Genomic DNA, 50,570 nt, shown 5'->3' on the forward strand with positions numbered 1-50,570 from the left:
TCGAACCCTCGATACGTTGCCGTATACACACTTTCCAGGCGTGCTCCTTCAGCCACTCGGACACCTCACCAAATTTTGGTCTGTGGTTTAACGTGTTCAGCCAACACGGTGTTCACTGCGCTGTTGCGCTGGAACGGGGCGTAATTTAGGGGAAAGGGCTGTGTGGGTCAACCTCTTTTCCCCTTATTTTTCATAATCTTTTCCGAATGACTAACCCTTGCGCAGAATGCCGGTTTTTTAAACCGGATCAGGGCTTGTCGAGGATGATCAGACTGTCCGGCAGCTCGTTTTGATCCCGGGTGGCCGGGAACGCATCGGTCAGAATGGCGCTGACGCGCTCCACGCACTCCAGAAAACCCTGTTCGATCTCCTTGTTGCGCACTCGCGCCACGAAGTCGTCGATGATCTCCTGCCACTGGCCATTGTCGATATGCTGGGCGATGCCGTCATCCACCAGTATTTCGACATAGTGCTCGGCGGCAGAGACGAAGATCAGCACCCCGAGCCGGTCGCGGGTGCGGTGCAGCCCCTGCTCGACAAATTGCAGGCGGGCCATCAGCGCCGCCCGGTGCTGGCGTACTTTCTTCGGGATCAGCCGCATCTTGATGGGGGTCCAGTGGAACAGCAGGCTCAGCAGCAGCCAGACCGACCACTGCACCAGCAGGATTTCGTACCAGCCGAGCCAGAATCCGAGCTGGAACACCAGCAGCGGGGTGAGCATCGCCAGCAGCGCCGCCCAGAGGGTCGGAATGTAGCGATAGCCATCGCTGGCCGGTGCCAGCACGGTGACCAGTTCAGCATCAGTCTCTAGCTCCGCTTCGCGCACCTTGGCCTGAAGCGTGTGGAAGAACTGTTTAGAAATCATGATTTGTCTCTTTAATCCTGTTACCAGCCACCGGAGGCTCCGCCGCCGCCAAAACTGCCGCCGCCACCGCTGAATCCGCCGCCAGAGCGACCACCAAAGGCGCCGGAACCAAATCCACCGGCCATGTAGGCCGCCCGACGTCGTCCTCCCGGCCCACCGCCGCCACCCCCGCGCAGGTTGTGGAGCACGATCATCGCAATCACCACCAGAATAAACAGCCAGGGGCCACCGGATGTCTCATCCTTCTGCTGCTCGACTGGCTGATATTCCCCGGCGAGTGCCTTCATGATGCTCTGGCTGCCCGCCATGATCCCGGCCACCATATCGCCGCGCTTGAAGGCAGGCAGGATGCGACCATGGATGATGTTGGCGGCGATGGCGTCGGGCAGGGCGCCTTCCAGCCCGTATCCCACCTCGATCCGCACCTTGCGCTCATCCTGAGCAATCAGCAACAGCACGCCGTTGTTCTTGCCTTTCTGGCCGATCCCCCAGTGGCGACCGAGCTGATAGCCGTACTCCTCGATGGTCTCCCCGTCGAGGCTGTCGATGGAGACCACCACCAGCTGGATACCGCTGCGCTTTTCAAAGGCGGCCAGCTGTTGGGTCAGTTGATGGGCCTGTTTGCGGGACATCAGCGCCGCCTCATCCACCACCCGTCCGCTCAAGGCCGGAAAATTCGGCGCGGCCTGCAGCGCCGCCGTCCAGAGCAGCAGAAAAGGGAGCAGCGCACGCAGCATCATCTTCATTGGAAGCTGACCTTGGGCGCCTCATCGGCACCGGGTTTGGCACTGAAACTGGGTTTGGCCTCCAGATCCGAGTAGAGCAGCTTGGACCAGATAACGCCGGGGAAGGTGCGGATCTCGGTATTGAACTGGCGCACCGCCTCGATATAGTCGCGGCGTGCCACCGAGATGCGATTCTCGGTTCCTTCCAGCTGGGCCTGCAGGGCAAGGAACTGCTGATCCGCTTTCAGCTCGGGGTAGCGTTCTACCACTACCATCAGGCGGGAGAGGGCGCTGGAGAGCTGGTTCTGCGCCGCTTCAAACTCCTTGAGCTGGGCAGGATCGCTCACCTGCACGCTGCCGACCCGGGCACGGGCATCGGTGACCGCCTTTAGGGTCTCCTGCTCATGGCTGGCGTAGCCCTTGACGGTGGCGACCAGATTGGGAATGAGATCGGCACGGCGCTGATACTGGTTCTCCACCTGCCCCCAGCTCGCCTTGACCTGCTCATCCAGGGTCGGAATATTGTTCATGCCGCAGCCGGTCAGGCCGAGCAGCAGGGTCAGGGTCAACAGGCTCTGCGTGGTTCTGCGCCAGAGTGATGTGGCCATCTTGTTGTTCTCCTTTGATATTTCGAGTCGATAGTGCGCCATGGATGGTGTACGACCAAGAGTGCACCACCATACCAGCTTGGGGTCAGTTGCCACAACGCGCAGGTAGTTCGGGTCGCTTGTTGATGCCGGAGACCTTGGGCAGTTGGGGCTTGTCTTTGAGCCAGGAGGCCAGCTCTTCCCCGCAGCCATTGCCGGGTGGAATGGGGGCCTGAGGTTCGCAATCGGGGCTGCCTACCGGGCAGCGCAGCCTCACGTGGAAGTGGCTGAAGTGGCCCACCCAGGGGCGTAGCTTGGCGACCCAGGGCTCGTCACCAGCCTGTTGGCAGACCGCGGCTTTGATCACCGGATTGACGAAGATACGGGCCACCTCGGGTTTGCTGGCCGCAAGCCGCAGCAGGGTGAGCTGCTGGGGGCCAAAGCGGCCCGGTAACATCTTGTAGCTGGGTTCGTCGATCAGTGCCCACTCCTTGGGGGCATCCTGCTCCCATTTGCTGATGGGGCGGTTGGCCATGCGAAACCAGATATCGGCGTCGAGTCCGGTCTGGTGGCTGCGATGGCCGGAGGTAAAGGGGCCGCCCCGGGCCATCGCCAGATCGGCGATATAGAGATCCGGCAGCCCGGCCATGCGGGTCTGGTTGGCCAGCGTCTGCAGATAGTGGATAAGGTCGGGGTGGCCGTAGTAGCGCAGTCGTTTGGTGCGGATCACCTGATAACCCGGCCCTTCGAGGGGCAGGGATACGCCGTTTTTCAGGCAACCGGCGGCATAACCACCGATGGCTTCCGCTTGCAATACAGTCGCCAGCAACAGGGACGTCAGCATGTGCGTGCTCCTTGTCTTGCTTCGAGTCGGCTCAGCAATACGAACAGACTCAAACATATAAATAAATAGGCCGTGGCCACCAGCAGCCAGATCTCGTAGACCAGTCCGCTGGAGTTGGCCATCTCGGTGCCGACGAAGGTGAGCTCCTGCACCGAGATAAGGGAAACGATGGCGGTATCCTTCACCAGCGCAATGAGCTGGCCGGTGAGGGGGGGGAGCATCAGCAGCATGGCCTGCGGCAGGATCACATGGCGCAGCCGCACCCAGGGGGAGAGCCCGAGGCTCTGCGCCGCCTCCCACTGGCCACGGGGGATGGCGGCCAGCCCGGCGCGGACGATCTCGGCGACGAAGGCTGCGCTGATCATGCCAACGCAGAGGGTGCCTGAGATGAGGTTCTCCCAGCGGGCAGGTGGGCCAAACAGCGCCTCTTGCCACGGGGAGAGTGATACGGTGCCGAGCCAGCGGGAGAGGCCGCTTGCAGGCAGCAGCTGGTTGGCGATAAAGAAGTAGAAGATGAAGATAAAGACCAGCGGCGGCAGATTGCGGATCAGCTGGATAAACAGGGTCGCGGGCATCACCAGCCAGGGTCGGCGGCTGAAGGCAGCTACCCCCAGCGCAGTGCCGAGCAGCAGCGCCAGCACCATGCCGAGCAGGGCGATACGGAAGGTGGTGAGCAGACCGCTGAAAAAGTAGGGCAACTCGCCGTGAGGGCCGGGGGTGAACAGCAGGTCGAAGGCTTCATGCCAGCGCCACTGATAGGCCACTCCGATGTGCAAGCGGCTGGCCAGCCAGAGGCCTGCCAGCAGCAAGAGCAGGGCGATCGCCCCATCCAGCCAGTTGATACGCCGACATCGCTTCTGGACGATTCGCCGGATGGTCTCTTTTAGAGCAATCAGCATCAGGGATTGGCGACCTGCGCTTCCCACGCCAGCGACTTGAACCAGTAGTCATGGCGCGCCTTGAGCCAGCCATCGGCCTGACGGGCGGCGATCCACTCGTTGAACTGCTCAGCCAGGGCATCATCCCCCTTGCGCAGGGCAAAGCCTTCATCGCCTTGTGCCAACGGCTCGGCAAACGGCATAAAGAGGGCATCCGGGTGGCGCAGCGCCTCTTGCTCGGGTTTCGGGGAAGAGGAGAGGGCGCCGTGGGCGCGGCCGTTCAGCACCTCCTGAAATACCTGTGACTCGTCATCAAACTGGCGCAGGGTGGCCTTGGGGAAGTGTTCTTTTGCCACCTGTACCGGTGAGGCGCCACGACGTACCGCCAGGATCACCCCGCGCTGGTTGAAGTCCGCCACGGTTTTCTTCTCTTTGGCCATGGTGCTGGAGGCGGCCAGCTGCACCCCCGAATGGGAGTAGGCCTGGGTGAAGCGCACGCTCTTCTCCCGCTCGGGGGTGATGGTGAGGCCGCCGATGATGACGTCATATTTTTTCGCCAGCAGGGAGGGGATGATGCCATCCCAGGCGGTAGGCACGAACTCTACCTGCCAGCCGTTATCTGTGGCGAGGCGACGGGCCACGTCAATCTCAAAACCGATCAGCGCCCCTTGCTTGTCGCGCATCGCCCAGGGGGCGAAGGTGGACATGCCGACCCGCAGGGTACCGCTCTGCTCGATCTGCGCCTGGGTGTCGGATGGGGCAGTTTCTGCCAGTGCCGGAGTGAGCAGGCTTGCCAGCAGCAGGGCTGCGCCCGACAGGGTGATCTTGAATGACAGATTCATGGTTAGCGTCCTTGTTGATCCGGATTCAGGTGACGGGCCAGTGCCCGCGAACAGGCTGACAGCGTCAGGGTTAACAGCAAATAGAGGGCAGCTACGGTAAACCACACCTCAAAGGTCAGAAATGTATCGGCAACCAGAGTACGCCCTTCGTTGGTCAGATCGAAGATGGCGATTACACTCACTAGCGCCGAATGTTTGATAAGGGAGACCAGCTCGTTGGTCAGCGGCGGCAAGGTGATGCGCACCAGCTGGGGCAGGATCACGGTGCGCAGGGTGATGGCCCGTGACAAGCCAAGCGACTGGGCTGCCTCCCACTGTCCTTTGGGAATGGCCTGTACACCTGCACGCAGCACTTCGGCGGTGAAGGCCCCCTGATAGAGGGAGAGGCTCAACACGGCGCAGGCAAGGGGGGCCAGCCCCAGCATGGGGCCCAGCAAGAAATAGAGAATATAGAGCTGCACCAACTGGGGCGTGGTGCGCACCAGCGCCAGATAGGCGATGGCGAGCCAAGGGCCGAGCCTGGAGGGAAGCAGCCGCAGGCTAACCACGCACACCCCGACCACCAAGGTGCCCAGCAGACTGAGCAGTGCCACCTGCAAGGTGACTAGCAGGCCGTTTAGCAGGGGGCCGGCATAAAAGGTCCCCTCATCCCACTCGCCGAGAAAGGGCAACACCCGCGGCCACTGCCACTCATAGCCCATCTGGCGAGCGCCGCTATAGAGCGCCCAGCCCAGTAGCGCAGAGAGCATCACAGTGCCTGACAACCAGCCGAGCAGGTGAGGGTGTTTGAGCCTAGCCATGATAGCTGAGCACCTGTTCGAGGAAGGCCTGGGTGCGCGGGTGCCGGGGGGCGCTGAACAGCTGGGCGGGCGTGGCCGATTCGATGATCTTGCCCTCGTCCATAAAGAGCACCCGATCTGCCACCTGACGGGCAAAACCCATCTCGTGGGTGACGCAGATCAGGGTCATCCCCTCGTCAGCCAGCTCGCGGATCACATCGAGCACTTCACGGATCATCTCGGGGTCGAGGGCGGAGGTGGGCTCGTCAAACAGCATCAGCTCGGGTTGCATGCAGAGGGAGCGGGCGATGGCGACCCGCTGCTGCTGGCCGCCGGAGAGCTGGTGGGGGTACTTGTCGGCCTGCGCCTGAATGCGCACCCGCTCGAGCAGTCCGAGCGCCCGGGCTTTGGCCTCCCGGGGGCGCAACCCCAGGGTATGTACCGGTGCCACCATCAAGTTTTCCAGTACCGTCATATGGGGGAAGAGGTTGAACTGCTGAAACACCATGCCGACCCGACCTTGCAGGCGGCGCAGGTAGGCGGGGGTCACCGGCTCGCCAAACAGGCACAGCTGGCCGCCGTCGATCCCCTCCAGCCCGTTGATGGTGCGGATCAGCGTCGATTTACCGGAGCCTGACGGGCCACAGATGACCCACTTCTCTCCCCGTTCAATGGTGAGATCGATGTGATGAAGAGCCTGAAAGTCGCCATAGAATTTGTCGACGCCACAAAAGCGCACACAGGGTTGCGAGCTGGTCAAGAAACGGGTTCCACTGAGAATCATTTACGCCATGGTATTGATTTTATAGGGGGATGACAAAGAAAACCCCCTTGTCAGCATCCTGATGGCTATTCACAATGGCGCCATTTCGTGATGACAGGAGCTTTTCATGCGTATTACATCCTTGCTTGCCGATTCACAGGTACAGCTGTTGATGCCGCCAGCGGTTCGCTATCGCTGCGTCATTTTTCTGCTGTTGCTGGTGAGTTGGGGCGTGGTGGCGGCCTCCTTGTGGCATGGCTGGGGCGCCATGGCGCTGCTCAACTGGGTGGGCGTGGTCTTTGGTGGCATCACCGGTATCATGGTGTCGCTGCCCCGCAGCTGGCAGCCCTGGCGACTGGCGGAATTGGGCTGGGATGAACAGTATATCTATCTGCTCAATGGCAACAAGGATGAGGCGCTGGCGCTGCCCCGCAGCCAGCTGGTGGCGCTCGAGCGAGAGCGGCGAGTGGGTCACGATGGCCAGTGGCTCGACTTCAGCCTCGATCTGCAACTGAGTGAAGAGCAGCTGGCGGCGGCCATGGCCTTGCTGGATCTCAAGGCGGGGGAGTTGCATCTGGTGAGCCCGTCGGTCTATCGCTTCGGCTTTAAACGGGCCTGGCACGGTCGCCGGATGCTGGCGCAACGGTTGTCAGATCTGCAAGCGGCCTGAATCGACTATTTTCTCGACAATTCCCGGCAAAGCTCAGATACTGCCAGTGACTCGAATTGATCTTGTCTGCACTGTTCACCCAAGAGATCAATCACTTGACGACAGTGTGGAGAAGGCCACGGCATGAAGCCATGGCAGGTCCGGCATAGGGGTTGTGCCCTTACCGTTATGCCGGGAATTGCATAGAGAAGGCACCTTGAATCGAGAGTGGATGGCATGAAGATTTACGTAGGAAATCTGTCGTACCGGATGACGGCCGACGAACTGAAAACCCTGTTCAGCCAGTTTGGACAGGTCGACAAGGTTGATATCATCATCGACCGCGATACCGGCCAGTCAAAGGGGTTTGGTTTTATTGAAATGCCGGTCAATGGTGATGCCGAAAAGGCCATCGCCGGTCTGCATGGCACTGAAGTCGGTGGCCGTACCATCACCGTCAACCAGGCCAAACCGAAGACAGATGCTCCTCGTGGTCGCCCGCAACAGCGCCACCGCTAAGGTGCCTCGGCAATGAAAAACGGCATGGGTTTCCCCCATGCCGTTTTTGTTTCTGGACGTTTTGCTGTGATCAGGGGACGTCGTAGCCGAGCGCCGCTTTGCGGATGCGGAACCACTGCTGGCGATTGAGGGCGATGGATTCGGCGGCCACGGCGGCAGCAATCCGCTCCCGCTTGCCGGAGCCAATCAATGGCAGCGGCTGGCTTGGCAGCATCATCACCCAGGCGTAGACCACCTGCTCGATAGTCTGGGCGCCCACTTCCTGACGGATCTGCTCCAGCTCTGCGCGCAGCGGGGCATAGGCATCATCGCTGAACAGTCGGCCGCCGCCGAGACATGACCAGGCCATCGGCTTGATGCCAAGCTGCTGGCACTGATCCAGGGTACCATCGAGGGTCCCTTCCTGATGAAGCGGCGAGATCTCCAGCTGGTTAGTGACCAGCGGGAAGGGAAGGCGCGATTGCAACAGCTCGAACTGACGAGCGGTGAAGTTGGATACCCCGGCGTGCTTGATCTTGCCCGCCTGTTTCAGGGTGATAAAGGCGTCGGCCACTTCATCGGCGTTCATCAGGGGATCCGGTCGGTGGATCAGCAGCAGGTCCAGATGGTCGGTGCCGAGTTTGCGCAGCGAGGCTTCGGCGCTGGCGATGATATGACCCTTGCCGGTGTTGTAGTGGTTGAGGGCATGTTCCGGTTTGGCGGTGAGGGCGATGCCACACTTGCTGACGATCTCCATCCGCTCGCGCAGGGAAGGTTCGAGGCGCAGGGTGTGACCAAACGCCTCTTCGCACTGGTAGCCACCATAGATATCGGCGTGATCGATGGTGGTGACCCCCAGATCCAGATGATATTTCATCAGATCGAGCAGAGCGGCCGGAGAGAGCTGCCACTCCATCAGGCGCCAGTAACCCATGATGAGGCGAGAGAAGGTGGGGCCTTGCGGATGCAGGGTGACACGGGATACAGACATGGTTGACTCCTTTAAAAACGCGATGCGAAAACGATGTGCAACATAGATGACTGCGGGCATCTTGGCGCCATGTGGCTGGCAAAGCAATCATGGGCAGTGGCATGATTCGAACTTTGGTTCTGACCGGAGAGAGTTATATGGAAGGATTTGCCGAGCGCTTGCAGAGCCTGATCGGGGAGATGAGCGTGAGTGCCTTTGCCCGCAAGGTGGGGCTCAGTGAAGCGCTGATCCGCAAATATTTGAAGGGAGCCGAGCCTGGCCTGGCGCGGGCCAACCAGATCGCCATGGGGGCCAACTGCTCGCTGGAGTGGCTGGCAACCGGCTGCGGTTATCTCTACCGTCAGGCGGAAGTGGTGGACAGGGAGGCGCTGGCGGCGGCGCAGCAACTGCTGGGCGAGCAGCAACCCGGGGTTGGGCTGCCCGATGAGGAGGCGCTGGTCACCCTGCTCGCCTACTACCAGTTTTTGCGCACCCACAAGAAAGCGGACGGTTTTCTCGATCTGGCGCTGGCGCGGGAGTTTGGCCGCCATCTGGGGGAAGCGTGATGAGGGGCATATTACCCTTTGGTCGTGTCACGGCCGGTTGATTATTCTGATACGCTCTAAGCAAGATAACTCTCCATGGAATGGGCGATGAGCTACTTGATCCTCGGAAGCGGTGCGCTGGGCTCGGCGCTGGCAAGAGAGCTGATGGCAAGGGGGGAATCCTTCCTGCTGGCCGGGCGCACCTATCCAAAAGGGATCGAGATGGGGGCCTTCTTCCCGCTGCAAGAGGTGGATGCGATCTCGTTCGATGCCTTGTTTACCCTCTACGATACCGATCCGCTCCCCACTGTGGTCATCAACACCATCGGCGTGTTGCACGATGTCAGCTTTATGCCGGAGCGGCGGGTTGAAGAGGTGCACCCCAAGTGGCTGTGCGACAGCCTGCTGGCCAATGCCTGGCCAACGCTGGCGCTGGCTGCCCGCTTCAGCCGGTTGATGGGCAATGACCATCCGCTGTGGCTCTGCGCCATCTCCGATCTGGCGGGCTCCATCGCCGCCAATCTGGAGGGGGGACGTTACAGCTACCGGATGAGCAAGGCGGCCCTCGATATGGGGGTGAAAACCCTAGCCCTCGAGTGGGCGCAGCGTTTCCCGCAAGCAGGGGTGGTGGCGGTGGCGCCCGGCCTGATGGACTCCCCGATGAACACCCCCTTTCTGAGCGAGTTGCCTGCGGAACAATTGCAGGATCCTGCCGAGGTGGCGGTGAAACTACTCAATCTCATCAAGGGGTTATCGTTGACTCAATCGGGCCAGCTAGTGGATCTCAACGGTCAGCCGCTGCCCTGGTAAATCTCGCTAACGGCTTCGCCAGACGCCCATTCGCTTCACATTCTGCTCATGCGCCCCTTGCCAAGCGAAGGGCGCATGGCTAACGTCACTCTCCTGTTTCAGGAGGGATCTCATGCGCTATATCGATTTACGAAGTGACACCGTCACCCAGCCTACTGATGCCATGCGTCAGGCCATGCTCCACGCCGAAGTCGGTGACGATGTCTATGGTGAAGATCCGGGCGTCAACGCGCTGGAGGCCCACGGGGCCAGATTGCTGGGCAAACAGGCGGCACTGTTTGTGCCGTCCGGCACCATGTCCAACCTGCTGGCGGTGATGAGCCACTGTCAGCGCGGTGAGGGGGCCATACTGGGATCCGCCGCTCACATCTATCGTTACGAAGCGCAGGGGAGTGCCGTGCTGGGCTCCGTGGCCCTGCAACCCTTGCCGATGCAGCGTGACGGCACGCTGGCTTTCGATGATATCAAGGCCGCGCTGGCGCCTGATGATGCCCACTTCGTCCAGACTCGCCTGATCTGCCTTGAGAACACCCACAACGGCAAGGTGCTGCCGCTCTCCTATCTGCAAGAGATGGGGGCATTCGTTGCTGAACGCGGCTTGAAGCTTCATCTCGATGGTGCCCGGCTTTTTAACGCTGCCGTGGCCAGCGAGACAGCGGCCGCGGTGATCGCCGCGCCATTTGACAGCATCTCGATCTGCCTCTCCAAGGGGCTGGGCGCACCGGTGGGTTCGCTGCTGGTGGGCAGTCACGACTTCATTGCCCGTGCGCGCCGTCTGCGCAAGATGCTGGGGGGCGGCATGCGTCAGGCGGGCATTCTGGCGCAAGCCGGTCTGTTTGCCCTCGAGCAGCATGTGACCCGTCTGGCCGATGATCTCCGCCGTGCCAAACGGCTGGCCGAAGGGCTGGCGGCACTGCCGGGCATCGAGCTCGACCTCTCGCTGGTGCAGAGCAACATGGTGTTCCTGCGGCTGAGTGAGGGGGAATCAGCCCCTCTGCTCGCTTTTATGAAGGAGCGGGGGATCCTCTTCTCCGGTTACGGCGAGCTGCGGCTGGTGACCCATCTGCAAATCAACGATGACGATATTGAAGAGGTGATCGACGCCTTCACCGAGTATCTCGGAGCGCGTTGAGGCGGTTTGGTGAGGTAGAGGTTATACCGAGACCTGTTTATACAGAAATAACAGAGGGCGCCGCGGCGCCCTCTGTTATTTGCAGCAAGCTCAAGCCTGCCGCTGGCCGCTCATCAGCATGGCCTCATCGGTGGCATCGTAGATCATCACCGCGATGTGGGTCACCTGACCGCCGAAATCGGCCAGTGGCACCAGCGTCAGGTTCTGGAACATGTGGGGGGCCGAGCCGGTAATGGGGCGGTAGTTGGAGAAACGCAGCAGGTAGGGCTTCTGCTCCCAGGTGCTGAAGGCGCGGTTGTTGAGCTTGAAGACCATGTTGGCCTTGCGCTCGAACCAGGCTCTGTCCACATCGGGGAAGAGCTCGAACAGCACGCCGTCACGCACTTCACCGGCCAGCCGGCCACTGTGGCTCTCCATAAAGCCATTCCACACCTGAATCTTGTACTCCTTGTCGAGCACCACCAAGCCTACGTCCAGGTTCTGGACTATGTTCATCAGCCAATGAAATTCACGGATTTCCATAGTCACTCCTAGAGCATGTGCATGATTTTGTTGTTCATGGTGGCGATGGAATCTTCGGTAAACAGCAGCAGCAGATCACACTGCACCGCGTAATCCTGGATCCGGTAGTTGATCTCGATGGCGAGTGTGCGGCGCCAGCGACTCTTGTTGGTGTTGATCAGCTCGTTGATGGGTCTGTGCTGGCCGAGCACCACCGGGTGGCCCTGACTGAAGGGGGTATCGAGCTGGTTGGCGTAGCCACGCAGGAAGGCGCCGATCAGCACATTGGCGGTATCCATCAGCAGCTCCAGTTCGGCGGTGCGATCCAGCGTCCCCTGATGGTTCATCAGCTTGGCCAAATCTTTGAAGCTGGAGTCATGGAACAGGATCAGCGCTTCGCCGGCGATCCCGGCCCCGATAAAGCCCTGACAGACGGCGGAGAGGGTATCTGAATCCGCAGCCGCCGAGAGGGCCATGTGCAGCTCGGAGACTTCCAGCACGTTAACGTTGGGGATGGGCAGCACCACGAAGGCGTTGAGCAGACGGGCCAGCAAGTCGGCCGCCTGCCCCATGGAGACGTTGGCCAGCTCCTGATAGACATCGCGGATTTCGGGGGTGATCTTGACGCCCGCATCGGCTATCACGCCGCTGGGCAACAACTCGGTAGCGCTTGGCAAACCGCTCGGGGTCGCACTCCAGAAGCCGTGTTGTTTGAGCAGGGCGAGCAGGGTATCGGGGGCGGCGGGTTTCTTGATGAAATCGAGCGCCCCCAGCCCCATGACCCGCTGATAGGCTTCCGGCTGGATGTCGCCGGAGACCACGAATACCTTGCTACGCAGCCCCTCCCGCTGGAGGGTCTCCAGCACGCCGTAACCGTCCATCTCCGGCATGGTCAGATCGAGGAAGATGAGATCGCCATGACCCATCAGCACCTGTTCGATCCCTTCGAGACCATTGGCTGCGTAGTGCAAATCGACTTTCCAGTCGGCCGGGAGTGCCCGTGCCAGCTGTTTGCGGGCGAACCCGGAGTCATCACATATCAATACATTCATGGCGTTAGGCAGGCTCTGTTGGCAAGGGTTGCTATAAGTGTGGCCCGCTAACGGTCAGATGCAATGGGTGAGGGTGTCGCCTTGTGAAAATTGGTTGTCCCATTGCCGGTTGCGATAGCGCGCTGAGTATTTTTCAACAAATTCAACGAACATCTTAACACGCAACGGCGCAAACTGGTGTTGGCAACACAACATGTAGAAGGGGCGATTGCCGGTTTGCCAGTCGGTCAATACCGGCACCAACTGCTCGTCATGAAGGAAGTTGTTCAGATAGTGCAAGGGGGCGTTGACGATCCCCAGATGGCGCCGGGCTGCGCGCACCGCGGCCTGGGTCTGGTTGACGGTCAGCTTGGCGCTGCGTTTGACGCAGACGCTTTGGCCATCCTTGTCGGTCAGCTGCCAATGCTGGTGCGGCCAGCAGTAGATGAGATCGTGATCTTCCAGCTGGTTGGGGTGGGACGGGGTCCCCTTCTTGGTCAGATAGAGCGGCGAGGCAAACAGGCCGTATTCGATATGACCGAGACAGATCGCATTGGGCAGGGATTGGGGCAGCTCGCCATTGAAAAAGACCAGATCCCGATCATTGTCGAACAGGTGCTGGTGATCATTGGTCTGGGTGATGTCGAACTGCACCTCGGGATAGTGCAGTCCGAATTCGGCCAGCATATCGATGAGGATGGTGTTGGAGAGCGCGATCGGCGCCGCCACCCGGATAAGCCCGGTGATATCGGCCTCTTTACCCTGGATCTCGCTGGTGGCCTGCTCGATTTGGGCGAGCGGCGTGCAGAGGCGCTCGTAGTATCTGAGCCCCTCATCGGTAAGGCGCAGCTTGCGGGTAGAGCGATGTAGCAGGGAGCAACCCAATTGCTCTTCCAGCTGGGAAATGCGTCGACTGATGGTGCCTGTTGGCATGCCCAGTGCGGCGGCAGCGTGGGAGAATCCTCCCTCTTGCACCACCTTGACGAACAGGTAGAACTCTTCGATGTGCTTCATAAACGCTGTTCTGGGTGTAACAAGGGGGCAACCATAAAAAGAGCGTTCCGGGTTGGCAAGGGTAATTCAGCGTTTAATTGATCTGGATTCGATTTCTGCTGATACCAGTTTTCGACTCTTCGTTCACACTCCTGCTACCTGCTCGCTTTCGCTCCTCACCATGCGCGCGTCAACCCGTCCCGGTCAGCCACACCGTTCAAGGCGGCCAAACGCAGTGGTCACGGGGCGAATCTGAGGGTGAGGGGGGCGTAAAAGTCAGCCAGATCTGCCTCACAGTGCGGTTTCTCCTTTTTGAAGAGTGTGACCAAGGTCATATATTCGGTTTTTGCACACAGACAGTGGAAAAATCCATCCTGGATATATCTGTTCCTCCCGGACGCACTATTTTTGTCCATCTTGGTGGTTTTTTGGCTGTTTACCCAGCCACTTGGTTAATTAATGAAAGCTTTGTGGCAATGAATGACGACTATTTCTGTCGTTGATTTAATTGTTAATAGTTGTGTTGTCGCAGCGAATAATGAATTTGTGTTTCAAGGTCTCGAGTGGGTAGCTCTTAGTACTTGTTTTTACTGGGGAAAAAAGATAAAAATCGACAGTGTGATTTGTTCTGATTAACAGGTTGTTTGGCTGAGTCCGTTTCTGTATTTCAGGATATGCTCCCCCTGTTGCTCATGTCTGAAATAGTGTTGTCTGCTCTTGGCCATGTTAAAAAAGATGATGGCCGGGAGGTGTTTGCACCTTGCATTCTCCATCTAGCGGTTTGCTAGATCTGTTTTTAACCAGTGACCATCCCGCATGAATGACCTTGACCAGATGAATACGCTTGACGAACGGTTACTGAAGACGATGGATGTTCTGCATACCCCGATCTGGGTCTATGACATCGAGCATCATCGTATTTTCTGGGCAAACAGCGCCGCGCTCCCGGTGTGGGAGGCGACCTCACTCGACGAGCTCTGCGCTCGCGACTTTTCTGCCGACATGGCGACCGCCATCGATCTGCTGTTGCAGCGCTATCTGGGTGATTTTCAGCAGGGGCGCAGTTACAACGAGTGGTGGACCCTCTCCCCGAAGGGGGTCAAGAAGCAGATCTATCTGCGCCTCTCCGGCATTCAGCTGGCTGGTCGTCTGATGATGATGACCGAAGCGGTGCTCGACTCCGATGCCCTCTATCAGGAGTCATCCCTGGCGAGCGGCGATACCCTGGCCAGCCTGTTTGATAGCAAGGGCAATTTCGAGAGCGGTAACTACCACTTCGAGATCTGTTTCGGTCAACAGGTAGCCCGGCTCTCCCAGGTCTTCTCCGGTAATGACGACAGTTTTTACCAGAAGCTCTCCCGGCTCGATGAGGTGGTGACCGAGGGAGAGTGTCGCACCCTCAAGGGGATGCGCTGGTTCCAGTATCAGTTCCGCTATATCCAGCAGGGTGCCCGCATTCTGCTCACCATGCGCGATATCACCGACCGCAAACTCGAGGAGCTGGAGCATCGCCACCTCGCCTGGCACGACTCCCTGACCGGCCTGCTCAACCGTTATGGCTTGATGAAATCCCTCGAGGCCTATTGCGGGCTGGGTGAGCGTTTCGCGCTGGTGTTCATGGATCTGGACAACTTCAAGCTGGTTAACGACAACTACGGCCACAAGGCGGGAGATCGCCTGCTGGAGCGCGTCGCCGGTCGCCTCAAGCAGATTTGCCCGCGGGATGTGGAGCTGGCTCGCCTCGGTGGCGACGAGTTCACTGCGCTGGTGCCGCTGGGCAATCAGGGGGATCGGGCGCAAGAGGTGGCCGATCAGATGCTCTCCCAGATGACCAAGCCCCTGCAGTTGAGCGGGCTGCCGGAGGTGACCATTGGCGGTAGTATCGGCATAGCCATCTATCCCGATGATGCCGATGACGGGGACAACCTGATCACCCGTGCTGACATGGCGATGTATCAGGCCAAGCAGATGGGGCGGCTGCGCTGGCAGCGTTTCACCCCCAGCATGCAGCAGACCCTGCAGCGCAAGCTCAACCTCAAGCAGTTTCTGGCCAAGGCCATCGGTCGTCAGGAGCTGAGTCTCTGTTACCAGCCACAGGTCGATGCCGCCAAAAAGCGCCTGATCGGTTACGAAGCGCTGCTGCGCTGGTACAACCCGGTGCTGGGCCATGTCTCGCCGGTGGAGTTTATCCCGCTGGCCGAAGAGATGGGGCTGATCCGCGAGATCGGCAGTTGGGTGCTCTCCACCGCGTTGGCCCAGATGGCAAGCTGGCAGAAGCGTTTCCAGCAGCGGGTGCCGGTTTCCGTCAACCTCTCCGGTTTCCAGCTCTCGTCGGCGCTGCCCGGGCAAGTTCGCCAGCAGCTGGAGCTGCACGGGGTGGATGCCTCCCTGTTGACACTGGAGCTGACCGAAACCGTGCTGATGCTCGATATGAAGGGGTGCCTCGGCATCCTCGATGATTTGAGCGAGCAGGGGATCAAGATTGCCATCGACGATTTCGGTACCGGTTACTCCTCACTGGCCTACCTCAACCGCTTGCCGATCAACAACATCAAGCTGGATCGCTCCTTCGTGGTCGGTCTCAACTTGCCGGTGATCCGGGCGACTGCGGCCATGGCCACCAATTTGGGGTTGGGGATTATGGCGGAAGGGGTGGAGGAGCCTCACGAGTTGGCAGCTCTGCAGACCCAGGGGTGCCATGTGTTCCAGGGGTATCTGTTCAGCAAGCCACTGACGGTGGCGCAAGTCGAGGCGAGCGGCTTTGTGGTGGAGTGTCAGGTTGGGCGTTATCCACTGCTTAATGCTGTAATGGCAGAGTAACAAGTGTGCGTTAGGCCACAATTTGGGATTTTATTCCGCCACATTTAATCAATATTAATCATCTTTTTGCGGCCCGTCATGAGACGGATTGGCAGGAATTGTTAGCATGCGAGCTCATTTCTAGGGAAAGGAGTATCGCAATAATGAGTCATGCTGCTGCCAATGACCGTCCGGCCAGCTCTTCCAAGGGCTGGCTGAACCGTTTCCTCAATGGCGTCGAGAAAGCCGGGAACAAATTACCCGACCCCGCCATGCTGTTTCTCTACGCCTTGCTGATCGTCTGGGTCGGCTCCTGGGTGTTGTCACAATTCCAGTTTGATCTGGTCAATCCCCGCACCGGGGAGGCCGTGGTGGTCAACAACCTGCTGACTGGCGCCGGTCTGGCCGAGTTTCTCTCCACCATGGTGACTACCTTCACCGGCTTTGCCCCGCTGGGGATCGTGCTGGTGGCCATGCTCGGGGTCGGGGTGGCCGAGCAGTCCGGTTTTATCAATACCGGTCTGAAAAAGTTGCTGAAAGTGACTCCCGCCCGTTTTCTCACCCCCATGTTGATCCTGGTGGCGATCGTCAGCCATACCGCCGCAGATGCGGGTTATGTGCTGGTGATCCCCATTGGCGGCATCATCTTCCACGCGGCCGGGCGCCATCCGCTGGCGGGCATCGCCGCCGCCTTTGCCGGCGTCTCCGGCGGTTTTGCCGCCAACTTCCTGCCCTCCGGCGGAGATGCACTGCTGCAGGGCTTTACCCAGTCCGCCGCCCAGATCCTCGACCCTGACTACATGGTCAACACCCTCTGCAATATCATCTTTACCGGTGCCTCTTCGCTGCTGATCATCTGCGTCGGCTGGTTTATTACCGAGAAGGTGGTGGAGCCGCGCCTCAAGCACGTGGCGCTCAACGAGGATCTGGAGAGTGCCGACGAGATGGGGCGCTACAGCGCGCAAGAGAGCCGGGCCTTCAACTGGGCCGGGTTTGCCATGCTGGCAGCTATCGTGCTGCTGGCGCTGGCGCTCTCCCCGAGCGATTCGCCGCTGCGTGCCGCCGATGGTTCCCTGACCACCTTCGCCGCGCCGGTGATGAAGTCCATCGTACCGCTGATCTTCCTGCTCTTTATCCTGCCCGGGATTGTCTACGGCTTTGTCGCAGGTAGCTTCAAGAGTGGCAAGGATGTGATCGACGCCATGTCGGCCACCATGAACAAGATGGGCTCCTACATGGTGATGGCCTTCTTCTGCGCCCTCTTTATCAAGGCGTTTGGCGACTCCAACCTGGGCACCCTGCTGGCCCTCTCCGGCGCCGAAGTGCTCCATGCACTGGCGTTGCCCGGTGAAGTGACCATCGTCGGGATGATCCTGCTCACCGCCAGCGTCAATCTGGTGGTGGGGTCGGCCTCGGCCAAGTGGGCGCTGATCAGCCCGATCCTGGTGCCCATGCTGATGGCGGTGGGGATCTCCCCCGAGCTGACCCAGGCAGCCTATCGGGTCGGGGATTCTGCCTCCAACATCATCACCCCGCTGATGGTCTTCTTCCCGCTGGTGGTGGTCTATTGCCAGCAGTATGTGAAGAGCACCGGGATCGGTACTCTGGTCTCCATGATGCTGCCCTACTCGCTGGCCTTCCTGGTGAGCTGGACCATTTTCCTGCTGCTTTATTGGGCGCTAGGTTTCCCGCTCGGGTTGCAAGCCCCTTACGTCTATCCGGCCCCTTAAGCCGGGTGTGCGAGGGAGCCTTGGGCTCCCTCGTTTTTTTCGCTATGGTGTTACCTCATTTTGGAGGTGCCATGAATCAGACCATCGATCTTATCCTTTCCCATCGCTCCATTCGTCAGTTCACTGCCGAGCCGATCGCCCCGCAGCAGCTGGATGCCATTCTCGCCGCCGCCCAGTCTGCCTCGACCTCGAGCTTCTTGCAGGTGACCAGCATTGTGCGAGTCAGCGAGCCCGAGGCGCGCCAGCAGCTGGCCGTGCTGGCGGGCAATCAGCCTTATGTGGTGCAGGCAGCCGAGTTTCTGGTGTTCTGCGCCGATTACCATCGTCACAGCCAGATCGTGCCCGAGGCCCAGACCGGTTATGCGGAGCAGTTGCTGATCGGTGCCATCGACGGCGCCCTGATGGCGCAAAATGCCCTGCTGGCGGCGCAGTCGCTGGGGTTGGGCGGGGTCTATATCGGCGGACTTCGCAACCATCCGGCCGAGGTGAGCGAGCTGCTCGGCTTGCCCCATCAGGTGATCCCGCTGTTTGGTCTCTGTCTCGGCCATCCTGCCCAGCAGCCGGAGCAGAAACCCCGTCTGCCCAGGGGGTTGGTGGTGCATCAGGAGCGCTACCGGCACGAGCTGGATCGCGACCTGCTGGCCCAATACGATCAGCAGATCGCGGACTACTATCAGGCCCGTAGCAGCAACAACAAGCAGCAGACCTGGAGTGGCCAGATCCGCGCCATTCTGGGCAAGGAGTCCCGTCCTTTCATGTTGGGCTTCCTGCAATCTCGGGGCTTTAACCTCAAGTAATGGCGCTGATGGGCGATACTATGGGGAGGTGACCGTCATGGTCATCATCCCCTGATCCTGCAATCTCTCCCTGAGACCGGGGACACAGCTTGGCGACAAATCGTGGGCAAGGGGGGATCTGCAGGCTACCTTAAGTGGGTAAGCTGTTGTAGGATCACGCAATTGGATAGGAACAGGGGTTTGGACATCCTATGATTTTAACTTTGGTATTGCTGTCTATCGGCGCACTCCTGTTTTTGGTTATCGCCTATAACGTGGTGCAGCAATATAAGCAGAAGGCGGAAGCGGAAAAGCGTCACGCCATTGCCAGACACAAGACGGTGGCCGACGAGACCGAAGAGGTGCTGCTGAACGTCAATCTGGTGCCTTTCTCCAAGAATATGGTGTTGCTGTTGCAGCACCGGATCCTCGATGCCTATCGCGCCATCGTGCAGGTGATGCCCAACAACCAGATCAAACAGCGCATCGCCGATGTGCAGATCCAGATCAAGAACGTGCAGGAAAATTACAGCAGTCAGGATGAAGGACACTTCAAGACGCCGGAGTCCGACCGTCAGGCGATCCAGATGCTGCAACTGGTGAAGAAGCTGCGGGCGGTGCTGCGTGTCGAGCACAACAAGGGCAAGATTGACCCTCAGGGGTTCGCCCAGGAAGAGCGCCGCCTCGAGCTGATGCAGCTCAAGATCAACATCTCCAATCTGGTCAAGCGGGCGATGGATGCCCGCATTCAGGGCCAATATGGCACTTGCCGTCAGCTCTATACCAAGGGCCTGTCGGCAATGGCGAGTGTGGCCGACAAGGATCCCTACCTGCTGGCCCGTGAAGAGGATATGCGCCAGGGCCTCAAGGAGCTGGAAGAGCTGCAACAGCAGAACAGCGCGCAGGATCTGCAAAACATCAAGGACAAGGAAGCCGACGAGCTCGATGTCCTGTTTCAACCCAAGAAGAAATGGTAAGCATGTCTCATCCACTCGATTCCACACTGGGGCCAATGGCCCCATTTGTTTCTCAGCTGTTGGCCGAACTGGCCGCCACTGGCATCAATATTCCCCAGCCAACGGTCGATCACCTCTGCTATCGGGCGGCAACCTTGCAGGAGTACCGTGCGCGATGTGCTGTGCTGGCTGAGGCGGGCATCTTGCTGGTGGAGGGGATGATCGGCGGTCGTCCCATCGCCACTTATCAGTTGCATCAGCCGCTGCTGGTCGGTGAGGTGCAGGTGCCCTGTATCGAACTGGCGGCGCCGAAGCCGGGTCGTGTCCATCAGGCGGGACTGGAGCATATCGAACTGGTGGTCGCCTCACTGCAGGAGCTGGTGGCGCACTATCCCGAGCACCCGTTCAAAACCGGCAATATGCAGGATACCCGCAACCCCGATATCGGCCTGATGCTGCCCTCCGGTCAGATCAAGTTTCACCTGTGCCCGCTGGCAGAGGTGATCGCCGAAGAGGTGGCGACCGGCGCTGTGGTCGTGGTGCCTGCGGATTATTTCGAGCAGGATTGATTGTGCGCACAATGCCGAGCGCACCTTACAGGTTCGTGAATAGCGCAGCAAAAGAGGTCACCGGTGTGACTAATGCCAGCCAATCAAGCCTGACTGGTATTGTTTTTATTGATTTTTTCACACTATCTCTCTGTGGCCTGGCCTTCACGCCGCAGGGTAATGTCGTACCTTTCGTTCTGGTAACACAAACTGCCCCGTTTGTTTCTCCAGGTCAGCTACTCGCTTCGGGATAGTCCTCGCTGACATGTATGGCATGCAGCTCCGTTCATGGGTGAGATAGACCGACGCCATGTGAAAACTCAACTGGCTCGCCGTGTATCCCTTCAAACTCGCCGCCATCTTCACCATCGCTGCGCAGCAGGTTGTATGCCAGCAGCCCGCCCCACAGCTCTTGCCGTATCCCCGCCGCCGTCTTGCTACGCAGGGTCAGCCGGTGCGGCTGCAGGCTGTGCTTCATCTCCCGATAGCCCAACTCGATTTCCCAGCGGTGGCTGTAGAGCTCGACGATGTCGGCTCCCGGGAAACGCATCGGGTCGACCATTGAGGTCAACACTTGGCGCTCCTTGCCGTTGATGTTGCGGGTCAGCAAGCGGGCTTCCAACGTGTCCGGCAGTTGCGGCCACTTCTTGCGTGCCTGTGGACTGGTCGTCAGATGCACCAGCACATCATGACGCCCCAGCTGGCGTGCACGCCCTTTTTGGGCGGTAAGAGCCAGTGCCGCTCGCAGCCGGTGGTTTGACAGGTACAGGTATGGAACGGGCTAAGCGAATAGACCCCCCTTGTCGAACAGGGTCAACGAGTGGTCTGTTCGCCGAACAGAGTCATGATTAGCTCGGATGGAATGAGGTCAGAGAGTGACTCAAACTGGGCGGCATTGTTGGCGTTGAGGAAGTCGAGATCCTGGTCGATACGCATAAAAAATCCGAAACAAAATCAACAGGTTTCGGATTTTTACACATCAGGAGGATCGGTCAATGGATCCTTGACTGATCGGCATTAACCTTGTCGGCGCCCTGTTGCATGGTAGGAACCGCATCGCGGTGAGGGTCAGTCCAGCAACTCCTGATGGAGGCGATTGATGATATTGCCCGCCTCGCTCTCCTTGACCAGGAAGCAGAGGTTGTGGGCGCTGGCGCCGTAGCAGATCATCCGGATGTTGTGCTCGCGCAGGGCGTCAAAGACCTGACTACCCACCCCGTTCACTTCGCTCATCCGGTTGCCGATGAGCGCCACCAGTGCCAGACCGGTTTCCACCTCCACCTTGCAGAGTTGCCCCAGCTCGGCCAGCACCTTGTCGCTCAGGATCGGCTCGCCGTTGCTCTGGCTGCCGGTGTGATCCAGCGTCAGCGACACGCTCACCTCCGAGGTGGTGATGAGATCCACCGAGATGCGGTGACGGGCCAGAATGCCGAACACTTCCGCCAGAAAGCCGTAGGCGTGGAACATGTTGAGGCTGTGCAGGGTCACCAGCACCTGCTGGCGGCGCAGGGCGACGGCGCGAAACAGCGGGCTTGAATCTGTGCTGGCGCGGATCCAGGTACCACCGGCGGCGGGATCCTTGGCGGAGCCGACAAACACCGGAATATTCTGGCGCACCGCCGGTTGCAGGGTGGCGGGGTGCAGCACCTTGGCGCCGAAGGTAGCCATCTCGGCCGCCTCGACAAAGCTGATCTCGGGAATGGGGCGGGCGCGGGTGACGAGACGCGGATCCGTGGTGTAGATGCCGGGCACATCGGTCCAGATCTCGATACTGGCGGCATCGAGTGCTTCGGCGAGCAGAGCTGCGCTGTAGTCAGAGCCGCCGCGCCCAAGCGTGGTGGTGCGACCATCGCCATCGGCACCGATAAAGCCCTGGGTGATGACGAGGCTGTCACCCAGCTGCGGGCCCAGCGTCTGCTGACAGAGAGTGCGGGTGGTAGCCAGATCGACGGTGGCCTTGCCAAAGCGGCTGTCGGTGCGCATCAGCTGGCGCACATCCTGCCAGTGGGCCTTGACGCCGCGCTGGCGCAGCAGTTCGGTAAAGAGGCGGGTAGACATCAGCTCGCCGCAGGCGATGAGGCGATCGGCCAGCTCCGCATCGGTATGCTGGTGGGCTTGCTGGGCCATGAGGCGGATCTCGTCCAGCTGACCATGAATGAGGGCGCTCATATCAACGGGGTTGCCGAGATCGGCCAGAATGGCTTGCTGGATCCCGGCCAGTTTGGCCAGCTGCTCGTCGCGGCCCGCTTCGTCCAGCTCCCCTTGTGCCAGGGCGACCAGCAGGTTGGTGACACCGGCGCTGGCGCTTAGCACCACTACCCGGGTGGCGGGATTGGCCAGCACGATGTCGGCGCAGTGGTTCATGGCCGGGAAGTTGGCGACACTGGTTCCGCCAAACTTGGCGACATTGATCGGGCTCATTGCTTACTCCTGTCTTAATTTAAGATTCCGGTTCCATCGGGCAAAAAAGAGAGGAGGAGGCTGAAAATGGCAGGAATGAACGAAGCTATCCCGGCCAGAAGCACTCCACCTGCAGAGCCCATCCCGTACCGCCCCTGACAGGGCGCGGTGGGGGATGATCACTACCGATGACAACCCGGGGGATTCAGCCCCCGCAGCCGACGTTGAGGTCACCAGTCTCCTCACTCGTCTCGGCGCTGCTCCCCCTGACCCAAGTTCACCGGACGCTGGCGTCCTCCCTTGGGCTGCCTGGGCAGCGCTCCTCTTCTGGCTCCACCAGGGCGGTGGAGTGCATTTAGAAATACCCTGCGTTGGATTGTACTGTCAATCGAGTTTGTGAAAAAGTTCAAATTGTCGGCTAACTCAACGCAGAATCAATGGCTTAGGCAATGGTCTTTGACAAAACCTTGGAGCGGCGCTGCCAGTTGTAGAGACGCTGACGCGCCACCGGCAGATCTTCCACTTCCAGCGGATCGAAGCCCCGCTCCCGGAACCAGTGGATGGAGCGGGTGGTGAGCACGAACAGGCGACGGATGCCGAGCCGCTTGGCCCGCTCGGCCACCTTGGCCACTAGCTGATCCCCGCGGTTGGAGTTGCGATAGTCGGGGTGGATGGCGACGCAGGCCATCTCCGCCATCGCCTCTTCCATAAAGCAGTAGAGGGCAGCGCAGCCGATGATCAGGCCATCGCGATCGATGATGGTGAACTTGTCGATCTCCATCTCCAGCTGCTCGCGGGAGCGGCGCACCAGAATGCCTTCCTCCTCCAGCGGGCGGATGAGATCGAGAATGCCGCCGATATCCTCGATGGTGGCGGCGCGGGCCTGCTCGGCACTTTCCCGCACGATCTGGGTGCCGAGGCCATCGCGGCTGAACAGCTCCTGCAACATGGCGCCATCATCCTGATAGCTCACCAGATGGGAGCGGGGCACGCCGCCACGGCAGGAGGCAATGGCCGCGCGCAGGTAGCGGGCGGTGCCGGACATCTCTTCTCCCGCCTGCTCCAGTTCCACCAGCAGCTCTTCGGCCTGCTCGGGGAAGAGCTCGGAGATGGCTTCGCCGCGCCTGTCCATGACTCCCTGGGTGCTGCTAAAGCAGATGAGCTTGTCCGCCTTGAGATCGACCGCCACCCGGCGGGCCACCTCTTCCGAGCTCAGGTTAAAGCTCTCGCCGGTGACCGAACAGCCGATGGGGGAGATGAGCACCAGACTCTTCTGATCGAGCTGGCGGGTGATCCCCTCCACGTCGATGCGGCGCACCCGGCCGCTGTGGCAAAAGTCGATGCCATCATCCACCCCCAGCGGCTGGGCGGTGACAAAGTTGCCGCTCACCACGCTGATCCGCGCCCCCTGCATGGGGGTATTGGCGAGCCCCATGGAGAGCTGGGCGGTGATGTCGTATTGCAGGCCACCACACACCTGTTTGATGATGGTGAAACTCTCGTCATCGGTGACCCGGATCCGCTTGTGATACTGGGCCTCGATACCGGCGCGGGCCAGTGCCTCATCATTTTGCGGACGTGAACCAAACACCAGCACCAGGCGTATGCCCAGTGTCTGCAGCAGGGCGATATCGCTGACGATATTGGCGAAGTTGGGGTGGCAGATGGCTTCTCCCCCCATCATCAGCACAAAGGTGGCACCCCGATGCACATTGACATAGGGGGTGGATTGCCGAAAGGCATTGACCAGACTGGGTTCGCGTTCACGCACTTGATATTTCTTCCATAAAAAAACAGCGATTGGCTCAATATATGAAAATTAATTCACAAATCAAGACTAAATATTGATTTTGACTGTTTCTGGTCTACCAGAGACGGCTTGGCCGTGCGGATCGGGGAAGGGGGGCGGGAGGCTTAGATGGTATGACGGGGCGAGCGGGAAGGGGCCCGCCGGTTGATCCGGCGCGATAAACTGCTATCTTCGATGCTCCTTTTCGTCAGCTGTGTGATTTCACAGGGTTTTATACAAGGACAGAATTCATGGAACAGATTATTTCACCGGCAGATGCCCTGCCGGGACGACGCGAAGCGATGGTGATTGGTCAGCAGCATGCGGTGAACGGCAACCCGACCCGGGGCCCCTGGCCAGAAGGGATGGCGGTGGCCTGGTTTGGCATGGGCTGTTTCTGGGGCGTGGAGCGCCTCTTTTGGCTGCAGCCGGGGGTCTACTCCACCGCGGCCGGTTATCAGGGCGGCGTGACCCAGAATCCCACCTACAAAGAGGTGTGCAGCGGCCTGACCGGCCATGCCGAGACGGTGCAGGTGGTGTTTGATCCGGCGGTGATCAGCTACGGCGATCTGCTCAGACTGTTCTGGGAGCAGCACGATCCGGCGCAGGGGATGCGGCAGGGGGGCGATGTGGGCACCCAGTACCGCTCGGTGATCTTCTATGGCGACGAGAGCCAGCAGATCATTGCCCAGCAGAGCATGGCGGCCTATCAGCAGGCGATGGCGGCGAGCGGCGACAGCCGTGCTATCACTACCCGCATTCTGCCGCTGGCGCCTTTCTATTACGCCGAGGATTACCATCAGCAATATCTGGAGAAAAATCCGGATGGCTACTGCGGATTGGGGGGCATTGGAGTCTGTTTGCCGCCGAGTCTGAACCGCTGAACAGGTTTGTAGGGGTTTTCTTAAAAAAAGTGAAAATAAATGAGGTCTGGCGGGAACTTATTGCTACCTGGCAGGACTAACTAGGTAGCGTCCAGGGATCGGATGCAAAGTCCAGACACATTTCTTGCCTTGAAAACCACCCAATGAATGAACGCTTGGGTGGATTGAAAATGATAGCAAGCAGGGCTGCCCACCAAGGCGGCCCTTTTCCTGTCTGCGTGTTTTGAAAACCTTGCGTTGGGCGAGAGAACCAAGCGGCAGATCAGCCGATCGCGCTGTCGAACAGGTTCTTGATCAGGTCAATAAACTCGATGAGGAAGGCTTTTTGTTCCGGGGTCGGGGCGCGCAGCCAGACGGCGGAGAGCACCTCTTCCAGATCGGCGACCACGGCATCGGCCTCCTGCATAATGGCAAAACGCACCTTGGCATCGAGCTGGGGGTTTTGCTCGCAAATAGCCATCAGGTTGCTGGCAACACGGCCACTGACCAGATCTTCGATGGTCTCTTCACCGTTGCTCTGCTGTTGGGATTCAAACAATCCCAAACTCTCCACCAGATACTCGATCAGCGAGATATAGCCTTCACTTTCTACCACCATGGTTGCTGCCTCAATACAGTAACAATACGAAAATTAAGCGTATTTTAGTGGCTTGCCCTAGCTTGGCAAGCAGCAGTGCAGGCGATGGCGCGTAAAACTGACTCCGCCCCGCTCCACGCACTCCAGCCCGGTCAACGTAAAGCCATGTCGTAAAAATAGCTCATAACTGAAGGCGCTGGCCTCGGTGGTGATGTGCTTCAGACCGAGCGCCCGAGCCCCCGCCAGTGCCGTGGTGAGCAGCAGATTGCCCAGTCCCTGGCGCTGATGGTCGGCGCTCACATAGAGCAGACTGAGGTGGCCATCAGCACTCAGAGTGACAAAACCGAGGGGCACATTTGCCTGCTCCGCCACCCAGCCGTGGTGTTCGCGCAACTGGCTGACAAAGCCGGGATGTTGTGAACCGAGAGCCCACTGCTCCACCTGCTCGGCGCTGTAGTGCTCGGGGCCGCTGCGTCGCACCGCCTGCTCAAACAGGCTCACGAGGGCGGGGATATGTGCCTCGCTAAGGGGGACAATACGTAATTCCGGGGTCATAAGGTCTGGTCGTCAGTGGGGTGGAGGGGGCGCGGTGCCTGTGGCCGTTTGGCTTTGGGCAGACCCGCGACAACCCGTTCATAGGAGTGGTGCACCCAGCCTTGCCACAGATCGTCCGGCAGCGCATCGGTTAACGTCACCGTGTTCCAGTGCTGCTTGTTCATATGCCAGCCCGGTTTGACCTCGGGGTGGATCTCGCGCAGCAGCAACGCCAGCTCGGGCTCGCACTTGAGGTTGATGGTGAGCGGGTCGGCCTGCCAATCCACCAGCGCGAACATCTTGCCCGCGATGCGGTAGGCCAGGATCTCCGGGCCAAACGGGGTATCTTCGGTGGCGCCCGGCAGGGTCAGCAGAAAGTGGCGCAAACGGGTCAAATCCATGGAGAGTTCTCGCAGAAGGGGTGATCCGGGTCATGTCAGGCGCATATCTATCGGCGGGTCTGTTCTGTTAATATGCGCGCAGCCGAGTATACCCCCCATCACCAAGGGAGCCTATTGGATGTTGTATCACAAGACCTTTGAGCTGGGTCCCGAGCGGGATTGGGTGGTGTTTGTCCACGGTGCCGGTGGCAGCTCCTCCATCTGGTTCAAGCAGCTGCGCGCCTATCGCGAACACTTCAACGTGCTGCTGCTGGACTTGCGCGGCCACGGCCAGTCCCACCAGCTGCAACAGGTGGTCAAGGGCCACTACAGCTTTCGGGAAGTGACCGAAGATATCGTTCGGCTGCTCGATCATCTCAATATCCGCCGCGCCCACTTTGTCGGCATCTCCCTTGGCACCATCCTTATTCGTCATCTGGCCGAGCTCTGCCCGGAGCGGGTCAAAAGCATGGTACTGGGGGGCGCCATTTTGCGGCTCGATATCCGCTCGCGGGTGCTGGTGCAGCTTGGCCGACTCGGCCAGCATATCCTGCCCTATATGTGGCTCTACCGGCTGTTTGCCTTCATCATCATGCCGCGCCAGCACCATCAGGAGTCGCGCAACCTCTTTGTGCGCGAGGCCCGCAAACTCTGCCAGAAAGAGTTCAAACGCTGGTTCCGCCTCGCCACCGAGGTCAACCCGCTGATGCGTTATTTTCGCGAACGCTCCCTGCCCATTCCCACCCTCTATGTGATGGGGGAGGAGGATCATATGTTTCTGGCACCGGTGCGCGAACAGGTGGCCCGCGATGCGAGCTCCTCGCTGGCGGTGATCGAACAGTGTGGCCATGTCTGCAATGTGGAGCAGCCGGAGCAGTTTAATCGCCGTACGCTGGCGTTTATTCACTCCCTGTCCCGCCGTCACGGCTGATCTTCACCACGAGCTGTTTGATCGGTTCGTGTATCAAGTCTGTTCTCTCCTCACGCTACCGGACAGCTCTGTCCTGTGGTGCTCTTTTGCCATCCTTTTTACACCCCGTAATCGGTCATATTCCCGATAACGTAGCTCATCTTGTTTGCCCGGTTGCCGATAGCCATATGGAGATAGCAGGACATCGATTTGTTGTGCCATTTTTTCCGGCAGAGTGTGAAGCAATTAACCATTTCCTTCATATTGTATTGCTACCTTGTTGAGATATAGATTGTTTATCAATGACCTAAGGATGGGATATCAACGATGCGCCAGACTATTACCCCTACCCAACGAGAAGTCACTTTCCATCAGGATGAGTTGATTGTCTCCAAGACCGATCTGGCAGGGCGGATCACCTACTCCAATAAGATCTTCATGCGGCTGTGCGATTTTTCAGAAGAGACCTTGCTGGGTGCTCCGCACAATATCGTGCGCCATCCTGATATGCCCCGTGGTGTCTTCTGGGGCCTCTGGCATTTTCTCAAGGAGAATCGGGAATTTTTTGGCCTCGTCAAAAACATGACTGCCAATGGCGATTATTACTGGGTGTTGGCGAATGTCAGGCCCGATTTTCGTGATGGCAAGGCGATCGGTTACTTCTCGGTGCGTCGTTGTCCGTCACGTCAGTCCATTGCCGCGATAGAGCCTGTTTACCAGAAGATGCGTGAGTTAGAGCGGGGCATGGTCGGTGATGTGCCCAAGCAATCCTGGGACTGGCTGGAGCAGCATCTGGCCACTCAGGGGACTGATTACGAGCGGTTTGTGCTCAATCTGGTGCAACAGGATTAAGGAGTCATCCCATGTCTACCGTTCTCTCCAAAACCAGTAGTGCCAGCAAAAAGCACCTCTTTATCAGCCAGAAGTTTTTGCTCATCTGTACGGTATTCGGTCTCTCTGTTATTGCGCTGGCCATCTTCTCCATCAGCACGGTAGGGATGACCTAGTTTAACCTGGGCATTCCGGCGCTGGCCTTGCTGTTTATCGTGCTGGCATTGCGTGAACAGCGGCGACTGGTGGCCGTTATGGATCAGATCAATGACGTGCTGGTGAAGGCCGCTGCTGGTGAGACCCATGTACGGGTCACGCGAACCAAGGGGCTTGGCGAGCTCGGCAAGATAGCCTGGAACCTCAACGGCTTTCTCGACATCGTCGAGGCCAATATCAAGGACATGGTCTCTTGCTTCGAGCATGCGGGTCAGGGACGTTACTATCGCCACGCTTTCAAGCAGGGATTGCCGGGGGAGTTCTCCAAAACGGCAGACAATATCAACCTCTCTCTGCGTGCAATGCAGGAGGCGACCGAGCTATCCCGTCAGGGGGATCTGCTCAACAAGTTGCATCAGACCAACAACCATAACCTGCGGCACAATCTGGCGGGCAATCAGGAAGATCTGCTGACCCTCAGCAACAAGGTTGAAGAAGTGCTAGGTACTGCCCAGCAGGGGCTGGATGCTTCGCTACACAGCATGACTGTGGTCGAGGAGCTTAGTCAGGAGCTGATAGGCATCAACCGCGAGATGCAGGATACCGGACGGGTAGCCACTACCCTGGCGGGGGATAGTGCCCGGATTACCGAGACGGTCAATTTGATTAACGAGATAACCGCGCAGACCAACTTGCTGGCCCTCAATGCGGCTATCGAGGCTGCGCGCGCTGGCGAGGTTGGCCGTGGCTTTGCCGTCGTTGCCGACGAGGTGCGGGCGCTGGCTGAACGTACCCGCCAGTCAACTAACGAGATCCGTGAGGTGGTCAAGGGGCTGACAGCCAGTATTGAGGAGATCGTCTCCAGTGTGCTCTCGCTGGGGGATCGCAGCCAGCGGATCAGTGACAACGTGGATGGATTTCGGCATAGCTTCGAGGCCGTAGCCGAGGGGGCTAAATCCAATATTGGCCATCTGCACTATGCCAGAGGCTTGGCCTTTGCCTCGTTGCTCAAGCTAGATCACATCATCTTTATGCAGCGCGGCTATCGGGGGCTGGAGGCTCGTGGTGCTGATGGCTCAGCTGTGAGCCACACCGATTGCCGCCTTGGCCGTTGGTATTACGAGGGGGATGGCGCCGCCCTGTTTGGCTCCCTGGCAAGCTTCAAACAGCTCGAAATACCACATCAACAGGTCCATGGCGCAGTCAACAAGGCGCTGGTGGCTGCGCGGGGTGATTGGCTCCATGATGACCAGTTGCTTCATACCATTCTGATCGAGATGGAAAGTGCCGAGAACGCGAGCAAGCAGGTGATGGAACTGCTCAACCGTATGGTGCAAGAGCAGAGTGTTACCTGACCGCCGTTTGGCGAAAAATGACGGGTGCTCTGTTGCGATCGTGTCAACCACAGGTCGCTACCGGATAATAGGGGTGTCATGGGGCTGGTGGACCACCTAGGCAGACATACGGGTCCATACCTTAGTAGCCGGTCATCTCCAGATAGCCGACCCCCTTGGCATCTCCCTCCACCGTTACCGCCCCCTCCCAGTAGTCAAAGCGACCTGTCATGGCCTGATTGGGCTGACGGGCTTTGATGGTGAGGCTCATCCCTGCGGCGTTTAGCTGCCACTCTACGGGGTAATTCTGCCCCTTGGGGCCGCGCCAGGTGTTGCCTGGAGTGAGGCGAATCGCGTCGGGGGCGAGCACCCGGTTGCTGCCGTCCCGCTCAATCAAAATGCCGTAACGGTTTTCTGGCTCGGTGCTGCCCGCCTTGGTGCGCAGGCGAAACAGCATCAGCTCGCGGCCATCGGCCAGTTGCAGCGAAAACCAGTCCCAGCCCGATTGCCACTCGGCCAATACCGAGCTGCTCCACTCGTGATCAAACCAGCCTTGTCCGGTCACGGTGCGGGTCTCACCATCGCGGGTCAGGGTGCCGCGCAGCGTGAGGCGCGGGTAGGAGTAGTAAAAGGAGGCGTTGCCCGGGCTCTTCTCGCTGTAACCGGCCTTGCCTTGCAGCACCAGCGGCTTGGCGGCACTGACGGTGAGGTTCAGTTCGCCAATCTTGCTCTGCACCTTGAGGGTAGCGGGGAACAGCGCTGCCCCTTGCGAGGCAAGCCGCCACTCCCTGAGCCAATATTGGCCGCCGCTGGCTCCCGCCAGTCCCGGTCCCTGCCGACTGGCCCGTTCATCTTGCTGGTGGCTGCCACGGTCGAGATCCGTGATGGCAAACTGGGCCAGCCAGAGCTGGGGAGTGAGCCAGGGATTGCTGGTGCGGAGTTCTTGTTCGATCCCTTGGCGAAACAGGGTCCACTGCATGCCATATTCGCGCCCCTGCTCATCCTTGAGGTTGCCGGTGAGATACCACCACTCGGAGCGGTAATCGGGGTGGGCGGCGTGATCCTCCGGCAATTGAATGGTTTGCCCCGGCAGCACCTTTTTGAAGCTGTCGCTGCCGCCGCCGAGCAGGGCGCCCAGATCGCTGGCACCGATAGCCCCGCTATAGAGTGTCCAGAGAACCCCCAGCGCCCACCCTTTGATTTTTTTCATACCACTCTCCTTGCCGCATACCAGGAGGCCAGTGCGCCACATACCGGCGCCAATAGCAGGGCGGTGACCGCATGAAGGGGGGCGGCCTCGAAGGCGAGGCGCCAGCCAAAGGCACGGGGATTGACCACCTCGATCAGCACCCAGGCGAGGCCATATCCCACCGGCAGCGCCAACAGGGCGGTGAGCAGCCCCAACCCCGCCCCTTGCCACACCAGCAGCTGGCGGCAGTGGCTCGGGCTCAAGCCCAGACTCTGCAAGGTCTGCAGCTCGCCACGGCGTGCCAGCCCCAGCACCATAAAGGCCGAACCGATCCCGACAAAGGCGATGCCGAGGATCAGCAGTTTCAAGAGCTCGGTCACCACAAAGGTCTGGTCAAACACCTTGAGCGCCGCGCTGTGGATGGCGGGGGCGGAGAGCAGATTGAGCTGCTCGCCAAAGCGCCCGCGCAGGCGGTCGGCCAGCTGTTCGGGGTCGTCACTGAAGAGGGCTAGGGACTGCACCGCCCCCGCCTCGAAGGCGTGCAGGAGTTGCCCCTTGTCACTGCCGTAGTCCTGATAGACGCCGGTGACGGTGAACTGCCTTGGCCCCTGCTCGCCGCTGATAGCCAACTGTTGGCCGACCTTGACCCCGAGGCGCACCGTCAGCGGTTCGCTCGCCAGCACCTCATCGGGATGGGTCGGCCAGCGTCCGGCCAGCAGCGGATAGGCCGCTTTAAGCTGGGGAATAAAGTCCATCTGTGCCCACTCGATGGGCTGCCCCTGCCAGCGGGCAGGGTGCACCGAGCGGCGCGAGGCGGCGCTCACCAGCGGATTGGCGAGCAGGGTCTCGAGGGTGGCCTCGCTCAAGGTGCCCTTGTTGCCCGCCACCCCCTTGGGGGCGGTGACATAGAGATCGGCAGCCAGACGCTGGCCGAGCCAGATCTCCACGCTGGAGCGAAAGCTCGACACCATGACCCCTATGCCGATGGCCGCCGCGATGGCCAGTTGCAACGCCATCACCGCGATGGCGGTGCGATCGAGATGATAGAGAGTCTCGGCCACCCCGAGTCGGGCTGTGAGGGGGCCGCCCGCGCGCCGTCGCAACCAGCCAAGCAGGCCGCGCAGGGCATCGGGCAGCCAGAGCGCCATGGCCAGCAGCCAGCCTCCGGCGATAAAGAGGGCGCCACTCAGACCGGTTTGCGGCAGCCACAGGCACAGAGCGCACAGCAGCAAGATGGCGATGGCCAGCACACGCCGTCGCCACGGGTGAGCGGGAGGACGGTTGCTGCCAGCACGCAGTTCGAGGGGGGATTGGCGCAGCAGTTGCCACCAGCCGGGCAGGTTGGCGGCCAGCGTACCGAGCAGCCCGATCAACAGCGCCTTGAGCAGGCTCACAGGGGAGAGGCGCAACAGGTCGATGGGGTTGGGGCCATAGAGATCGGCCAGCGCCTGGGTCAGCTGTCCCATTAGTGCCAGCGCCAACAGGCTGCCGAGCAGCACACCGAGCAGGGTGCCGATGGTGGCGAGAATAACGAGCTCCAGGATGAGCCAGCCGAGCACCCGACTCGGCCCCATCCCCAGAATGATCAACTGGGCCAGCTGGGGGCGGCGCACGCTCTGGACAAATCGCTGGGCGTTGAACACCAGAAACAATCCCACCGCCATGGCGAGCAATGAGAGCGCCGTCAGATTGAGGGCCAGTGCATCGCCAAGCTGGCTGGCATCCAGCGCTGGGCTGATGGGCTCAAGCCACAAGGGTTGGTTCGGGTAATCGGTTTGCAGGGTGGCCTGCAGGGTACGAGCCTCGGCTTCGCTTAGCTTGAAGACGATGCGATCGAGCCGACCCGCTTTATCCAGCAACGGCTGGGCGAGGCCGATGTCGGTTATCAGTAGTCGCTCCATGGGCACGGCGCCCGGTTCAAACGTGCCCGCCAGCGTCAGGGTCAGGGGGCGGGCGCTTGCGCCATCGCTGCCGCCCAATACAAAGCGGCGGCTCTGGCCCGCTTGCCAGCCAAGGCGCTCCGCTTCGGGGGCCGCCAGCCAGATGCTGTCGGCCCGGTTTAGGGGGAAGGCGGGCTCGCTCGCGGGGCGGGCGCCAAACAGCTGGCGCAGGGGGCCGGGGTTGAAGAGATCCATCCCCAGCAGTTGAAAGCTGCGCCCCTGCTCATCCTTGAGCCAGCCATGGAGCTGGGGCATGGCATCGAGGGCGTGCTGGCTGGTCACCAGCTGCACGTAAAGCTGCTCATCCAGCCCGCCAGCGGGGGCCAGCCGGTAGTTGGCTTCCCCTGCCAGCTGGCTGCGGGCGGCGACAAAGTTGGTGCGGGCGCTGTGATTGAGCAGCTCGATGGCCACCACCAGCGACACCCCCAATACCAGCCCGGCCAGACTCATCAACAGCAGCCAGGGGTGGCTGCGATAGAGGCGCAGCAGCGCTTTGAGTGGCAGCATCAGCGTGCCTCCAGCAGACGCAGTCGCTGTCTAGTCATGACGGGGCCCCTTGAGTTCGATCAGTTGGCCCCCTTCGAGGCGCAGCACCCTGTCGGCCAGCGCGGCGTAGGCCGGGTTGTGGCTCACCAGCAGCAAGCCTGCGCCGGTGCCCCGCACCGCCGCGATCATTAACGCCATCACCTGTTCGGCATTGTGCTCATCGAGGCTGCCGGTGGGTTCGTCGGCAAGCAGCCACTGGGGCTGATGGATGAGGGCGCGGGCCAGCGCCACCCGCTGTCGCTGACCGCCGGAGAGCTGCTCCGGCCAGGCATGGCGCTTGTGGCTCATATCGAGCCGTTGCAGCAACTGGTCAATCCTGGCCTCATCCGGTGGCAGGCCGTTGATGGCCAGCGGCAGGGCAAGATTCTCGGCCACATTCAGGGTCGGCAGCAGGTTGAAATCCTGATAGACGATACCGAAATGGCGGCCACGCAGGCGCGCCCGCTCGTCGGGTGAACGGGTGTCGATCCGGGTCTCCCCCAGCCAGATCTCCCCCTCGTCCGGGGCAATCAGCCCGGCGATCAGATTGAGCAGGGTGGACTTGCCGCAGCCGCTTTGGCCCAGCAGCAGGGTGATCTCGCCAGCGGGGAGGGCGAGATCGAGATGGTGGAACAGCGGCAGTCGTTCACTGCCGTTATCGAAGCTCTTGCAGAGGTTGCGCAGGGTCAGCATGGGGTAACCGTTTGATGGTCAATGGCTTTCATCATGCTTGGTACGCTAGCACGGCCGACAATGATCAACACCCCTTACGGTTGATCAGGAGTGCCAGTTAGTGATCAAGGCGGCAAAAGAGCAGTGGATCCTCGCTGGATCCCGCTTGCCCGAGGTGGTTAGAATAGGGGCTTCCATGGGTCACAGGATGAGCAAGGATGTTACACAAGCAAGTCAGTTTTATCATCGATAGCAAGGGCAACAAGCAGGCTGCCGTCGTCCCCATCGAGATCTACAACGAGCTGATGACCCTGCAAAAGGCGCTCTCTGACAACCGGCCGGGGGAGCGCGAGCTCTACCACTTCAACGGCAAAGGGGCCGAGGCCCACGGTTATCCGGTGGGCAAGCGGCAAAATCCGGGCTTTATGGTGCTGGCCGGTTCCACCGCCAATGGTGAGGATGCCGCCTCTTTGCGCGAAGCGGTGATCGAACTGCGGCTGGAGTTGCTGCAAAAGGGGATCATTGTGCCCCGCAGTCAGGGCGGCTTTGTCTTTACCGCCGATCAGCTGTTCAACAGCCCGAGCCTGGCCGCCAGTCTGGTAGCGGGCAATAACCGCAGCGGTCTGGATGCCTGGCAAAACAGCGCTGGCTATACCCTCAAGCAGTCGGGTTTCGGCAAGAAATAACCCGGCGTCTCGACAGTACACTAATTAATCGTTAATTGACCTGGATGAATTTTTCTTTTCATCCAGGTGCTAGCATCGTGGCCAGATGGTTCTAAAAGGAAGAGACCATGTCTGCGCTCACCCCTGTTATTTTGCTGCTTTCCCTGTTTATCCCTCCCGCCCATGCCAGTAGTGGCCCTGTTGTGTTGACATCCTCCGCCATCGGACTTTTTTGTGTCGGATTGTTTGTGTTGGCCTATGCCCTGGTGATGGCTGAAGAGTATCTGCAACTGCGCAAGTCCAAACCCGTGCTGGTGGCCGCCGGGGTGATCTGGATCCTGATCGGTATCGCCTATGCACAGCAGGGGATGAGCCCTGTCGCCGAGCAGGCATTTCGCCATACCCTGCTGGAATATGCCGAGCTGATGTTGTTCCTGCTGGTGGCGATGACCTACATCAATGCCATGGAGGATCGGCGGCTGTTTGATGCCCTGCGTGCCTGGCTGGTACGCTCGGGGTTTCACTTGCGCACCATGTTCTGGTTGACCGGGGGGCTTGCCTTCTGTATTTCGCCAGTGGCAGACAACCTGACCACTGCGCTGCTGATGTGTGCCGTGGTGTTGAAGGTAGCCAACGGTGATCGGCGTTTTGTCAATCTTGCCTGCATCAACATAGTGATCGCCGCCAACGCAGGCGGGGCCTTCAGTCCCTTTGGCGATATCACCACCCTGATGGTGTGGCAGGCGGGCAAGGTGCAATTTGGCCAGTTCTTCGCCCTGCTTATTCCCTCTCTGCTCAATTTTCTGGTGCCGGCCATCCTGATGAGCCTGATGGTGCCGCGCCATGTGCCGGATGCTGATAATGAGGTGGTCGATCTCAAGCGCGGTGCCCGCCGCATCGTCGTGCTGTTCTTGTTGACCATCACCACGGCGGTGCTGTGCCACAGTTTCCTCCATCTGCCGCCCGTACTGGGCATGATGCTGGGGCTCGGTTATCTGCAGTTTTTCGGCTTCTATTTGCGCAAGTCGCTGCCACGATCTCTTGCTCGCAAGCGGGCGCTCTATGAACGCAATGGCGATGATGTGCGGTTGCGCAGTCTGGGGGCTGTCGTGCCATTTGACGTGTTCAACAAGGTGGCCAAGGCGGAGTGGGATACCCTGCTCTTCTTCTACGGGGTGGTGATGTGTGTCGGTGGTCTGGGTTTTATGGGGTATCTGGAGCTGGTGTCACACTGGTTGTATGCCGGAGGGGATCCCACCATGGCCAACATCTTCATCGGGGTCTTGTCCTCCGTCATCGACAACATTCCCGTGATGTTTGCCGTGCTGTCGATGAACCCCGATATGGCGCTGGGGCAGTGGCTGCTGGTGACCCTGACCGCCGGGGTGGGGGGCAGCCTGCTCTCCATCGGCTCTGCGGCCGGGGTGGCCCTGATGGGGCAGGCCCACGGCATGTATACCTTTTTTGGCCACCTGAAGTGGCTGCCTGCCATCGTGCTCGGTTATCTGGTGAGCATAGGGGCGCATCTATTGCTCAATCGCGCCATGTTCTGAATCGGTATTACGCCATAACCAGCGAGGCCCCGTAGATGCGGGGCCTCGTTGATCCAGATGCAAGGATCGTGGTCGGTGCAGGAGAAGGGGGGCTACTCTCCTCGCTTGCCCGTCAGCAGCCAGTAACTCAGGGTGGAACCCACGCCGCAGCAGGCAATGGCGATGGCCATGGGCAGCGGCGATTGGGGCGGATTGAGGTTGACCAGAATCCCCACCACGGCGCCGATGCCAAAGCGCAGGGTGCCCGCCAGTGCCGAGGCGGTGCCCGCAGATTGCGGGAAGTGGCCCATCAGGCCGGTCATGGCGTTGGCGCCCACCAGACTGATATGGCCGACAAACAGTACCACCGGAATGACGATGCCCCACAGGCCGCCGGTCTGGCTCCAGGCGTTGTAGACCAGCAGGGCGCCCGCGCAGGGCAGCACCAGCAGACCGTATTGCAGCATCCGCTCGGCGCCTACCCCTTTCACCAGTCGGCTGTTGACGAAGGTGACCACCATCATCAGCAGGATATTGAGGCCAAACAGCCAGCCGTAGTGCTCGGTCGGCACCTTGAAGTACTCGATATAGACGTAAGGGGAGCCGCTTAAGAAAGCGAACATGCCGGAGCTGGAGAGGGAGCCGCACAGCACATAACCCATGGCGCCGCGATGGGAGAGCACCCCCCAGTAGTTCTTGAGGATCTGGCCCAGATTAAGGGGTTGGCGATGTTCCGGTTTCAGGGTCTCCTGAATTTTCCACTGCATCACCAGACAGATCAGCAGGCTGATCCCCACCAGCAGCCAGAAGATCACCCGCCAGTCGGCGTGGGCACTGATATAGCCACCCACCACTGGGGCCACCAGCGGTGCCAGGGTCATCACCAGAATGACGAACGACATGGCGCGGGAAAAGGCATCCTTCTCGAACAGATCGCGCAGCAGGGCATTGACCACTACCGACCCCGCGGCGCCGCCCGCCGCCTGCAACATCCGGTAGGCCAGCAATTCGGGCAGGGAGTCCGCCATGGCGCAGCCCACCGAGGCGATGGCAAACATGATGAGCCCCGCCAGGATCACCGGCTTGCGGCCATAGCTGTCGGCCAGCGGGCCGTAGAAGAGCTGACCGATGGCAAAGCCGCCCAAAAAGGCGCTGATGGTGAGCTGGGCGCCGTCGATGCTGGTGGCCAGATCCCGGGCAATGGCCGGAATAGCGGGCAGATACATATCCACCGCCAGCGGGGTCAGACCCGCCAGAGCGCCGAGCAGGATAAACAGGAAACGGGGGGAGAGGGCGGCAGCCTGAGCTGTTGGCGATTGGGGCATAGGGTGTCCAGTTGATGCGAAACGTCGGGTTGAAAAGCGCGAAAAAAGCAGTCTATCAGTTTTGTCGCGGCTATGGATCCGGTATGGCGAGCCAGAGGCCGGGCTCGGCGGCAAAGCGCGGGGCAAACCAGTGCTGGCGCACCGCAGTGGGCATTTCGTTCGCGGTGATGGGGCGGCGACTGAGGCGGCAGGCTCCCTGAGAGAGCGCCAGCGCCGCATCTCCCTTGTACCAGCCATCGGTCACCGGTAGGGCCATGGTCTCTCGCAGCAATCTTACGCCCCATTGGGTCACCAGCGCCGGGCAGCTTTTCTCTGCCAGCCTTGCTGCCTGCACCATGGCGGGCGGACGGGGCAGGGTGAAGGTCGCGCCGAGCAGCAGCAATCCGGCCACTGCAGCCAGCTTCTCGCCACGACGTGGCAGCCAGCCTGCCAGCAAAACTATGCCGAGCAAGGTGATGGGCGCCAGATGGCGGGGATTGTCGGGATTCTGGCCAAACAGGGTCCAGAGCAGCAGGGCGAGCCAGTAGATCGTCCAGAGCGGGGAGAGGGCGGTAGTGTGGCCTTTTGAGCGCTGCCAGAGTGGCAGCACCAGCAGCGCCACCATCAACAGGGGCCAGAGCAGGGTGAGCTGATCGTTGAAAGTGTTAGCCCAGCTCAGCAGCCGATCGCCGTGGGCCGCCGCCGTGTTGCCCCACAGGGTAAAGTGGCCGTCGGTAAAGCGTCGCCCCTCACTGAAATAGGCCCAGCCATCGGCCTGCCAGACAAAGAGCAGGCTGGTGAGCCCCACCAGCGCGATGGGGAGCACAAACCTGACGCGCGTTCCCTGTTGCGCCAGCCCGAGCCACAGGGGCAGCAGCGCCAGCACGAAGTAGGAGGGGCGCAGGGCCAGCAACAGACCCAGCAGCAGACCGGCCAGCGCTGGTTTGCGATGTCGCAAGGCCAAGAGCGCGCCCAGCCAGGCGGCCAGCGCGGGCCCATCCGAGAGGCCGGAGAGCGCCAGCGTCGGGGTGAGCGGCAGGGCCAGCACCAGCAACCAGACTGGTGCCAGCAGGCTGGGCCGTTGCCACAATCTCACCGCCAGCAAGGCGGCGAGCGGCGCCAGCAAACTGCTACCGAGCAGACTTACCCACTGCACCGCGCGGGCCGGATCGTCGACCACCAGATTGATCAGCCGCGCCAGCCAGATAAAGGCGGGATAGCCCGGAAAGTGGGGGGAGAACTCCAGCACGCTAAAGCGCGTCACCCCATGGGCGAAATTGAGGGCATCGTCGGAATCGAGCGCCACCGGAAAGGTCAGCAGCCAGCAAAGCCAGGTCAGTTGCAGCAGGATCAGTAACAGGAGCAGTAAGTAGGGTCGATTAGCGAAGCATAATCGGCCGTGGTGACGCCCCCCTTCTCCCCTTGCGGGGGAAGGGTTGGGGATGAGGGGGGCTGTCATCATCGATGAGAGGTCATCAAAGCGGCGCCAGCACGGCTATCAGCGCTTTTTCTGCATCGCTAAAGGCTGCGGAATCGGCGGGCTTGGCGCCCACCCCGAACACCCCAGGGTTACCGATGGCATCCAGCACCTTGGCCAGCGCCTGTTCGGCCGCCTTGCGATCCCCTTCACTGAGTGATGGGAGGATCAAGTCGAGGAAGCGCTTGCTCTTGACCACCAGCACCTTGGCGGTCTGGTAGTCGCCGAGGTTCTGGCTGGCCCCTTCGAGGCGGCGCTCGATCTCCGCCTTGTAGGCGCGGTTGAGCAGGGCGGCGGTGGCGGATGCATCTTGGGCCTTGATGGCGGCGGTCAGCGGCGCTTGCAGCTCCACCTTGTGGTGCTGTTCCAGATAGGTCAGCTCATCGGCAATCTCGCTCAAGGTGGCGCTGGCATCCTTGCCGTCAGTGGCGGCGGTCAGCAGTGCCTCGCGGGCGTCGATCAGTGGCTCCTTGCCGGCGGCGGCGTAGGAGTAAGCCTGCGCCTGACCGCTCAGGGTCAGCAGCAGGGTGAGGGCGAGTAAACCCGGGCGGATGGTCATCCTGTTCTCCTTTCTTAGCCAAGAGGCTATTCCAATGGCGCGGCCCTCAGGCCACGCTCTGGGTTTCGATCACGGTGTTTTCGTTGCGATGGTTAAAGATGGCGTGGCGTCTGTCCACCCCGTCGATCACCACATTCAGGGGCCATCAGGCCACACTCTGGGTTTCGATCACGGTGTTTTCGTTGCGATGATTGAAGATGGCGTGGCGTCTGTCTACCCCGTCGATCACCATGTCGGCGGCCATCATCCCCATCTCCATGGCGGTGTCGGTGAAGATGTAGCGGAATGTCCCCTGACGGCCGGTCATGATGAGGTTGGTGATCGGCATCAGCGCCTTGATCGCTTCGTTACGGCGCGCCTGATAGCCTAAATCCATCAGCGGATAGGCGTATTCGCTACGCGCTTCAAAAGTTTCATCGCCAAGCTTGGCGGTATCGACACCGAGGCTGGCGAGATCGGCGGTAACCCGACCGCGCAGATCAGAGAGCGGTGCTTGCCAGGTGGCATCCCCCGGATTGCAGGGGATCTCCAGCATCACCGAGGTCTGGCCCTGTGGCGCCATAAAGGGGCTGCGCCGGCGCGGCTCCTGCAAACGAGTGGCCAGGATATGGGGGTCGGAGAGGTACTGCCAGGTGTTGTCCGACAGGTTTTCCTGCTTGAGCGGCATATTGACGAAGCGAAGTGACCGGTAGTGCAGATCGCACGGCAAGTCCAGATGCTGGCAGGTGAGCGGCAGCGGCAGGGTGGAGATCACCAGATCAAAGTGCTCACTCTGCTCAACGTCATCTTGTTTCCAATACACCCGTTCGATGCGGCCATCAGCCTGCTCAAGGCGGGTGATGGTGGCGCCGGTCTTCAGCTCAACCCCTTCGGCCACCAGCCGCTCGCCCAAGGTGGTGAAGATCTGGCCAAAGCCATATTTGGGGTAGCGGTATTTGCGGGCATAGGTGCGCACCGAGAGGCTGCCGTTGCGCCTTGGCAGCAGGCGGCGCGCCACGTCTTTGAGATCGATCAGGCTGATGCGCTGACCGGCCCAGTCGGCGGAGAGCTTGTCCGGGTTGATGCCCCAGAGCTTGCCGGTGTAACCCTCGAAGAACTGGCGATAGAGGGTGCGGCCGAAGTGACTCTGGATCCACTCGGCAAAGCTCGCCTTGGCGAAGTCGGTGGGCTTCTTGCTAAAGGGCAACAGCAGTAAGTCCTTCACCGCACCGGCCATCAGGGTCAGCGGCGCTGTCTTGAGCAGGTTGGGCAGGTTCAAGGGGTAGTCATAGGTGCGCCCGCCAAAGCGGATGACGCTTTTGCGCTCGGCGTGGAGCAGATCGTCCCCCATCAGCTCGTCGATAAAGGCGAGCAGCTCGGGGTTTTTGGTGATAAAGCGGTGGCCGCCGTAGTCGAAGCGATACTCGCCATCGCGCCCCTTGAAGGTCTGGGTGGCGCACATGCCGCCGACCACCGGCTCCTGCTCGAACAGGGTGACCGTAAAACCGGCGCGGCGCAGGCGCCAGGCAGCCATCAAACCGGCGGGGCCTGCGCCCAGCACCGCAATGTGCTTCTTGTTGTTATCGCTCATGACCTATTCCGAAACTGCTTGATAGATAAGGGAAACGCGCCAAGGCGCGGCTCCCGAATAGTGTTGTTACCCCGTGGCCTTGTTGCCACAGGGCGTGCGTGCTCAGCCCTTGCCAGTTGCGGCGCTCACCTGCGGGCGATAGCTGCGCTGCCAGAGGGTAACGAAGATCGCCAGATAGAGGGCCCAGGTCAGCAACTGCAAGCCAGCGGGTGAGGCATTGTAGCCAAACAGGGCGCGCAGGAAGGTACCAAATACCCCCTGATCGTCGAGAATGTGGCTGATGTCGAACACCGGCGTGGTCCAGAAGGTGATGATATCTGCCGCCTGCAACATATTGACGGCAGATGACAACAAGCCTGCGGCGATGATGATGATCAGCAGCCCGGTCCAGCGGAAGAAGGGGGCCAGCGCCACCTTGCGGGTGGAGCGCAGCAGCCCCCACACCAGCGCGATGGAGACCAGCAGCCCCACCAGCGCGCCTATCAGGCCGGATTGCAGATCCACCCCTTGGCCCGAGTAGAGCAGAGCGGAGAAGAAGAGCACGGTTTCAAACCCTTCGCGCATCACCGCTAGGAAGGCGAGCAGCACCAGACCAAACAGGTTGCCGCCATCGATGGCTGCATCGATGCGCGCCGTCATGGCCCCCACCTGGGATTTGGCCTGTTTTTGCATCCAGATCGCCATATAGGTGAGCACCAACGTGGCGAAGATGAGGATCCCCGCCATCAAGAGGTGGTTGTAGCGCTCGCTCTCGAACTGGCTCACCACCACCTGGAACAGGAAGGCGACGACAAGGGAGGCGATAAGGCCGAGCCCCACCCCCAGATAGATGAACTTGTTGTAGCGGCTCGCCCCCAGCTTGGCGAGGTAGGAGAGGCAGATGCCGACCAGCAGGAAGGCTTCCAGCCCCTCGCGCAGGGTAATGAGAAAACTTGCAAACATCAGGATTGAGGCTCCGTTGCAGGCGTGACGGGGAGAGGCCGCAGGGTCAGTTGCAGCCGATTGAGTTGCACTATGGGTGGCTCCGGCAAGCTTGGCTCGGCGGCGCGCACCGCATCATTGACCCACTTGGGGTAGGTGCGGAAATTGAGTTTGATATCGGCCTTGAAGGGCCCTTGGGCATCTGCGGGCAGCGACCAGACTTCATCGCGCCAGCCATCGGCCGGAATGCGGGTATCTTCCAGCAGTTTGGCGTAGCGCCAGAACTTGAGCCCCACCGGCTTGCCCTCGGCATCGCCGAACACTTTTCTGAACAGTCGCGCATCTTCTGGGACGGCGCCATCCACCGGCTGGCCGCTGGCAAGCACCACCTTGCCACTGGCGTCAGTGATGGTCAGCTCCAGCCAGAGTTCACGAAAATCGGCCACCCCGGTGGGCAGGGCATGGCCCGCGCCGGTATTGGCGACCCGCACCACCAACCGCTGACTATCGGCAGCCTGTTCGATACGGGCCGAAAGGGTAGCGCTGGAGCGCAAGAGCGCCAGACTCTCTTGTTCAAGGTCGGGATTGCGCAGCCCCACCAGCTGGTGCTGGGCGCCGGTAAAGTTGTGGCGATAGAGCCGCGCCTTCATGGTGCCATTTTCGGTGGACTGGCCCGCCACCGGCGCGCCGCCATTGCCCGGCTCGGGGTTCATATGGCAGTCGATGCAGGTGCGCCGCTTGGCGGGATCCTTCGCATTCGCGAAGCTGGAGTTTTCCCACTCGTCCCAGGTGTTGACGATATTGGCGCCGGTGCCTGGGGCAAACTCGTTGTGGCACGATTTGCACAGGGCTGCGTCGCGGTAGAAATCCTTCTGGTAGGAGGCTTTATGGGCCGCCGGGCGGGCGTTGATCTGCCGCTCGGCCAGCCAGTGCTTGAGGCTGCCGCCCGCGGCATCCTCGAACACATAGCTCTCGCGGTCTTTCAAATTCACGGTAAAGGCACTGTTGCCGCCCGCATCTTCCACCTTGGTGATGCGATGGCAGAGCACACAGCCGGTCCCTTCCTCCACCACAGGTTCGCCCGCTTTGTGAGCGGCAATCAACGAGGCACCGCCCTGCTCGAACATGTGGGAGCCCTTGGGCAGATCCAGCTGGCCGGTCATCACCTGCTGGGGCATGTGGCAGCCCTGACACCACTGACCGAAGGCTTCGCCCTCAGTTTCGCGGGCCAGCGCCTGTACCACCTTGTAGTAGGGGTGGGAGTTGCCCATCAGCCGGTGGTTGCTCTCGCTCCAATCCTTGAACGCCTGTTGGTGGCAGTTCTGGCAGGAGGCGGAGTTGAGCCACGCCTTCGGGTGAGTGGTCGGCGCCTTGGCGGGATCCGTGCGCGGGGCATCGAGTCGCAGCCAGTTGGCGAGATAGGGGAGGTTGCCATCGGCGGTGACGAAGGCGTGCAGATCTTCCATCATTACCTTCACCTCGGGCTGAGGCTGGGCGGGGTCAACCACCTCGGCCCCATCGCGGGTGTCATGGCCCATGCCGCCCTGGGTTTGCTGGGTCATGCGCAGGTATTCGCCGACAAAATCCCCCGCCACCATGTTGGTGAGGTTGGCGTGGCCGTTGATGGCGTTGTCGCCGCTCTGCTGGCGATGGGCCGCCATCAGATAGCGGTTGGTGAAGTTGAACCCATCCAGATGGCAGGAGTTGCAGCTCATCCAGTTGTCCCCCGCCATAGGGAAGCGTGAGTTGGCCGCTGTGTTACCAAGGTTGAACAGCCGCTCGCCGCGCTGAAGCGGCTCGGGGCGGGGATCTGTCTCGACCAGCTTGGCGAAGTGGGGTACATCGACGGTGACGCGGGCAAACGGGCCGCTGCCGCCGCTATTGAGGCGGGTGAGATCCTGCCCCATGGCGTTGTGCACCAGAATGTGATCGCCGTCGATCAGCAGATCCCGCGGATTCTGGCCCGGCAGGTGGCGCAAGAGCTGGGTCGCTTTGGCGCCCCCCTGAAACTTCTTGCGGCGGTGGCGGTTGTTGTTGGACTTGCCGCTGCGCGACAGGTCAAACACCAGCATATCTTCCGAGCCCGCCAGGGTCAGATAGACCCGCTTGCCGTCGGCGGCGAAGCGGGCGGCAAACGGGTTGGAGACGATCTGGCTGCGGTTGCCGACGCTTGGCAGGTTGATCTGCAAAAAGAGCTGTTTTCTTTCATCGACCCGCTCTTTCTCCTCATCGAGATCGATGATGGAGACGGCCGGAAAGACGGTGCTTTGAAACTGGAAGGGGTGGCTGAAGCTCCACAGCACATGAGGCAGCCAGGCCTCGCTGCCATCGGGAGAGAGGGCGATGCCGTCCAGCAGGCGCGGCAAGCCCTGCGAGTCGCTCGGCGTGTCGCTATGGGTCTCGGCCAGGGTAATGAGCTTGGGTTTGGGAAGCGAAGATCCCTTGGCGCCGTGGCCAAGCTTGGCGAGATCATAGATGGCGAGCTGGCCGGTCATGGAGTGGGTGAGCAGCAGGCGATCGTTGTCGGTCAGGGCCAGCCCGCGGGGAGTCTCGGCGGTTTCTGCATCCAGCTGGAGGTTGCCCGCGGTGTCGTAGGCCTGCAGGCGAGCGGATTCGAACAGCGTGACCCAGAACCACTGCCGTTTGGCATCGAAGATGACCCCATAGGGTCTATGGCCGGTGGGGATCGCCTTTTCCAGATCGAGGTCATCATCCAGCAGCAACAGGCGATCACCGCTGTAGTCGGTGACCAGCAGGGTACCGTCATCGGCGCGGGCCAGCTGGCGCAGATCGCCTCCCAGCTGCACCTCTTTGAGCCGCTTGCCGCTATCGCGCTCAAGCAGGGTGACTGAACCTGCGCTCAGGTTGGCGGTGACGAAGCGCGGGCTTTGCCCCTCCTCATAGGCAAGCATCCCTGCGCCCATCTGTTGGGCCAACGCAAAGGGGCTGGCCAGCAGCAGGACGAGGGCCAGCAGGGGTGACAAATATGCAGAAAACGATGACTTCAACATGGGATCAGGTGCGCCATTTCAAGATGGTCCAGCGCCAGGCGTGGTGCAGCACCAGAGGAGTTAACGCCAACGCGCTCAACCAGTGGGCCCAGCTGGCGAGGTTGCCCATGGCATCGCCCGGAGTGCCGTGCAGCACCAGCAGCAGGCCGCTGGCCAGACAGACCAACAGCAGGGCTTCGATAATCCGTCCCGTGGTGCGCAAAAAAGGTTTGTTGCTGCGGTGCAACAAGCTGCGATGGGAGAGCCAGAAGGCGCCAAACAGCAGGGGAAACAGGGTGAGCGAGAGCATCACATGCAAGAACAGATTCCAGCGTGCCAGCGACCAGAGCGGGGTCAGCGGTTCCCACAGCAGCAAGCCGGAGAAGAACATCAGATAGAGGGTGCCCTCGGCGGCCTGATGGTGGTAGGCCAGCCACTGCCAGAATTGTCGGGGTGAGAGAGAAAGGCTTGTCATAAAGGCTCCAGCACCCGGGCGGGGCAGCCCGGGGGGAGCAAGTTTATAACGCAGTAAGAGTAATGAAAAGTGTTATCAATTGTATTGCTGGTGAATCAAGGCTGAACAAGCACAGTGATCAAGCTCGACTATTTATGCTCCGCCATCCGCTCGGTCACCGCATAGATGAGCGCGGCCAGCGAGAAGGCGAGAAACACCACCACGGACCACTTCATATCTACTTCGTTAATGATGCCATCTTCGAGAAATGCCTTGAGCACTTCCACCCCGGCGATGGTGACCAGCGAGTTGATGACGATGAGCTTGAGGGAGGCAAAGTTGATCTTGCTGAGCCAGTTGTCGCCGATGGCCTCGCGCTGCTCCTGGGTCTGGATAAATTGCACATAGCCGCAGACTGCCACCAGGATCAGCATCTGGGCCACCAGCACGAAGTCCACCAGGGTCAGCACGCCGGTGATGAGGTCCATGTAGGGGATCTCGATGATGTTGATGCAGAGCAGATAGAGCTGCATGGCAAACTTCACCATCAACAGGGCCACGCACACCAGAATGCAGACGTAGAAGGGGAACATCATCAATCGGCTGCCATTGAGCATGAAATTGAATCGACGCATGAGAACTCCGATGTTGGGAACAGGGGTAAATAGAGTGAGTATGACGCGAGCAGCCCGCAGAGTTGCATGCCTGTCGGGACTCATTATGCCGGGTCGCCCCCTGCTTGCACCTATAAAAAATAAAAAGCCATCATAAAAAATAAAACCGCATCCCGCTGTCTTATTTGTGATTTTTCCCTGTCGTAACATGCCGCTTCTCGATACAGGGGGGCGACTGCCTCCCTCCTATTTATCAGGCTCGGCCCACTCTTGTGGCCGCTTGCCAGGAGTGTTGCGATGCGTATTGGTCTGCTATTGGGTATGGGTGTACTGGTTGCAAGCGGGGTTCAGGCGCAAGATCTGGGAGCCATTCCCGGGGAATCTGGCTTTTCCGGCAGTGTGCTGGCGGGGGCCAGCGTTGGCGAGACCAGGTCCAATTTTGCCACGGGGAGTGCAGGTCGCGAGCGGATAGACGCGCAGGGGGCGGCGGTAAAGCAGCACAATGTTGCACCGGCGATCAACGGGGATCTGCGCTACACCTTTGCCTCCACCGGCAGCCAGCTGTTTCTTGGCAACCTCATTCAGGATGCCATTCGCGGCGACGGCACCCAGCAGTTCGGGCTGCGCCAGCAGCTGGGCAACAAGGGGATCGTGGCCGGTTCGCTGGTGTTCAATGCCACGCCGGTCAAGGTGTGGCGCGATCCCTTTGCGGTGGGGGTGGCTCGTCAGGAGAGCGAGGTGCGCTCCCACGGTGCCCGTCTGGCGTGGGACAACATCTGGGGCAGCGCGCTCAGTGGCAGCGTCACCAGCCGCGACGTCAGGGTGGATGAGGAGTCCAGTGGCGAGCAATATGGCCGTGCGGTGATGGGGATGCTGGATCGCAATGGCCGGGTCAACACCGCCGAACTCTCCTACCAGTTCCGGCTGGCGGACGATCAGTTCCTCGAGCCAGCATTGCGCTACCAGAAGGCGGATCTGGCGGGCAGTGCCGAGTCTTATGTGAGCAAGGGGTTGCAGCTCACTTACGCCAAAACCTCGCCCCGCTGGTCATTTGTCAGCAACCTCTATCTGGGCAAGCGCGACTATGACGAAGCCAACCCGCTGTTTGGCCAGCGTGCCGACAGCCGCGACATGGCCATCGATGCCACCCTCTTCTGGCACCAGCTGTTTGGCATCGCGCCGCTCTCTGCACTCCTGAGCGCCAGCTACGCCAATGCAGACTCCGGGATCGACTTTTACGACATTCGCTCCACCAGCATGACCACGGGTCTGCTCTACCGCTTCTGATCCCGGCATCCGGCAGCGAGCTGAGGTGCACACACAGGGGCTGGTCAATCCAGCCCCTTGTTGATGGGATGGCGCGCAATTGGCATGTCAAACAGTGTGCTGGTTGGTCATCACATGCCGACAAGAGACGTTATGACAAAGGGCGTTTGAGAGCAGAGCGAGGCAGGGACGTAAGCGAACAGCAGATACGAAAAAGCCCAGCCAAAAGGCTGGGCTTTAGAATGTGGCTCCCTCGACAGGACTTGAACCTGTGACATACGGATTAACAGTCCGCCGTTCTACCGACTGAACTACGAGGGAATTGGCTCCTCCTACTGGACTTGAACCAGTGACATACGGATTAACAGTCCGCCGTTCTACCGACTGAACTAAGGAGGAATTGCCTGTCTCGTTAAGACGGGGCGAATATTAATGACCAGGGAGACGGGTGTCAACCCGCGAACTCCCCGAAAACTGGATTTTCGGACTGTTTGCCCAAAAGTTGCGCTTTGCAGTTTATTTTCAGCACAATCAGTCCCTTGCCATTACCTTTGGCAACCGGTGCAGGGTGGATTTATTCGGTTCGCATCAACCTGATGATGCCAGCATGATGTCGCGAACGTGCTGGCAATCCGGTGAGGCTCAAATGGTAATCTTTGCGGCTAAAAGAGGGAGAGCAGGAGTCAAGATCGGCGATTTGGCGGCAAATAGGCCAAATAATGGGTCAGAGTGCTTTTCATTGATCCTGCCCATCGAAAAAATGGCCAGTCTGGAGTAAGGTTGCGCAGGATACCATCGCCGCGTCGACAGCCCTGCCGGCCCTTGATGATGATCGGGCGCCGGATCTCTCCGGCCTTTATCTCCCTCTTCTGGTATTACGATATACATGCACAAGCAAGCCTCTTTAAATAGCGTGAAGCTCGCCATCGCCTTACGCCAGTCCTGTATTGATGAACCCTACAGCATGGCCCGCTTCGGCCGTGATCTTATCGCCGGGGTGACGGTGGGCATCATCGCCATCCCGCTCGCCATGGCGCTGGCCATCGCCAGCGGTGTGCCGCCGCAACACGGTCTCTATACCGCCATCATCGCCGGTATTGTGATCGCCGTGACCGGTGGCTCCCGTTACTCCATCTCCGGCCCGACCGCTGCCTTTGTGGTGATCCTCTATCCGGTCGCCCAGCAGTTCGGGGTCGGTGGCCTGTTGATGGCGACCCTTATCTCCGGCCTCTTTCTGGTGGCGATGGGGATGGCCCGTCTTGGCCGCCTCATCGAGTACATTCCGCCGTCAGTGACGCTGGGCTTTACCGGTGGTATCGCCATCGTGATCGCCACCTTGCAGATCAAGGACTTCTTTGGTCTGAGCGTGCCCGAGATGCCGGAAACCTATCTGGGCAAGGTCGAGGCCCTGGCCGCCGCCCTGCCAAGCTGGCAGTGGGGCGATACCCTGGTGGGGGTCGCAACGCTGGCCGTGCTGCTGCTCTGGCCGCGCCTGCGTCTGCCAGTGCCTGGCCACCTGCCCGCCGTGCTGGTCGGGGTGGGCCTGGGTTTTGGCCTCCATTACTTCGGGGTCGATGTGGCCACCATCGGCAGCAAGTTCAGCTATACCCTGGCCGATGGCAGCCAGGGGATGGGGATCCCGCCCATCGCTCCGACCCTGGTGATGCCATGGGCCTTGCCAGGACCGGATGGCGCCCCTGTGGCGTGGGATCTGGCCGCCCTTGAGCGGCTGCTGCCTGCCGCCTTCTCCATGGCGATGCTGGGGGCGATCGAGTCGCTGCTCTGCGCCGTGGTGCTTGATGGCATGACCGGTCGCAAACACAGCTCCAACGCCGAGCTGGTGGGGCAGGGGCTTGGCAACATCTTCGCCCCCTTCTTTGGCGGCATTACCGCCACCGCCGCCATCGCTCGCTCTGCCGCCAACGTCCGCGCCGGGGCGACGTCCCCCATCTCGGGGGTCGTCCATGCGCTGGTGGTGCTGGCCGCCATTCTGGTGCTGGCCCCCTGGCTCTCCTGGTTGCCGCTTTCGGCCATGGCTGCCTTGTTGCTCATCGTGGCCTGGAACATGAGTGAAGCGCACAAGGTGGTGGAGCTGATCCGTCGCGCCCCCAAATCCGATGTGCTGGTGCTGCTGGTCTGCCTGTCGCTCACCGTCATTTTCGACATGGTCATCGCTATCACCTTCGGGGTAATCCTGGCGTCCCTGCTCTTTATGCGCGAAATCGCCAAGATGACCAAACTGCACGATTTGGCCGAGCATAAGCGCTATGCCCATGAGGTGCCGGACAACGGTCTGCTTTACAAGATCAACGGCCCGCTCTTCTTTGCAGCGGCCGAACGGGTCTTTGCCGAGCTGGAAGCGCAAGTCAAAGGGCACAAGGTGCTGGTGTTGCAGATGGAGGCGGTCTCCATCCTCGATGCGGGCGGCCTGTCTGCCTTCCTCCACTTTGGCAAGCAGATGGCCAAAGCCGGTGTCGAGTTGCGGGTGGCCGAATTGCAGTTCCAGCCGCTCAAGACCCTGGCCCGCGCCAAGGTGCGGCCGCAGCCCGGCAAGCTGGAGTTTTACGGCTCGCTGGAAGAAGCGCTCAAAGGTGAACATTTGCACGAAGTGGCGGTAAATTGATTGAAAGGGATACGAAACGGCATATTTTTGGTCACTTGGCTCGGTTATTGAGCAAACGAACGCAAAAAGTAAAAAATTGCATTGACCAAAAGCCATCGTATCCCTTACATTACGCCCCGTCGCCGCGGCATGGCCCGCCAGCGAATGTGCAGCTCAAGTACATAAAGCAGTGAGCAAAAATTTGGTGAGGTGTCCGAGTGGCTGAAGGAGCACGCCTGGAAAGTGTGTATACGGCAACGTATCGAGGGTTCGA

The 50,570-nt window shown here is 60.4% G+C and carries 49 protein-coding genes, 2 tRNA genes, 1 pseudogene and 1 riboswitch; of the genes and pseudogenes, 20 read left to right on the top strand and 32 right to left on the bottom strand.

All coding sequences use genetic code 11. The features are described from left to right. Nucleotides 1–247: 247 nt before the first annotated feature. The 8 genes from OKC27_RS17200 to OKC27_RS17235 form a co-directional block, all read right to left on the bottom strand. Complete coding sequence (locus tag OKC27_RS17200) at nucleotides 248–865, bottom strand: TPM domain-containing protein (protein WP_005337196.1); 618 nt, start codon at nucleotides 863–865, stop codon at nucleotides 248–250. A 20-nt stretch (nucleotides 866–885) separates the two neighbouring features. Beyond that, nucleotides 886–1,611 carry a TPM domain-containing protein gene (locus OKC27_RS17205; protein ID WP_182937680.1) on the bottom strand — a complete coding sequence of 242 codons (726 nt, stop codon included), beginning with the start codon at nucleotides 1,609–1,611 and terminating at the stop codon, nucleotides 886–888. Then, the gene (locus OKC27_RS17210; protein ID WP_005346564.1) at nucleotides 1,608–2,198 is read right to left on the bottom strand and encodes a LemA family protein; all 591 of its coding nucleotides are present in this window, start codon (nucleotides 2,196–2,198) and stop codon (nucleotides 1,608–1,610) included. The genes OKC27_RS17205 and OKC27_RS17210 overlap by 4 nt, the downstream gene beginning before the upstream one ends. Before the next feature lie 85 nt (nucleotides 2,199–2,283). After that, entirely contained in the window at nucleotides 2,284–3,021 is a 738-nt protein-coding gene (gene mepA, locus OKC27_RS17215; RefSeq protein WP_182937679.1) for a penicillin-insensitive murein endopeptidase, read from the bottom strand. After that, on the bottom strand, nucleotides 3,015–3,920 hold the full coding sequence (locus OKC27_RS17220) for an amino acid ABC transporter permease (RefSeq protein ID WP_182937678.1): 906 nt from the start codon (nucleotides 3,918–3,920) through the stop codon (nucleotides 3,015–3,017). The genes mepA and OKC27_RS17220 overlap by 7 nt, the downstream gene beginning before the upstream one ends. Then, nucleotides 3,920–4,741: a transporter substrate-binding domain-containing protein gene (locus OKC27_RS17225; protein WP_270806522.1), complete on the bottom strand. Its 822-nt coding sequence runs from the start codon at nucleotides 4,739–4,741 to the stop codon at nucleotides 3,920–3,922. Before OKC27_RS17225 ends, OKC27_RS17220 begins: the two co-directional genes overlap by 1 nt. Before the next feature lie 2 nt (nucleotides 4,742–4,743). Beyond that, nucleotides 4,744–5,541 (bottom strand): amino acid ABC transporter permease, encoded by a 798-nt coding sequence (locus tag OKC27_RS17230; RefSeq protein WP_182937677.1) that lies wholly within the window; start codon nucleotides 5,539–5,541, stop codon nucleotides 4,744–4,746. Continuing rightward, nucleotides 5,534–6,304, bottom strand: a complete 771-nt coding sequence (locus tag OKC27_RS17235) for an amino acid ABC transporter ATP-binding protein (protein WP_182937676.1) — start codon at nucleotides 6,302–6,304, stop codon at nucleotides 5,534–5,536. The genes OKC27_RS17230 and OKC27_RS17235 overlap by 8 nt, the downstream gene beginning before the upstream one ends. 106 nt (nucleotides 6,305–6,410) lie before the next feature. Between OKC27_RS17235 and OKC27_RS17240 the strand changes: the two genes are divergently transcribed. Together OKC27_RS17240 and OKC27_RS17245 are read left to right on the top strand one after the other, a co-directional pair. Continuing rightward, the gene (locus tag OKC27_RS17240; RefSeq protein ID WP_182937675.1) at nucleotides 6,411–6,953 is read left to right on the top strand and encodes a hypothetical protein; all 543 of its coding nucleotides are present in this window, start codon (nucleotides 6,411–6,413) and stop codon (nucleotides 6,951–6,953) included. A 216-nt stretch (nucleotides 6,954–7,169) separates the two neighbouring features. After that, complete coding sequence (locus OKC27_RS17245) at nucleotides 7,170–7,451, top strand: RNA recognition motif domain-containing protein (protein ID WP_005337180.1); 282 nt, start codon at nucleotides 7,170–7,172, stop codon at nucleotides 7,449–7,451. Nucleotides 7,452–7,521: 70 nt separating this feature from the next. Here OKC27_RS17245 and OKC27_RS17250 read toward each other — a convergent pair whose 3' ends face one another. After that, nucleotides 7,522–8,421 carry an aldo/keto reductase gene (locus tag OKC27_RS17250; protein WP_182937674.1) on the bottom strand — a complete coding sequence of 300 codons (900 nt, stop codon included), beginning with the start codon at nucleotides 8,419–8,421 and terminating at the stop codon, nucleotides 7,522–7,524. Between the two features lie 137 nt (nucleotides 8,422–8,558). Between OKC27_RS17250 and OKC27_RS17255 the strand changes: the two genes are divergently transcribed. The 3 genes from OKC27_RS17255 to ltaE all read left to right on the top strand — a co-directional run bounded on the left by OKC27_RS17255 (nucleotide 8,559) and on the right by ltaE (nucleotide 10,887). Continuing rightward, nucleotides 8,559–8,966 (top strand): helix-turn-helix domain-containing protein, encoded by a 408-nt coding sequence (locus OKC27_RS17255; RefSeq protein ID WP_033137628.1) that lies wholly within the window; start codon nucleotides 8,559–8,561, stop codon nucleotides 8,964–8,966. An 87-nt stretch (nucleotides 8,967–9,053) separates the two neighbouring features. Continuing rightward, nucleotides 9,054–9,755, top strand: a complete 702-nt coding sequence (locus OKC27_RS17260) for an SDR family oxidoreductase (RefSeq protein WP_182937673.1) — start codon at nucleotides 9,054–9,056, stop codon at nucleotides 9,753–9,755. Between the two features lie 112 nt (nucleotides 9,756–9,867). Next, nucleotides 9,868–10,887: a low-specificity L-threonine aldolase gene (ltaE, locus tag OKC27_RS17265; protein WP_182937672.1), complete on the top strand. Its 1,020-nt coding sequence runs from the start codon at nucleotides 9,868–9,870 to the stop codon at nucleotides 10,885–10,887. A gap of 90 nt (nucleotides 10,888–10,977) precedes the next feature. Here ltaE and OKC27_RS17270 read toward each other — a convergent pair whose 3' ends face one another. From OKC27_RS17270 to OKC27_RS17280, 3 genes are read right to left on the bottom strand one after another with little or no spacing between them, the layout of a single operon-like run. Beyond that, the gene (locus OKC27_RS17270) at nucleotides 10,978–11,409 is read right to left on the bottom strand and encodes a PAS domain-containing protein (RefSeq protein WP_162626913.1); all 432 of its coding nucleotides are present in this window, start codon (nucleotides 11,407–11,409) and stop codon (nucleotides 10,978–10,980) included. An 8-nt stretch (nucleotides 11,410–11,417) separates the two neighbouring features. Next, nucleotides 11,418–12,440, bottom strand: a complete 1,023-nt coding sequence (locus OKC27_RS17275; protein WP_058051749.1) for a response regulator — start codon at nucleotides 12,438–12,440, stop codon at nucleotides 11,418–11,420. Between the two features lie 54 nt (nucleotides 12,441–12,494). After that, on the bottom strand, nucleotides 12,495–13,433 hold the full coding sequence (locus tag OKC27_RS17280) for a LysR family transcriptional regulator (RefSeq protein ID WP_075112857.1): 939 nt from the start codon (nucleotides 13,431–13,433) through the stop codon (nucleotides 12,495–12,497). Nucleotides 13,434–14,279: 846 nt separating this feature from the next. Here OKC27_RS17280 and OKC27_RS17285 point away from each other — a divergent pair. The 5 genes from OKC27_RS17285 (at nucleotide 14,280) to OKC27_RS17305 (ending at nucleotide 20,242) form a co-directional block, all read left to right on the top strand. Continuing rightward, on the top strand, nucleotides 14,280–16,232 hold the full coding sequence (locus OKC27_RS17285) for a putative bifunctional diguanylate cyclase/phosphodiesterase (RefSeq protein ID WP_075112858.1): 1,953 nt from the start codon (nucleotides 14,280–14,282) through the stop codon (nucleotides 16,230–16,232). A 143-nt stretch (nucleotides 16,233–16,375) separates the two neighbouring features. After that, on the top strand, nucleotides 16,376–17,941 hold the full coding sequence (locus OKC27_RS17290) for an AbgT family transporter (RefSeq protein WP_182937671.1): 1,566 nt from the start codon (nucleotides 16,376–16,378) through the stop codon (nucleotides 17,939–17,941). A gap of 71 nt (nucleotides 17,942–18,012) precedes the next feature. After that, a complete protein-coding gene (gene nfsA, locus OKC27_RS17295) occupies nucleotides 18,013–18,738 on the top strand; it encodes an oxygen-insensitive NADPH nitroreductase (protein WP_182937670.1) in 726 nt (241 codons plus the stop codon). Nucleotides 18,739–18,929: 191 nt separating this feature from the next. After that, the gene (locus OKC27_RS17300) at nucleotides 18,930–19,694 is read left to right on the top strand and encodes a hypothetical protein (protein ID WP_058051754.1); all 765 of its coding nucleotides are present in this window, start codon (nucleotides 18,930–18,932) and stop codon (nucleotides 19,692–19,694) included. Continuing rightward, entirely contained in the window at nucleotides 19,688–20,242 is a 555-nt protein-coding gene (locus OKC27_RS17305; protein WP_182937669.1) for a VOC family protein, read from the top strand. The genes OKC27_RS17300 and OKC27_RS17305 overlap by 7 nt, the downstream gene beginning before the upstream one ends. An 83-nt stretch (nucleotides 20,243–20,325) precedes the next feature. On the opposite strand, the pseudogene OKC27_RS17310 reads toward OKC27_RS17305, so the two are convergent. The 4 genes and pseudogenes from OKC27_RS17310 to argA all read right to left on the bottom strand — a co-directional run. Then, nucleotides 20,326–21,056: pseudogene (locus OKC27_RS17310) on the bottom strand (transposase); the annotation flags it as partial. Next, nucleotides 21,035–21,157 (bottom strand): hypothetical protein, encoded by a 123-nt coding sequence (locus OKC27_RS17315; protein WP_267967743.1) that lies wholly within the window; start codon nucleotides 21,155–21,157, stop codon nucleotides 21,035–21,037. The gene OKC27_RS17315 and the pseudogene OKC27_RS17310, both read right to left, overlap by 22 nt. A 132-nt stretch (nucleotides 21,158–21,289) precedes the next feature. Beyond that, nucleotides 21,290–22,642, bottom strand: coding sequence for a lysine-sensitive aspartokinase 3 (gene lysC, locus OKC27_RS17320; protein WP_182937668.1), 1,353 nt, complete (start codon nucleotides 22,640–22,642; stop codon nucleotides 21,290–21,292). 90 nt (nucleotides 22,643–22,732) lie between these two features. Continuing rightward, nucleotides 22,733–22,956: riboswitch (Lysine riboswitch) on the bottom strand. 107 nt (nucleotides 22,957–23,063) lie between these two features. Then, nucleotides 23,064–24,392, bottom strand: coding sequence for an amino-acid N-acetyltransferase (gene argA / locus OKC27_RS17325; protein ID WP_042657634.1), 1,329 nt, complete (start codon nucleotides 24,390–24,392; stop codon nucleotides 23,064–23,066). 269 nt (nucleotides 24,393–24,661) lie between these two features. Between argA and msrA the strand changes: the two genes are divergently transcribed. Further along, entirely contained in the window at nucleotides 24,662–25,294 is a 633-nt protein-coding gene (msrA, locus tag OKC27_RS17330; RefSeq protein WP_182937667.1) for a peptide-methionine (S)-S-oxide reductase MsrA, read from the top strand. Nucleotides 25,295–25,556: 262 nt separating this feature from the next. Here msrA and OKC27_RS17335 read toward each other — a convergent pair whose 3' ends face one another. From OKC27_RS17335 to OKC27_RS17345, 3 genes are read right to left on the bottom strand one after another with little or no spacing between them, the layout of a single operon-like run. Next, nucleotides 25,557–25,892 carry a DUF3802 family protein gene (locus tag OKC27_RS17335; protein WP_042063403.1) on the bottom strand — a complete coding sequence of 112 codons (336 nt, stop codon included), beginning with the start codon at nucleotides 25,890–25,892 and terminating at the stop codon, nucleotides 25,557–25,559. Between the two features lie 57 nt (nucleotides 25,893–25,949). After that, nucleotides 25,950–26,426, bottom strand: a complete 477-nt coding sequence (locus OKC27_RS17340) for a GNAT family N-acetyltransferase (RefSeq protein WP_182937666.1) — start codon at nucleotides 26,424–26,426, stop codon at nucleotides 25,950–25,952. Beyond that, entirely contained in the window at nucleotides 26,423–26,806 is a 384-nt protein-coding gene (locus OKC27_RS17345) for an MmcQ/YjbR family DNA-binding protein (RefSeq protein ID WP_270693605.1), read from the bottom strand. The genes OKC27_RS17340 and OKC27_RS17345 overlap by 4 nt, the downstream gene beginning before the upstream one ends. A gap of 118 nt (nucleotides 26,807–26,924) precedes the next feature. Between OKC27_RS17345 and OKC27_RS17350 the strand changes: the two genes are divergently transcribed. The 4 genes from OKC27_RS17350 to OKC27_RS22925 all read left to right on the top strand — a co-directional run bounded on the left by OKC27_RS17350 (nucleotide 26,925) and on the right by OKC27_RS22925 (nucleotide 30,037). Next, nucleotides 26,925–27,716, top strand: coding sequence for an alpha/beta fold hydrolase (locus tag OKC27_RS17350; RefSeq protein ID WP_075113036.1), 792 nt, complete (start codon nucleotides 26,925–26,927; stop codon nucleotides 27,714–27,716). A gap of 306 nt (nucleotides 27,717–28,022) precedes the next feature. Then, on the top strand, nucleotides 28,023–28,547 hold the full coding sequence (locus OKC27_RS17355) for a PAS domain-containing protein (protein WP_270693603.1): 525 nt from the start codon (nucleotides 28,023–28,025) through the stop codon (nucleotides 28,545–28,547). A gap of 11 nt (nucleotides 28,548–28,558) precedes the next feature. After that, entirely contained in the window at nucleotides 28,559–28,702 is a 144-nt protein-coding gene (locus tag OKC27_RS17360) for a hypothetical protein (protein WP_270693601.1), read from the top strand. Between the two features lie 27 nt (nucleotides 28,703–28,729). Continuing rightward, a complete protein-coding gene (locus OKC27_RS22925; RefSeq protein ID WP_442866076.1) occupies nucleotides 28,730–30,037 on the top strand; it encodes a methyl-accepting chemotaxis protein in 1,308 nt (435 codons plus the stop codon). A gap of 121 nt (nucleotides 30,038–30,158) precedes the next feature. Here the strand turns inward: OKC27_RS22925 and OKC27_RS17370 are convergent, their stop codons facing one another. Genes OKC27_RS17370 through OKC27_RS17380 form a run of 3 tightly spaced genes read right to left on the bottom strand, consistent with a single transcriptional unit; the run spans nucleotide 30,159 to nucleotide 34,363 of the window. Next, nucleotides 30,159–31,226, bottom strand: a complete 1,068-nt coding sequence (locus OKC27_RS17370) for a lipocalin-like domain-containing protein (protein WP_270693600.1) — start codon at nucleotides 31,224–31,226, stop codon at nucleotides 30,159–30,161. Then, entirely contained in the window at nucleotides 31,223–33,652 is a 2,430-nt protein-coding gene (locus OKC27_RS17375) for an ABC transporter permease (protein WP_270693599.1), read from the bottom strand. Before OKC27_RS17375 ends, OKC27_RS17370 begins: the two co-directional genes overlap by 4 nt. Nucleotides 33,653–33,682: 30 nt before the next feature. Then, nucleotides 33,683–34,363, bottom strand: a complete 681-nt coding sequence (locus OKC27_RS17380; protein ID WP_139406025.1) for an ABC transporter ATP-binding protein — start codon at nucleotides 34,361–34,363, stop codon at nucleotides 33,683–33,685. A gap of 197 nt (nucleotides 34,364–34,560) precedes the next feature. Here OKC27_RS17380 and OKC27_RS17385 point away from each other — a divergent pair, with 197 nt between their 5' ends. Together OKC27_RS17385 and nhaD are read left to right on the top strand one after the other, a co-directional pair. Next, nucleotides 34,561–35,028, top strand: a complete 468-nt coding sequence (locus OKC27_RS17385) for a DUF4357 domain-containing protein (protein WP_042059795.1) — start codon at nucleotides 34,561–34,563, stop codon at nucleotides 35,026–35,028. A 107-nt stretch (nucleotides 35,029–35,135) separates the two neighbouring features. Then, a complete protein-coding gene (gene nhaD / locus OKC27_RS17390; protein ID WP_139709265.1) occupies nucleotides 35,136–36,560 on the top strand; it encodes a sodium:proton antiporter NhaD in 1,425 nt (474 codons plus the stop codon). Nucleotides 36,561–36,652: 92 nt separating this feature from the next. Here nhaD and OKC27_RS17395 read toward each other — a convergent pair whose 3' ends face one another. The 8 genes from OKC27_RS17395 to OKC27_RS17430 all read right to left on the bottom strand — a co-directional run bounded on the left by OKC27_RS17395 (nucleotide 36,653) and on the right by OKC27_RS17430 (nucleotide 46,449). Further along, entirely contained in the window at nucleotides 36,653–37,864 is a 1,212-nt protein-coding gene (locus OKC27_RS17395) for a Bcr/CflA family multidrug efflux MFS transporter (RefSeq protein WP_139709266.1), read from the bottom strand. Between the two features lie 70 nt (nucleotides 37,865–37,934). After that, the gene (locus OKC27_RS17400) at nucleotides 37,935–39,305 is read right to left on the bottom strand and encodes a hypothetical protein (protein ID WP_257496283.1); all 1,371 of its coding nucleotides are present in this window, start codon (nucleotides 39,303–39,305) and stop codon (nucleotides 37,935–37,937) included. 13 nt (nucleotides 39,306–39,318) lie between these two features. Further along, complete coding sequence (locus tag OKC27_RS17405) at nucleotides 39,319–39,879, bottom strand: hypothetical protein (protein ID WP_139709267.1); 561 nt, start codon at nucleotides 39,877–39,879, stop codon at nucleotides 39,319–39,321. 145 nt (nucleotides 39,880–40,024) lie between these two features. Beyond that, nucleotides 40,025–41,449 carry an NAD(P)/FAD-dependent oxidoreductase gene (locus OKC27_RS17410; RefSeq protein WP_270693596.1) on the bottom strand — a complete coding sequence of 475 codons (1,425 nt, stop codon included), beginning with the start codon at nucleotides 41,447–41,449 and terminating at the stop codon, nucleotides 40,025–40,027. Nucleotides 41,450–41,551: 102 nt separating this feature from the next. Beyond that, nucleotides 41,552–42,391 carry an FTR1 family iron permease gene (locus tag OKC27_RS17415; RefSeq protein WP_270693594.1) on the bottom strand — a complete coding sequence of 280 codons (840 nt, stop codon included), beginning with the start codon at nucleotides 42,389–42,391 and terminating at the stop codon, nucleotides 41,552–41,554. Next, nucleotides 42,391–45,381, bottom strand: coding sequence for a YncE family protein (locus OKC27_RS17420; RefSeq protein ID WP_270693593.1), 2,991 nt, complete (start codon nucleotides 45,379–45,381; stop codon nucleotides 42,391–42,393). Before OKC27_RS17420 ends, OKC27_RS17415 begins: the two co-directional genes overlap by 1 nt. 4 nt (nucleotides 45,382–45,385) lie before the next feature. Beyond that, nucleotides 45,386–45,835: a hypothetical protein gene (locus OKC27_RS17425; RefSeq protein WP_270693592.1), complete on the bottom strand. Its 450-nt coding sequence runs from the start codon at nucleotides 45,833–45,835 to the stop codon at nucleotides 45,386–45,388. A gap of 128 nt (nucleotides 45,836–45,963) precedes the next feature. After that, complete coding sequence (locus OKC27_RS17430) at nucleotides 45,964–46,449, bottom strand: YqhA family protein (RefSeq protein WP_270693590.1); 486 nt, start codon at nucleotides 46,447–46,449, stop codon at nucleotides 45,964–45,966. Nucleotides 46,450–46,725: 276 nt separating this feature from the next. Between OKC27_RS17430 and OKC27_RS17435 the strand changes: the two genes are divergently transcribed. Beyond that, the gene (locus OKC27_RS17435) at nucleotides 46,726–47,715 is read left to right on the top strand and encodes a DUF2860 family protein (protein WP_270693589.1); all 990 of its coding nucleotides are present in this window, start codon (nucleotides 46,726–46,728) and stop codon (nucleotides 47,713–47,715) included. Between the two features lie 224 nt (nucleotides 47,716–47,939). Here the strand turns inward: OKC27_RS17435 and OKC27_RS17440 are convergent. Then, nucleotides 47,940–48,015, bottom strand: a tRNA-Asn gene (locus tag OKC27_RS17440). A 2-nt stretch (nucleotides 48,016–48,017) separates the two neighbouring features. Beyond that, nucleotides 48,018–48,093: transfer RNA gene (locus OKC27_RS17445), tRNA-Asn, on the bottom strand. Between the two features lie 49 nt (nucleotides 48,094–48,142). On the opposite strand from OKC27_RS17445, the gene OKC27_RS17450 reads away from it, so the two are divergent. Next, nucleotides 48,143–48,472 (top strand): hypothetical protein, encoded by a 330-nt coding sequence (locus OKC27_RS17450; RefSeq protein ID WP_182937651.1) that lies wholly within the window; start codon nucleotides 48,143–48,145, stop codon nucleotides 48,470–48,472. A gap of 108 nt (nucleotides 48,473–48,580) precedes the next feature. Further along, nucleotides 48,581–50,317: a C4-dicarboxylic acid transporter DauA gene (dauA, locus tag OKC27_RS17455; RefSeq protein ID WP_270806523.1), complete on the top strand. Its 1,737-nt coding sequence runs from the start codon at nucleotides 48,581–48,583 to the stop codon at nucleotides 50,315–50,317. The last annotated feature ends 253 nt before the right edge of the window (nucleotides 50,318–50,570 follow it).

Source organism: Aeromonas sp. QDB62, assembly GCF_027705695.1.
GTDB classification, from domain to species: domain Bacteria; phylum Pseudomonadota; class Gammaproteobacteria; order Enterobacterales; family Aeromonadaceae; genus Aeromonas; species Aeromonas allosaccharophila.

Coding starts and splice junctions, on each gene's coding strand:
- OKC27_RS17200 (WP_005337196.1), bottom strand. CDS start 865: ATGATTTCTAAACAGTTCTTCCACACGCTTCAGGCCAAGGTGCGCGAA.
- OKC27_RS17205 (WP_182937680.1), bottom strand. CDS start 1,611: ATGAAGATGATGCTGCGTGCGCTGCTCCCTTTTCTGCTGCTCTGGACG.
- OKC27_RS17210 (WP_005346564.1), bottom strand. CDS start 2,198: ATGGCCACATCACTCTGGCGCAGAACCACGCAGAGCCTGTTGACCCTG.
- mepA (WP_182937679.1), bottom strand. CDS start 3,021: ATGCTGACGTCCCTGTTGCTGGCGACTGTATTGCAAGCGGAAGCCATC.
- OKC27_RS17220 (WP_182937678.1), bottom strand. CDS start 3,920: ATGCTGATTGCTCTAAAAGAGACCATCCGGCGAATCGTCCAGAAGCGA.
- OKC27_RS17225 (WP_270806522.1), bottom strand. CDS start 4,741: ATGAATCTGTCATTCAAGATCACCCTGTCGGGCGCAGCCCTGCTGCTG.
- OKC27_RS17230 (WP_182937677.1), bottom strand. CDS start 5,541: ATGGCTAGGCTCAAACACCCTCACCTGCTCGGCTGGTTGTCAGGCACT.
- OKC27_RS17235 (WP_182937676.1), bottom strand. CDS start 6,304: ATGATTCTCAGTGGAACCCGTTTCTTGACCAGCTCGCAACCCTGTGTG.
- OKC27_RS17240 (WP_182937675.1), top strand. CDS start 6,411: ATGCGTATTACATCCTTGCTTGCCGATTCACAGGTACAGCTGTTGATG.
- OKC27_RS17245 (WP_005337180.1), top strand. CDS start 7,170: ATGAAGATTTACGTAGGAAATCTGTCGTACCGGATGACGGCCGACGAA.
- OKC27_RS17250 (WP_182937674.1), bottom strand. CDS start 8,421: ATGTCTGTATCCCGTGTCACCCTGCATCCGCAAGGCCCCACCTTCTCT.
- OKC27_RS17255 (WP_033137628.1), top strand. CDS start 8,559: ATGGAAGGATTTGCCGAGCGCTTGCAGAGCCTGATCGGGGAGATGAGC.
- OKC27_RS17260 (WP_182937673.1), top strand. CDS start 9,054: ATGAGCTACTTGATCCTCGGAAGCGGTGCGCTGGGCTCGGCGCTGGCA.
- ltaE (WP_182937672.1), top strand. CDS start 9,868: ATGCGCTATATCGATTTACGAAGTGACACCGTCACCCAGCCTACTGAT.
- OKC27_RS17270 (WP_162626913.1), bottom strand. CDS start 11,409: ATGGAAATCCGTGAATTTCATTGGCTGATGAACATAGTCCAGAACCTG.
- OKC27_RS17275 (WP_058051749.1), bottom strand. CDS start 12,440: ATGAATGTATTGATATGTGATGACTCCGGGTTCGCCCGCAAACAGCTG.
- OKC27_RS17280 (WP_075112857.1), bottom strand. CDS start 13,433: ATGAAGCACATCGAAGAGTTCTACCTGTTCGTCAAGGTGGTGCAAGAG.
- OKC27_RS17285 (WP_075112858.1), top strand. CDS start 14,280: ATGGATGTTCTGCATACCCCGATCTGGGTCTATGACATCGAGCATCAT.
- OKC27_RS17290 (WP_182937671.1), top strand. CDS start 16,376: ATGAGTCATGCTGCTGCCAATGACCGTCCGGCCAGCTCTTCCAAGGGC.
- nfsA (WP_182937670.1), top strand. CDS start 18,013: ATGAATCAGACCATCGATCTTATCCTTTCCCATCGCTCCATTCGTCAG.
- OKC27_RS17300 (WP_058051754.1), top strand. CDS start 18,930: ATGATTTTAACTTTGGTATTGCTGTCTATCGGCGCACTCCTGTTTTTG.
- OKC27_RS17305 (WP_182937669.1), top strand. CDS start 19,688: ATGGTAAGCATGTCTCATCCACTCGATTCCACACTGGGGCCAATGGCC.
- OKC27_RS17315 (WP_267967743.1), bottom strand. CDS start 21,157: ATGCGTATCGACCAGGATCTCGACTTCCTCAACGCCAACAATGCCGCC.
- lysC (WP_182937668.1), bottom strand. CDS start 22,642: ATGAGCCCGATCAATGTCGCCAAGTTTGGCGGAACCAGTGTCGCCAAC.
- msrA (WP_182937667.1), top strand. CDS start 24,662: ATGGAACAGATTATTTCACCGGCAGATGCCCTGCCGGGACGACGCGAA.
- OKC27_RS17335 (WP_042063403.1), bottom strand. CDS start 25,892: ATGGTGGTAGAAAGTGAAGGCTATATCTCGCTGATCGAGTATCTGGTG.
- OKC27_RS17340 (WP_182937666.1), bottom strand. CDS start 26,426: ATGACCCCGGAATTACGTATTGTCCCCCTTAGCGAGGCACATATCCCC.
- OKC27_RS17345 (WP_270693605.1), bottom strand. CDS start 26,806: ATGGATTTGACCCGTTTGCGCCACTTTCTGCTGACCCTGCCGGGCGCC.
- OKC27_RS17350 (WP_075113036.1), top strand. CDS start 26,925: ATGTTGTATCACAAGACCTTTGAGCTGGGTCCCGAGCGGGATTGGGTG.
- OKC27_RS17355 (WP_270693603.1), top strand. CDS start 28,023: ATGCGCCAGACTATTACCCCTACCCAACGAGAAGTCACTTTCCATCAG.
- OKC27_RS17360 (WP_270693601.1), top strand. CDS start 28,559: ATGTCTACCGTTCTCTCCAAAACCAGTAGTGCCAGCAAAAAGCACCTC.
- OKC27_RS17370 (WP_270693600.1), bottom strand. CDS start 31,226: ATGAAAAAAATCAAAGGGTGGGCGCTGGGGGTTCTCTGGACACTCTAT.
- OKC27_RS17375 (WP_270693599.1), bottom strand. CDS start 33,652: ATGCTGCCACTCAAAGCGCTGCTGCGCCTCTATCGCAGCCACCCCTGG.
- OKC27_RS17380 (WP_139406025.1), bottom strand. CDS start 34,363: ATGCTGACCCTGCGCAACCTCTGCAAGAGCTTCGATAACGGCAGTGAA.
- OKC27_RS17385 (WP_042059795.1), top strand. CDS start 34,561: ATGTTACACAAGCAAGTCAGTTTTATCATCGATAGCAAGGGCAACAAG.
- nhaD (WP_139709265.1), top strand. CDS start 35,136: ATGTCTGCGCTCACCCCTGTTATTTTGCTGCTTTCCCTGTTTATCCCT.
- OKC27_RS17395 (WP_139709266.1), bottom strand. CDS start 37,864: ATGCCCCAATCGCCAACAGCTCAGGCTGCCGCCCTCTCCCCCCGTTTC.
- OKC27_RS17400 (WP_257496283.1), bottom strand. CDS start 39,305: ATGATGACAGCCCCCCTCATCCCCAACCCTTCCCCCGCAAGGGGAGAA.
- OKC27_RS17405 (WP_139709267.1), bottom strand. CDS start 39,879: ATGACCATCCGCCCGGGTTTACTCGCCCTCACCCTGCTGCTGACCCTG.
- OKC27_RS17410 (WP_270693596.1), bottom strand. CDS start 41,449: ATGAGCGATAACAACAAGAAGCACATTGCGGTGCTGGGCGCAGGCCCC.
- OKC27_RS17415 (WP_270693594.1), bottom strand. CDS start 42,391: ATGTTTGCAAGTTTTCTCATTACCCTGCGCGAGGGGCTGGAAGCCTTC.
- OKC27_RS17420 (WP_270693593.1), bottom strand. CDS start 45,381: ATGTTGAAGTCATCGTTTTCTGCATATTTGTCACCCCTGCTGGCCCTC.
- OKC27_RS17425 (WP_270693592.1), bottom strand. CDS start 45,835: ATGACAAGCCTTTCTCTCTCACCCCGACAATTCTGGCAGTGGCTGGCC.
- OKC27_RS17430 (WP_270693590.1), bottom strand. CDS start 46,449: ATGCGTCGATTCAATTTCATGCTCAATGGCAGCCGATTGATGATGTTC.
- OKC27_RS17435 (WP_270693589.1), top strand. CDS start 46,726: ATGCGTATTGGTCTGCTATTGGGTATGGGTGTACTGGTTGCAAGCGGG.
- dauA (WP_270806523.1), top strand. CDS start 48,581: ATGCACAAGCAAGCCTCTTTAAATAGCGTGAAGCTCGCCATCGCCTTA.